Source organism: Erwinia aeris (assembly GCF_041224955.1).
In the GTDB taxonomy this organism is placed as follows: domain Bacteria; phylum Pseudomonadota; class Gammaproteobacteria; order Enterobacterales; family Enterobacteriaceae; genus Erwinia; species Erwinia aeris.
The window spans coordinates 57,672-113,637 of the sequence record NZ_JBGFFX010000010.1 but is presented as its reverse complement, the minus strand read 5'-3'; the positions used below and the strand labels follow the sequence as shown (position 1 = coordinate 113,637).

The 55,966-nt window shown below is 56.1% G+C and carries 52 protein-coding genes (2 of these 52 only partly in view); 16 read left to right on the top strand and 36 right to left on the bottom strand.

Features of this window, described 5'->3' with window-relative positions:
* The 3 genes in view from glgC to glgB are tightly spaced (at most 12 nt apart) and all read right to left on the bottom strand, a layout consistent with a single transcriptional unit that may run on beyond the window.
* Positions 1-832: the 5' portion of a glucose-1-phosphate adenylyltransferase gene (glgC, locus tag AB6T85_RS16400; RefSeq protein WP_253457562.1), read on the bottom strand. It extends 458 nt beyond the left edge of the window; 832 of the gene's 1,290 nt are visible here — the first part of the coding sequence; its start codon is at positions 830-832; its stop codon lies off the left edge, out of view.
* Positions 833-844: 12 nt separating this feature from the next.
* Positions 845-2,830 (bottom strand): glycogen debranching protein GlgX, encoded by a 1,986-nt coding sequence (gene glgX / locus AB6T85_RS16395; RefSeq protein ID WP_369896162.1) that lies wholly within the window; start codon positions 2,828-2,830, stop codon positions 845-847.
* Complete coding sequence (glgB, locus tag AB6T85_RS16390) at positions 2,827-5,013, bottom strand: 1,4-alpha-glucan branching enzyme (RefSeq protein WP_253457556.1); 2,187 nt, start codon at positions 5,011-5,013, stop codon at positions 2,827-2,829. The genes glgX and glgB overlap by 4 nt, the downstream gene beginning before the upstream one ends.
* 385 nt (positions 5,014-5,398) lie before the next feature.
* Between glgB and AB6T85_RS16385 the strand changes: the two genes are divergently transcribed.
* Entirely contained in the window at positions 5,399-5,575 is a 177-nt protein-coding gene (locus tag AB6T85_RS16385; protein ID WP_253457553.1) for a hypothetical protein, read from the top strand.
* On the opposite strand, the gene asd is transcribed toward AB6T85_RS16385, so the two are convergent.
* Positions 5,555-6,664 carry an aspartate-semialdehyde dehydrogenase gene (gene asd, locus AB6T85_RS16380; protein WP_369896160.1) on the bottom strand — a complete coding sequence of 370 codons (1,110 nt, stop codon included), beginning with the start codon at positions 6,662-6,664 and terminating at the stop codon, positions 5,555-5,557. The genes AB6T85_RS16385 and asd overlap by 21 nt on opposite strands.
* A 241-nt stretch (positions 6,665-6,905) precedes the next feature.
* Between asd and AB6T85_RS16375 the strand changes: the two genes are divergently transcribed.
* From AB6T85_RS16375 to AB6T85_RS16365, 3 genes are all read left to right on the top strand, one after another.
* On the top strand, positions 6,906-7,499 hold the full coding sequence (locus tag AB6T85_RS16375; protein WP_125289910.1) for a YhgN family NAAT transporter: 594 nt from the start codon (positions 6,906-6,908) through the stop codon (positions 7,497-7,499).
* 190 nt (positions 7,500-7,689) lie between these two features.
* Entirely contained in the window at positions 7,690-8,169 is a 480-nt protein-coding gene (locus AB6T85_RS16370) for a hypothetical protein (protein WP_369896159.1), read from the top strand.
* The gene (locus tag AB6T85_RS16365; RefSeq protein WP_369896158.1) at positions 8,153-8,347 is read left to right on the top strand and encodes a hypothetical protein; all 195 of its coding nucleotides are present in this window, start codon (positions 8,153-8,155) and stop codon (positions 8,345-8,347) included. Before AB6T85_RS16370 ends, AB6T85_RS16365 begins: the two co-directional genes overlap by 17 nt.
* Positions 8,348-8,589: 242 nt before the next feature.
* Here AB6T85_RS16365 and gntU read toward each other — a convergent pair whose 3' ends face one another.
* The 4 genes from gntU to AB6T85_RS16345 all read right to left on the bottom strand — a co-directional run bounded on the left by gntU (position 8,590) and on the right by AB6T85_RS16345 (position 12,494).
* Positions 8,590-9,930 (bottom strand): gluconate transporter, encoded by a 1,341-nt coding sequence (gntU, locus tag AB6T85_RS16360; RefSeq protein ID WP_125289912.1) that lies wholly within the window; start codon positions 9,928-9,930, stop codon positions 8,590-8,592.
* A gap of 6 nt (positions 9,931-9,936) precedes the next feature.
* The gene (gene gntK / locus AB6T85_RS16355) at positions 9,937-10,470 is read right to left on the bottom strand and encodes a gluconokinase (RefSeq protein ID WP_253457545.1); all 534 of its coding nucleotides are present in this window, start codon (positions 10,468-10,470) and stop codon (positions 9,937-9,939) included.
* A gap of 238 nt (positions 10,471-10,708) precedes the next feature.
* Entirely contained in the window at positions 10,709-11,704 is a 996-nt protein-coding gene (gene gntR / locus AB6T85_RS16350; RefSeq protein WP_253457542.1) for a gluconate operon transcriptional repressor GntR, read from the bottom strand.
* A gap of 94 nt (positions 11,705-11,798) precedes the next feature.
* Positions 11,799-12,494: a pirin family protein gene (locus tag AB6T85_RS16345; protein WP_253457539.1), complete on the bottom strand. Its 696-nt coding sequence runs from the start codon at positions 12,492-12,494 to the stop codon at positions 11,799-11,801.
* Positions 12,495-12,881: 387 nt separating this feature from the next.
* Here AB6T85_RS16345 and AB6T85_RS16340 point away from each other — a divergent pair, with 387 nt between their 5' ends.
* Entirely contained in the window at positions 12,882-13,379 is a 498-nt protein-coding gene (locus AB6T85_RS16340) for a GNAT family N-acetyltransferase (protein WP_301251861.1), read from the top strand.
* A gap of 33 nt (positions 13,380-13,412) precedes the next feature.
* On the opposite strand, the gene ggt is transcribed toward AB6T85_RS16340, so the two are convergent.
* Complete coding sequence (ggt, locus tag AB6T85_RS16335) at positions 13,413-15,155, bottom strand: gamma-glutamyltransferase (RefSeq protein ID WP_253457532.1); 1,743 nt, start codon at positions 15,153-15,155, stop codon at positions 13,413-13,415.
* 155 nt (positions 15,156-15,310) lie between these two features.
* On the opposite strand from ggt, the gene AB6T85_RS16330 reads away from it, so the two are divergent.
* Positions 15,311-15,601: a DUF2756 domain-containing protein gene (locus AB6T85_RS16330; RefSeq protein WP_253457530.1), complete on the top strand. Its 291-nt coding sequence runs from the start codon at positions 15,311-15,313 to the stop codon at positions 15,599-15,601.
* Between the two features lie 244 nt (positions 15,602-15,845).
* Here the strand turns inward: AB6T85_RS16330 and ugpQ are convergent, their stop codons facing one another.
* The 14 genes from ugpQ to AB6T85_RS16260 form a co-directional block, all read right to left on the bottom strand.
* Positions 15,846-16,589: a glycerophosphodiester phosphodiesterase gene (ugpQ, locus tag AB6T85_RS16325; protein ID WP_253457528.1), complete on the bottom strand. Its 744-nt coding sequence runs from the start codon at positions 16,587-16,589 to the stop codon at positions 15,846-15,848.
* Positions 16,586-17,653, bottom strand: a complete 1,068-nt coding sequence (locus tag AB6T85_RS16320; protein WP_253457525.1) for a sn-glycerol-3-phosphate import ATP-binding protein UgpC — start codon at positions 17,651-17,653, stop codon at positions 16,586-16,588. The genes ugpQ and AB6T85_RS16320 overlap by 4 nt, the downstream gene beginning before the upstream one ends.
* Position 17,654: 1 nt before the next feature.
* Positions 17,655-18,503 carry a sn-glycerol-3-phosphate ABC transporter permease UgpE gene (gene ugpE / locus AB6T85_RS16315; protein WP_253457522.1) on the bottom strand — a complete coding sequence of 283 codons (849 nt, stop codon included), beginning with the start codon at positions 18,501-18,503 and terminating at the stop codon, positions 17,655-17,657.
* Positions 18,500-19,387 (bottom strand): sn-glycerol-3-phosphate ABC transporter permease UgpA, encoded by an 888-nt coding sequence (gene ugpA, locus AB6T85_RS16310; RefSeq protein ID WP_301730919.1) that lies wholly within the window; start codon positions 19,385-19,387, stop codon positions 18,500-18,502. Before ugpA ends, ugpE begins: the two co-directional genes overlap by 4 nt.
* A gap of 78 nt (positions 19,388-19,465) precedes the next feature.
* The gene (gene ugpB, locus AB6T85_RS16305; RefSeq protein ID WP_369896156.1) at positions 19,466-20,782 is read right to left on the bottom strand and encodes a sn-glycerol-3-phosphate ABC transporter substrate-binding protein UgpB; all 1,317 of its coding nucleotides are present in this window, start codon (positions 20,780-20,782) and stop codon (positions 19,466-19,468) included.
* A 304-nt stretch (positions 20,783-21,086) separates the two neighbouring features.
* On the bottom strand, positions 21,087-21,503 hold the full coding sequence (locus AB6T85_RS16300; protein ID WP_369896154.1) for a hypothetical protein: 417 nt from the start codon (positions 21,501-21,503) through the stop codon (positions 21,087-21,089).
* Positions 21,500-22,105, bottom strand: a complete 606-nt coding sequence (locus AB6T85_RS16295; RefSeq protein WP_369896153.1) for a pesticin C-terminus-like muramidase — start codon at positions 22,103-22,105, stop codon at positions 21,500-21,502. The genes AB6T85_RS16300 and AB6T85_RS16295 overlap by 4 nt, the downstream gene beginning before the upstream one ends.
* A gap of 363 nt (positions 22,106-22,468) precedes the next feature.
* A complete protein-coding gene (locus AB6T85_RS16290; protein WP_369896152.1) occupies positions 22,469-22,897 on the bottom strand; it encodes a hypothetical protein in 429 nt (142 codons plus the stop codon).
* Positions 22,887-23,489 (bottom strand): DUF8812 domain-containing protein, encoded by a 603-nt coding sequence (locus AB6T85_RS16285; protein ID WP_369896151.1) that lies wholly within the window; start codon positions 23,487-23,489, stop codon positions 22,887-22,889. The genes AB6T85_RS16290 and AB6T85_RS16285 overlap by 11 nt, the downstream gene beginning before the upstream one ends.
* Before the next feature lie 244 nt (positions 23,490-23,733).
* Entirely contained in the window at positions 23,734-24,441 is a 708-nt protein-coding gene (gene livF / locus AB6T85_RS16280; protein ID WP_253457502.1) for a high-affinity branched-chain amino acid ABC transporter ATP-binding protein LivF, read from the bottom strand.
* A 1-nt stretch (position 24,442) separates the two neighbouring features.
* The gene (gene livG / locus AB6T85_RS16275; protein ID WP_253457500.1) at positions 24,443-25,207 is read right to left on the bottom strand and encodes a high-affinity branched-chain amino acid ABC transporter ATP-binding protein LivG; all 765 of its coding nucleotides are present in this window, start codon (positions 25,205-25,207) and stop codon (positions 24,443-24,445) included.
* Positions 25,204-26,472 (bottom strand): high-affinity branched-chain amino acid ABC transporter permease LivM, encoded by a 1,269-nt coding sequence (locus AB6T85_RS16270; RefSeq protein ID WP_253457497.1) that lies wholly within the window; start codon positions 26,470-26,472, stop codon positions 25,204-25,206. Before AB6T85_RS16270 ends, livG begins: the two co-directional genes overlap by 4 nt.
* Entirely contained in the window at positions 26,469-27,395 is a 927-nt protein-coding gene (livH, locus tag AB6T85_RS16265; protein ID WP_125289933.1) for a high-affinity branched-chain amino acid ABC transporter permease LivH, read from the bottom strand. Before livH ends, AB6T85_RS16270 begins: the two co-directional genes overlap by 4 nt.
* A 189-nt stretch (positions 27,396-27,584) precedes the next feature.
* Positions 27,585-28,697 (bottom strand): branched-chain amino acid ABC transporter substrate-binding protein, encoded by a 1,113-nt coding sequence (locus AB6T85_RS16260; protein ID WP_253457494.1) that lies wholly within the window; start codon positions 28,695-28,697, stop codon positions 27,585-27,587.
* 384 nt (positions 28,698-29,081) lie between these two features.
* On the opposite strand from AB6T85_RS16260, the gene panM reads away from it, so the two are divergent.
* Positions 29,082-29,468, top strand: a complete 387-nt coding sequence (gene panM, locus AB6T85_RS16255; protein ID WP_253457491.1) for an aspartate 1-decarboxylase autocleavage activator PanM — start codon at positions 29,082-29,084, stop codon at positions 29,466-29,468.
* A 258-nt stretch (positions 29,469-29,726) separates the two neighbouring features.
* Here panM and rpoH read toward each other — a convergent pair whose 3' ends face one another.
* From rpoH to ftsY, 4 genes are all read right to left on the bottom strand, one after another.
* The gene (gene rpoH / locus AB6T85_RS16250) at positions 29,727-30,581 is read right to left on the bottom strand and encodes an RNA polymerase sigma factor RpoH (RefSeq protein ID WP_125289936.1); all 855 of its coding nucleotides are present in this window, start codon (positions 30,579-30,581) and stop codon (positions 29,727-29,729) included.
* Positions 30,582-30,842: 261 nt separating this feature from the next.
* On the bottom strand, positions 30,843-31,829 hold the full coding sequence (gene ftsX / locus AB6T85_RS16245; RefSeq protein ID WP_253457488.1) for a permease-like cell division protein FtsX: 987 nt from the start codon (positions 31,827-31,829) through the stop codon (positions 30,843-30,845).
* Positions 31,819-32,487 carry a cell division ATP-binding protein FtsE gene (gene ftsE / locus AB6T85_RS16240; RefSeq protein ID WP_125289938.1) on the bottom strand — a complete coding sequence of 223 codons (669 nt, stop codon included), beginning with the start codon at positions 32,485-32,487 and terminating at the stop codon, positions 31,819-31,821. The genes ftsX and ftsE overlap by 11 nt, the downstream gene beginning before the upstream one ends.
* 5 nt (positions 32,488-32,492) lie before the next feature.
* Entirely contained in the window at positions 32,493-34,121 is a 1,629-nt protein-coding gene (ftsY, locus tag AB6T85_RS16235) for a signal recognition particle-docking protein FtsY (RefSeq protein ID WP_369896149.1), read from the bottom strand.
* Between the two features lie 166 nt (positions 34,122-34,287).
* Here ftsY and rsmD point away from each other — a divergent pair, with 166 nt between their 5' ends.
* On the top strand, positions 34,288-34,893 hold the full coding sequence (gene rsmD, locus AB6T85_RS16230; protein ID WP_253457481.1) for a 16S rRNA (guanine(966)-N(2))-methyltransferase: 606 nt from the start codon (positions 34,288-34,290) through the stop codon (positions 34,891-34,893).
* The gene (locus AB6T85_RS16225; RefSeq protein ID WP_253457478.1) at positions 34,883-35,152 is read left to right on the top strand and encodes a DUF1145 family protein; all 270 of its coding nucleotides are present in this window, start codon (positions 34,883-34,885) and stop codon (positions 35,150-35,152) included. Before rsmD ends, AB6T85_RS16225 begins: the two co-directional genes overlap by 11 nt.
* Positions 35,153-35,181: 29 nt before the next feature.
* Here the strand turns inward: AB6T85_RS16225 and AB6T85_RS16220 are convergent, their stop codons facing one another.
* Entirely contained in the window at positions 35,182-35,532 is a 351-nt protein-coding gene (locus AB6T85_RS16220; protein ID WP_253457475.1) for a DUF2500 domain-containing protein, read from the bottom strand.
* Between the two features lie 132 nt (positions 35,533-35,664).
* Here AB6T85_RS16220 and AB6T85_RS16215 point away from each other — a divergent pair, with 132 nt between their 5' ends.
* Positions 35,665-36,291, top strand: coding sequence for a lysoplasmalogenase (locus AB6T85_RS16215; protein WP_253457472.1), 627 nt, complete (start codon positions 35,665-35,667; stop codon positions 36,289-36,291).
* Positions 36,292-36,375: 84 nt separating this feature from the next.
* Positions 36,376-38,598 carry a zinc/cadmium/mercury/lead-transporting ATPase gene (locus AB6T85_RS16210; RefSeq protein WP_369896147.1) on the top strand — a complete coding sequence of 741 codons (2,223 nt, stop codon included), beginning with the start codon at positions 36,376-36,378 and terminating at the stop codon, positions 38,596-38,598.
* Between the two features lie 40 nt (positions 38,599-38,638).
* Here the strand turns inward: AB6T85_RS16210 and tusA are convergent, their stop codons facing one another.
* Positions 38,639-38,884: a sulfurtransferase TusA gene (gene tusA, locus AB6T85_RS16205; protein WP_253457466.1), complete on the bottom strand. Its 246-nt coding sequence runs from the start codon at positions 38,882-38,884 to the stop codon at positions 38,639-38,641.
* Between the two features lie 195 nt (positions 38,885-39,079).
* Between tusA and AB6T85_RS16200 the strand changes: the two genes are divergently transcribed.
* Positions 39,080-39,745 (top strand): 7-cyano-7-deazaguanine/7-aminomethyl-7-deazaguanine transporter, encoded by a 666-nt coding sequence (locus AB6T85_RS16200; RefSeq protein WP_369896145.1) that lies wholly within the window; start codon positions 39,080-39,082, stop codon positions 39,743-39,745.
* A gap of 133 nt (positions 39,746-39,878) precedes the next feature.
* On the top strand, positions 39,879-40,436 hold the full coding sequence (locus AB6T85_RS16195) for a DcrB family lipoprotein (RefSeq protein WP_125289947.1): 558 nt from the start codon (positions 39,879-39,881) through the stop codon (positions 40,434-40,436).
* A 203-nt stretch (positions 40,437-40,639) separates the two neighbouring features.
* On the opposite strand, the gene iolE is transcribed toward AB6T85_RS16195, so the two are convergent.
* The 4 genes from iolE to iolD form a co-directional block, all read right to left on the bottom strand.
* On the bottom strand, positions 40,640-41,536 hold the full coding sequence (iolE, locus tag AB6T85_RS16190; RefSeq protein ID WP_253457460.1) for a myo-inosose-2 dehydratase: 897 nt from the start codon (positions 41,534-41,536) through the stop codon (positions 40,640-40,642).
* An 88-nt stretch (positions 41,537-41,624) separates the two neighbouring features.
* The gene (locus AB6T85_RS16185; protein WP_253457457.1) at positions 41,625-42,506 is read right to left on the bottom strand and encodes a sugar phosphate isomerase/epimerase family protein; all 882 of its coding nucleotides are present in this window, start codon (positions 42,504-42,506) and stop codon (positions 41,625-41,627) included.
* A 60-nt stretch (positions 42,507-42,566) separates the two neighbouring features.
* Positions 42,567-43,580 carry a bifunctional inositol 2-dehydrogenase/D-chiro-inositol 1-dehydrogenase gene (gene iolG, locus AB6T85_RS16180; protein WP_253457454.1) on the bottom strand — a complete coding sequence of 338 codons (1,014 nt, stop codon included), beginning with the start codon at positions 43,578-43,580 and terminating at the stop codon, positions 42,567-42,569.
* A gap of 79 nt (positions 43,581-43,659) precedes the next feature.
* Positions 43,660-45,600, bottom strand: coding sequence for a 3D-(3,5/4)-trihydroxycyclohexane-1,2-dione acylhydrolase (decyclizing) (gene iolD, locus AB6T85_RS16175; RefSeq protein ID WP_301730929.1), 1,941 nt, complete (start codon positions 45,598-45,600; stop codon positions 43,660-43,662).
* 528 nt (positions 45,601-46,128) lie between these two features.
* Here iolD and AB6T85_RS16170 point away from each other — a divergent pair.
* Complete coding sequence (locus tag AB6T85_RS16170; protein WP_369896142.1) at positions 46,129-48,048, top strand: bifunctional 5-dehydro-2-deoxygluconokinase/5-dehydro-2-deoxyphosphogluconate aldolase; 1,920 nt, start codon at positions 46,129-46,131, stop codon at positions 48,046-48,048.
* 265 nt (positions 48,049-48,313) lie between these two features.
* The gene (locus AB6T85_RS16165) at positions 48,314-49,153 is read left to right on the top strand and encodes a MurR/RpiR family transcriptional regulator (protein WP_253457446.1); all 840 of its coding nucleotides are present in this window, start codon (positions 48,314-48,316) and stop codon (positions 49,151-49,153) included.
* Positions 49,154-49,470: 317 nt separating this feature from the next.
* Here AB6T85_RS16165 and fdhF read toward each other — a convergent pair whose 3' ends face one another.
* From fdhF to AB6T85_RS16150, 3 genes are read right to left on the bottom strand one after another with little or no spacing between them, the layout of a single operon-like run.
* Positions 49,471-51,621 carry a formate dehydrogenase subunit alpha gene (fdhF, locus tag AB6T85_RS16160; protein ID WP_369896140.1) on the bottom strand — a complete coding sequence of 717 codons (2,151 nt, stop codon included), beginning with the start codon at positions 51,619-51,621 and terminating at the stop codon, positions 49,471-49,473.
* The gene (locus tag AB6T85_RS16155) at positions 51,614-52,141 is read right to left on the bottom strand and encodes a 4Fe-4S dicluster domain-containing protein (protein WP_369896138.1); all 528 of its coding nucleotides are present in this window, start codon (positions 52,139-52,141) and stop codon (positions 51,614-51,616) included. Before AB6T85_RS16155 ends, fdhF begins: the two co-directional genes overlap by 8 nt.
* Positions 52,138-54,081, bottom strand: coding sequence for an FAD-dependent oxidoreductase (locus AB6T85_RS16150; RefSeq protein ID WP_369896136.1), 1,944 nt, complete (start codon positions 54,079-54,081; stop codon positions 52,138-52,140). Before AB6T85_RS16150 ends, AB6T85_RS16155 begins: the two co-directional genes overlap by 4 nt.
* 364 nt (positions 54,082-54,445) lie before the next feature.
* Here AB6T85_RS16150 and AB6T85_RS16145 point away from each other — a divergent pair, with 364 nt between their 5' ends.
* Positions 54,446-55,966, top strand: the beginning of a protein-coding gene (locus AB6T85_RS16145; RefSeq protein ID WP_369896135.1) for a molybdopterin cofactor-binding domain-containing protein. 1,698 nt of this gene lie beyond the right edge of the window; the window shows 1,521 of its 3,219 coding nt (coding positions 1-1,521); the start codon lies at positions 54,446-54,448; its stop codon lies off the right edge, out of view.

Here is a 55,966-nt window from a genome sequence, read left to right as displayed (position 1 = left end):
CGACATCGCGCCAGTAAGGCGGCGCGTCTTTATCGCTTTGCACGCAGGACAGGCTGAAGGAGTGCGCCAGCGCTTCGCCGGTCGCTACGATCTTCGGCAGAATATCTTTGCCGAAGTCATGGTTCGATTCGGGAATTTTCAGATCGTCTTCCAGCAGCTGATAAAGATAGTCGGCGTTAAAGGTATAGATGCCCATGCTCGCCAGCGCCAGGGTATCGTTACCCGGCATCGACGGCGGATCGGCCGGTTTCTCCAGGAAATCGACGACTTTGTTCTGATCGTTGACCGCCATCACGCCGAAGGCGCTGGCCTCTTCAATCGGTACCGGCAGGCAGGCAATGGTGCATTTCGCGCCGTTCTCCACGTGGTCCAGCAGCATGCGCGAGTAGTCCATTTTGTAGATATGGTCGCCGGCCAGGATCACGATATATTTCGCTTCATAGCGCCGAATAATATCCAGATTCTGCGTCACGGCATCCGCCGTACCCCGATACCAGTGCTCGGTGGTCTGGCGCTGCTGGGCAGGGAGCAGGTCGACGAACTCGTTCATCTCCTCGTTAAAAAGCGACCAGCCTCGCTGGATATGCTGCACCAGCGTATGCGACTGGTACTGGGTGATCACCGCGATCCGCCGGATCCCGGAGTTCAGGCAGTTTGACAGGGCAAAATCGATAATGCGGAACTTGCCGCCGAAGTGAACGGCAGGTTTGGCGCGATTGGCGGTAAGGTCTTTCAGGCGCGTGCCGCGTCCGCCCGCCAGGATCAGGGCTACAGTTTGCGACGGCAATTGTCTTGCCAACATCAGAGGGTCGTTCTTATCTAAAGTGGCCATGCCTGACTCCTGTTATGGTTGTTCCTGGAACACGCACACACCGTGCGCGGCTCCATGCCAGACAGTTAACAGAACGGGGTTGTTTTCCCCGGCGAAGGGCGGAATGGCGTGCCAGCGCCCTGGTGGCAGCGTGATGTCGCACACTTCTTCGGTGGCGTTCATCACCATCAGCCAATGCTGCGACAGCCGGATCTGCATCCTGCGTTCGCCGTGGTGCCAGGCGTCGGCAGACAGCGGCTGACCGTCCGGCCCAAGCCATTCCACGTTGCCGTCGTCAATCTGCCACCAGCGATCGGCCTGAAGCGCAGGAATGCGTTTGCGCAGGTGGATCAGGGCAGCAGTAAAAGTAAACAGTCCGCTGTTGTTGTTTTCCCAGTCGAGCCAGGTCAGCTCGTTATCCTGACAGTAGGCGTTGTTGTTGCCGTGCTGAGTGTGGCCGTGTTCGTCGCCGGCCAGCAGCATCGGCGTGCCCTGCGAGAGCAGCAGCGTGGTCAATAAGCCGTGTACGCTGCGCAAACGGTGCTCGGCTACCAGCAGCGGCGCGTTCAGCCCTTCGACGCCGTGGTTGTAGCTGTAGTTGCCGTTGTGACCGTCGCGGTTATCTTCGCCGTTGGCCTCGTTGTGTTTTTCGTTAAAGCAGACCAGGTCGGTCAGGGTAAAGCCGTCGTGCGCGGTAATCAGGTTGATGCTGGCCGAAGGCAGCCGCCCTTGCTGGTTAAAGATATCGCTGGAGCCGGCGAAACGTTTGGCGAACTCAGCATTGCTGCTGTCGCCGTTCAGCCAGAAGCGCCGCATCGTGTCGCGGTACTGGTCGTTCCATTCGGCAAACGGCGGCGGAAAGTTGCCGACCTGATAGCCGTCCGGGCCGATATCCCAGGGCTCCGCAATCAGCTTGCATTGGGAGAGCAGCGGATCTTCCTGCATCGCTTCAAAAATAGAGGCGTGCGGATGGTATTCCGGCGTGCGGCCCAGCACCGTCGCCAGGTCAAAGCGGAAGCCGTCGACGTGGCAAACCTCAACCCAGTACCGCAGGCACTCCAGCGTCCAGTCCAGCACGTTAGGATGGCTGATGTTGAGCGTGTTGCCGCAGCCGGTCCAGTTTTCATACTTGCCCTGCTCGTCCAGCCAGTAGAAGCTTTTATTATCCACGCCGCGCTTCGACAGCATCGGCCCGGTTTCATCCAGCTCGGCCGTATGGTTAAAAACCACGTCCAGCACCACTTCAATGCCTGCCGCATGCAGCGCTTTCACTGCCTGCTGGAACTCATCACGCGGATGCACGCCGTTCACGCCGGAAGCGTAGCGGGAATCTAGCGCATAAGGCGCCAGCGGGTTGTAGCCCCAATAGTTGGTCAACCCAAGCCGCAGCAGACGCGGCTCGTGCGCGAAGAAGGCGACCGGCAGCAGCTCCAGCGTGGTAATGCCCAGCCGCTTGAAGTAGTCGATCATCACCGGATGGCCCAGCGCGGCATAGGTGCCCTGGATCTCTTTCGGAATACCGGGATGGCGTTTGGTCAGGCCGCGTACGTGAGCCTCGTAAATAACGGTGGAGCCCCACGGCACGCGCGGCGATTTGTCGTCTTCCCAGTCGAAATCATCGGCCACGACCACGCTGCGCGGTGCAACTGCCGCGCTGTCTCTGGTATCCAAAACCTGTGGGCCGCACTGAAAACGAGGATCGTCAGTAACTTCACCGATCACTTCGCGCGCGCAGGGGTCAATCAGCAGCTTGTGTGGGTTGAAGCGGTGCCCGGCTTCAGGCTGCCACGGCCCGTGAACGCGGTAGCCGTAAAGCTGGCCCGGTTTGGCGGCGGGCAGATAGCCGTGCCAGATATCGCCGGTGCGGGCGGGCAGATCCATCCGCGTTTCAATGCCTCGCTCGTCAAACAGGCAAAGCTCTACCCGCTCGGCGTGTTGCGAAAACAGCGTAAAATTTACGCCCTTGCCGTCATAGGTCGCGCCTGTCGGCGTGGATTTACCGGGCTGCAATTGGCTCATGAGGCCTCCCTGACCAGCCACACCGTAGCAAGCGGCGGCAAGGTCATACTGATTGAGTGTTCACGGTTATGGCTTGGAATAGCCTCGCTGCTAATCGATCCCAGATTACCGACATTGCTGCCGTGATAATGCGCGGAATCGGTATTCAACACTTCCTGCCAGCTGCCCGCTTGCGTAACGCCGAAACGGTAGTCGTAGCGCGTAACAGGCGTAAAGTTGCTGACCACAATCAGTTCGTTGCCTTCACGATCGCGGCGCACAAAAACAAACACCGAGTTATCAAAATCATCCACGACCAGCCACTCAAAGCCCATCTGGTCAAAATCAAGCTGATACAGCGGCGGATGCTCGCGGTAGGTATGGTTCAGGTCGCGCACCAGGCGCTGTACGCCGTTGTGCCAGTTGTCCTCGCCCTCCAGCAGATGCCAGTCCAGGCTGATATCGTGATTCCACTCTTTGCCCTGCGCGAACTCATTGCCCATAAACAGCAGCTTTTTGCCGGGGAAGCCGTACATCCAGCCGTAGTAGGCGCGCAGATTGGCGAACTTCTGCCAGACGTCGCCGGGCATCCTATCCAGGATAGAACGCTTGCCGTGCACCACTTCATCGTGCGACAGCGGCAGCACGAAGTTTTCGGTGGAGTTGTAAAGCATTCCGAAGGTCAGATTGTTGTGGTGATGCTTGCGGTAGAGCGGATCCACCTGCATGTAGTCCAGGGTGTCGTGCATCCAGCCCAGGTTCCACTTGTACCAGAAGCCCAGGCCGCCCGTTTCGGACGGACGCGTGACGCCCGGAAAATCGGTGGACTCTTCCGCCACGGTCACGGTGCCGGGCGCGGCGTTGCCCAGCGTGCGGTTGGTGTAGCGCAGGAAAGCGATAGCTTCCAGGTTTTCCCGGCCGCCAAAATGGTTAGGGATCCATTCGCCTTCCGCCCGGCTGTAGTCGCGATAGATCATGGAGGCGACGGCATCCACGCGCAGACCGTCGATGCCAAAACGTTCGATCCAGTAGAGCGCGTTGCCGGTCAGATAGTTGCTGACTTCACGACGGCCAAAGTTATAAATCAGCGTGTTCCAGTCCTGATGAAAGCCTTCGCGCGGGTCGCCATGCTCATACAGCTCGGTGCCGTCAAATTTGGCGAGGCCGAAATCATCGGAGGGAAAATGTCCCGGCACCCAGTCCAGCAGCACGTTCAGGCCAGCCTGATGGGCAACGGCAATAAAGTTTCGGAACTCGTCGCGCGTGCCGAAACGGCGCGTTGGCGCATACATGCCGGTAGGCTGATAGCCCCAGCTGCCGTCAAACGGATGCTCGTTGATCGGCATCAGTTCAAGATGGGTAAAGCCCATCTCTTTGGCATAAGGCACCAGCTGCTCGGCCAGCTCTTTGTAGCTCAGCCAGTAGTTGTTATCCGTATGGCGACGCCACGATCCGAGATGCACCTCATAAATAGAGATGGGCGCGTCAAAATCGTTGGCCCGCTGGCGCGCTTCCGACATGGTGGTTTTAGGCGGAATGCCGCAAATCATCGAGGCGCTGTCCGGCCGCATCTGCGCTTCAAAAGCATACGGGTCGGATTTCAGCCGCAGCTGCCCGTTTTTATCGATGATTTCATATTTATAAAGCTGCCCCTGCACGGCGCCGGGCACAAACAGCTCCCAGACGCCACTCTCCTGACGCAGCCGCATAGGATGGCGACGGCCATCCCAGAAGTTAAAATCGCCGACCACGGAGACACGACGGGCATTAGGTGCCCATACGGAAAAGCGGGTGCCGATAACGCCGTCAATCACGTCCGAGTGCGCGCCCATGCTCTCATAGGGACGTAAGTGGGTGCCTTCCGCCAGTAGCCAGCTGTCCAGCTCTTTCAGCAGCGGCCCAAAGCGATAGGCATCATCCACCAGGTTTTGCTGACCGTGCCAGGTGACGGCCAGCTGGTAGCGGAACATATTTTTGCGGCGTGGGATCACGCCTTCGAAAAATCCCCGTGAATCAATACATTCCAGCTGAGCACATTTCCGGCCGGTATTGGTTTCGATTACCCAAACTTCGGTGGCGTCCGGCAACAGGGCGCGCACCGTCAATCCCTTTGGGGTTTGATGCATGCCGAGTAGCGAAAAGGGGTCAGCATAATGACCGGAAATTAACGCATTAATTAACCGGCGATCCGTAAGCTCTGACATGACTGTACCTGTAATGTATGGCAGGCGATCCTTTTTCAGAAAAAAACGAATGCGCTGCTCTTCATTGAGCCAAAAGCACGCTGGCGGGTACGGCCTGACATCCTGTGCAAAAAACCGCCGCAGCGTGCGACAACTTCTGTTGAATACTCAAAACGTGATCGGACGTGGCAGACAGCGCCAAACATCCCGTAATCGGGCGATACAGCTAAGCATAGCCAGGGCGCCAGTAAAGCCAGGGTCGAATGAAGAAAAAATATTGCTTTCAGATCAAACTTTCACAGATTAGTAAGCGGCATGGAAAAGCAGGGAAGCCGGAGCGATAAAATTCCCCTCAGGGAACAAATGCAGTTAAGGCGCACGGTTAACCGCTTTCACCGATCGCGACATGTTGACCGTTGATGAATGTTTAAACAGCGCAACTGTTATCGTTAATGTTGGGAAAGATATGGAAATTAAAAATGGAAAAGTAACCTTCGCGGCACGACAGGCACGACCGCGTGCAGGTGAAAGCGCCCTGCCGTTCTGGCAGGGCGAGGCGGTCTTAATCCACCAGCAGTCGTAGCATCCGGCGCAGCGGCTCGGCGGCCCCCCACAGCAGCTGGTCGCCAACGGTAAAGGCAGAAAGATACTCCGGCCCCATATTCAGCTTGCGCAGACGGCCCACAGGCGTTTTCAGCGTGCCGGTCACCGCCGCTGGCGTCAGCTCGCGCAGGGTAAGCTCACGGTCATTTGGCACCACGGTAGCCCATTCGTTATGGGCAGCCAGCAGCTGTTCGATTTCCGCCAGTGGCACATCCTTTTTCAGCTTCAGCGTAAACGCCTGGCTGTGGCAGCGCAGCGCGCCAACGCGCACGCACAGGCCGTCGACCGGAATAGTGCGCGCCGGCTGCAGGATCTTGTTGGTTTCCGCCTGGCCTTTCCACTCTTCGCGGCTTTGGCCGTTTTCCAGCTGTTTGTCGATCCACGGGATCAGGCTACCCGCCAGCGGTACGCCGAAGTTATCGGTTGGCAGCACGCCGCTGCGGCTCATCTCGGTGACTTTGCGTTCGATATCCAGGATAGCGGAGGCCGGATTTTGCAGCTCTTTCGCCACGCCGTCGTGCAGCATTCCCATCTGCGTCAGCAGCTCACGCATATGCCGCGCGCCGCCGCCGGAAGCCGCCTGATAGGTCGCTACGGACGCCCACTCCACCAGATCCTGGGCGAACAGGCCGCCCAGCGACATCAGCATCAGGCTGACGGTGCAGTTGCCGCCCGCAAAAGTTTTAATGCCTTTGTCCAGACCCTGACGAATAACGTGATGGTTGACCGGATCCAGGATAATCAGCGCGTCGTCCTGCATACGCAGCGTGGAGGCCGCGTCAATCCAGTACCCCTGCCAGCCTGCCGCACGCAGCTTTGGATAAATCTCGGTGGTGTAGTCGCCACCCTGGCAGGTGATAATGATATCCAGCGCCTTCAGCGCGTCCAGGTCATATGCATTTTGCAGCAGGCCCGGAGACTGACCGCCAAACTGCGGCGCGGCCTGGCCATGCTGAGAGGTGGAGAAAAATACCGGGCGAATGACGTCAAAGTCGCGCTCTTCCGTCATCCGCTGCATCAGCACGGAACCGACCATGCCGCGCCAACCAATTAAGCCTACTGATTTCATATTGCACCTGTTTCAGGCTGGTTTGCCCGTCTGCGAGTAGCCTTGAGCCGCCCGCTGGCGAAAGGCAAACTGTCTGCGACAAAAACGCCTGACCTGTTAGAGTAAGTGATAAGAAAGAAATATGGCTATCACCTTACAAAATGCAGCAAAAGTGGCAAGTGAATTAATTCGATTAGCGCGGCTTTTTTAGCAGAGCTGCTTATAACGGAAGACCAGCCCCGGTGGAAAGAAGGAGAAACCCATGACAGAGATGATTTCGGTGACCATATTATTGCTGCTTATTATGGATCCGCTGGGCAATTTGCCGATTTTTATGTCGGTTTTAAAGCATCTGGAGCCGAAACGTCGTCGGACGGTGCTGATTAGGGAAATGCTGATCGCGCTGGCGATTATGCTGCTGTTCCTGTTTGCCGGTGAAAAAATTCTCGCGTTTCTGAACCTGCGAACGGAGACCGTCTCGATTTCCGGCGGCATTATCCTGTTTCTGATCGCTATCAAGATGATTTTCCCCTCGCACGAAAGCAACAGCAGTGGCCTGCCCGCAGGCGAAGAACCTTTTCTGGTGCCGTTGGCCATTCCGCTGGTGGCTGGCCCTTCGCTGCTGGCGACGCTAATGCTGCTGTCGCATCAGTATCCCAACAACATCGGCTACCTGGCGGGCTCGCTGCTGATCGCCTGGGGCGCTACGGTGGCGATTCTGCTCTTTTCGGGGCTGTTTTTACGGCTGCTGGGCGAAAAAGGCGTTAACGCGCTGGAGCGTCTGATGGGCCTGATCCTGATTATGCTGGCCACACAGATGTTCCTGGACGGGATCCGCGCTTATCTGAAGCTCTGATCGGAACACAACCACTGTATGAAATGTTTTGCCGCTTCTGTCGTGCGGCATTGCGCCTTTTCCTCCTGAACAGGGCATCAGTTATTCGGTAGTACAGTAACAAACGCTGTCTGTACTCTCTGAAGGTCTGTATAATTTTCAGGCGAATTTATTAACTGACAGCGGATAAGATAAGTCCAAAGGATTGGCAATGATGAAAATTACGGTACAGCCTTTTAAGCTGCCGATGCGTACCCGAAACGTCTGCTATATCGCTACGGTTGAAAAAAGAGCGGATAAGACAGAGGAATACATTATTGATATAGAACGCCTGCCCAGTCAGTTTCATGAAATTTTCGCAGGTGACTATTCTCCTCACACCCTTCAAAACGATTTTTATCTCTTCAATTTTTACACGTTAGAAGCAGTCATGACCGATTCCCCTCTATTTTCGCCGGGTAAAGAAATGAATTTTTCCTGGCTCGATCTGAAAGAATTTATGTTAAAAGCAGTGGGCGGAGCAATCACGGATTTTGTTGCTAAATACGCGCCGCAGGCCGTGGTAGCTATTCCCGTCCGGCCCGGGCTTGGCAAGCTATATGACGAAGTACTGAGTGAAAATGAACAAAATTCAGGCTATCATTACGTCTCAAAATACAGGGAATGGGGGATCTATGTCATTGAAACCTGATTGTGAAACCGGGCGTTCAGCACACGGGTTAACTCGTGAAGAGGTAATGCGTATGGCTCGACAGCATAAAACCCAGCGAGCAATCGAACTTTCATCTGCCATTCGTGAAGCTGGCGGGATCGGAAATCTGGGTGCACCGTTGCCGGATGCGATGTTACGCCGCTCGGTTCAGAAGTAATTCAGAAGCCGTTGCCTGCATAACAATCAATCGCGACTGTCAAAGAGTGGCTGCTGACGGCAAGATTTTACTGTTTGGGATCGGTCTGGTCGTGGCGTCCGCAGAGCCAACGACGCCGGCTATTCTCGTGGGATGGTTGCCTTATTAGTTATTGCGCCCTACCTGCTGTTCCCCTTTCTGATTTTTCCTCCTTCAGCAAAAGAAAAAGGCGAGCGGCGCTAAGCCGCCCGCCGATCAATACATTAAGAAAGCAGCGCAAAGGCGATCATACCCACGATAGCGCCGGTAGTGCCGAGGATGGTTTCCATCATCGTCCAGGTCTTCAGCGTCTGCCCTTCGGTTGCGCCGGTAAAACGGCCGAACAGCCAGAAGCCCGCGTCGTTAACGTGGCTGAAAATGATCGAACCGCCCGCGATACAGATGGATAATGCCGCCATCTGCGCGCCGGAATAATGCAGCGGTTCAATTACCGGCATAATCAGTCCTACCGCCGTCAGACAGGCGACCGTTGCGGAGCCCTGAATGATGCGCACCGCGCCCGCCAGGATAAAGCAGGCCAGCGCCACCGGTAGGCCCGCGCCGGTCAGTGCATGCCCCAACGCCGGGCCAACGCCCGAATCCACCAGCACCTGCTTAAAGACGCCGCCCGCGCCAATTACCAGCAGAATGATACCCGCCGGCTGCAACGCGCTGCCGCAAATCTGCATCACCCGCTCTTTATCCATGCCCTGACGATACGCCAGGCCATAGATCGCCAGCAAACAGGCGAGCAGAATGGCGATAAACGGATGGCCAATAAACTCCAGCCACTCATAGAGCGAAGTGCCTTCGGTCGCAAAGCGCGCGCCGATGGTTTTCAGCCCAACCAGCACCAGCGGAAACAGGATCAGTGACAGGCTGAAGCCGAACGAGGGCAGCTTGCTCTCATCAAACTCAGGATGGTTGTCCTCTGTCGGCAGAGTAAATTCCACGTGTCGGCTGATAAAGTTGCCGAACAGCGGGCCGGCGATCAGCATGCTGGGGATCGCCGCGCAGACGCCGAGCAGGATCATCCAGCCGAAATCGACGTGCATCTGCGAAGCCAGCAGCATCGGCGCCGGGCCGGGCAGCAAAAACGCCGCCGCCGCCGCCACGCCAGCAAACAGCGGGATAACCAGCTTGACCAGGTTGTCGCCGGTGCGGCGCGCCACGGCGAAGGCGATGCTGATCAGCAGCACCACCGCCACCTCAAAGAACAGCGGCAGCGCGCAGATCAGCCCGGCGATGCCCATCGCGTAGTGCGCGCGGCTTTCACCAAACGTTTTCAGCATTTTGATCGCTATCTGATCGACCGCGCCGGTTTCGTGCAGAATTTTACCGAACATCGCACCCAGCGCGACGACCACGGCCAGGAAGCCCAGCGTGCCGCCCATGCCTTTTTGCATGGTGGCGGCAATGTCATCCAGCGGCATCCCGGAGAAGATCCCGGCGCCGACAGAGACCAGCATCAGCGCCAGAAAGGCGTGCATCCGCGCTTTCATCACGAGGAACAGCAGCAGCAGGACAGAGCCTGCCGCGGTTAATACCAGTGTTGCAGTTGCCATGACACCCTACTTATTTATCGCACCTTCGATGGTGGCGATAGTGGTAGCCACAACTTCATCCAGCGTCTGGTTGATATCCACGACCAGCACGTCGCGCTCGTCGCTGCCCGGCTCCTCCAGCGTTTCAAACTGCGTGACCAGCATCTGCGGCTTGAAGAAGTGCCCTTTACGCGCGCGCAGACGGCCCTCAATGGTATCGAAATCGCCCTTCATATAGATGAACGACAGGTTGTCATTGCCCTCGCGCAGAATGTCGCGGTAGCTCTTTTTCAGCGAGGAACAAACGATCAGCGAAACCTGATTGGTACGCTGCATAGCAAACGCGGCGTCGTTAATCGCCTTCAGCCAGGGACGGCGGTCGTCGTCGTTCAGGGGATGACCGTCCGCCATCTTTTGAATATTGCTGCGAGGATGCAGGAAATCGCCATCCAGGAAGGCCGCTTTCAGATGATAAGCGACGGCATTGGCAACGGCCGATTTGCCGCTGCCGGATACGCCCATCAGCACAAATACATGATTGGACGGAAAAGAGTTGTTCATTGTTTTACTCCGGCGAAGATGTCAGGGACCTGCCCATTATTGTTAGCGTTATGTTGTTATCGGTAACATTGTCTGGACGCCCGTGAAGTATGGCAACAGCCAGAGCGGAAAAAGCTGGTAAATGTGAGATGGTTCAAAAAAATGACAGATTAGGAGTGGCTGCGGCACAAAGGGACAAAGAACCGGGCAGATCGGCTCTATGGGATCAAACAGAGCCGACGGGATCGGCTCTATGGAATCAAATACTGCCGCCTTCAGAAATCGTAAAGCCGACGTCGATCTGCTGCGATCCGGTTTGCTCGCCGCGAATGCGCGCCAGCAGGAGCGAGGCGGAAACCTGCCCCATTTTTTCACGCGGCGTCAGCACGGTGGCCAGCTCTGGCGTGACCACCTGGGTGATGTCGTGGCCGTGGAAGCCCGCGATAGCAATATCCTGCGGCACGCGCAGCCCCTGCCGCTGGCATTCAAACATGGCGCCTATCGCTAAATCATCGTTGGTGCAAAACAGACTGTCTGTATCAGGATAGCGCTGCTGCGCCGCCAGCATCAGCGTGCCGCCCATCGAAAAAGAAGAGGCTTCTTCCATCATGATGCTGCGCGGCTCCAGGTTCGCTTCGCGCATCGCCTGTTCATAACCCTGATGCTTCAGCAAAGTACGTTCGTCCAGCCTCGCCCCCAGATAAACCGTGCGGCGATGTCCCTTGCGCAGGATAGCGTGGGTCATCTGCCGCGCCGCCTCGACGTTATCAAACCCTACCGCCAGATCCAGGCAAGGCGAAACGCAGTCCATCATCTCCAGCACCGGGATCCCTGCGGTTTCGATCATCCGCAGGCTGGCTGGCGTGTGGGTGCGTTCGGTCAGGATCAGCCCGTCGATATTCCAGCCCAGCAGCGAGCGCATCTGTAGCTCTTCTTTTTCCGCGCTGTAGCCAAAATGGCCCAGCATGGTCTGATAACCTGCCGCATCGGTTACGGCTTCGATGCCGCGCAGCACGTCGGCGAAAACCTGGTTGGTAAGAGAAGGCAGCAGCACGCCGATCGCCCGGCTGGTGGCGTTAGATAAAATATCGGGCGCGCGGTTAGGGATATAGCCCAGCTCATCGAGCGCGGCGGCAATACGGCTTTGCAAGGCAACGGAAACCTGATCGGGATTGCGCAGATAGCGGCTGACGGTCATCTTGGTGATGCCCACACGATCGGCAACGTCCTGTAGCACCGGTCTTTTCTTCTTCATTATTTTCAGGGAGTCAGAGGGTGGATCGCTTGAGTGTAACAAAATTGGCGGGAAAACGGTGAAGGGCGCGGCAGGCCGCGCCCAAAGTGTGATCTTAAACCGGCGGCAGATCGAACAGCAGGATTTCGGCGTCGCTGGCGGCTTCCAGGCTCAGCGAAGCTTCATCCCAGATTGCGAAAGCGTCGCTGGTGCCCGCTTTTTCGCCGTTGACCGTGACATCGCCTTTCACCACCTGGATCCAGATACGACGGTTCGGCTCAACCTGTACGGTATCCTGCTCGCCCTGCTTCAGCACCCAGCGGGAAAGCGTCATATCCTGATAAACTTTCAGCGAGCCTTCACGCGCATCCGGCGACAGCACCAGCTGGCGGCCCTGAACATCCGCGAAACGACGCTGATCGTAACGTGGCGTGATGCCCGTTCTTTCCGGAATAATCCAGATCTGATACAGGTGCAGCGGCACGTCTTTGCTGGCGTTGTACTCAGAGTGACGCACGCCGGTGCCGGCGCTCATAATCTGGAACTCGCCCGCCGGGATCTGCTCCTTATTGCCCATGCTGTCTTCATGCTCAACGGTACCGGAAAGCACATACGTCAGGATTTCCATATCTTTATGGGGATGAGTGCCGAAGCCCTGGCCGCCATCAATAACATCTTCGTTAATCACTCGCAGCGCCGAGAAGCCCATAAAGTTGGCGTCGTAGTAGTTAGCGAAAGAAAACGTGTGCCAGCTGTCCAGCCAGCCGTGGTTAGCGTGACCGCGTTCTTGTGCTTTGCGTAAGTAAATCATGTTCAATCCTCCTCAACGTTTTCACATAGTCTGGACCTGTGCTGACCGGGAAGATAGCGGAGAAAATTGTCTCCTCTGTTCAAATTATTCGATGAAATTAACAGGCGTCTTTCAGACCGTTTGCGCAAGCAGATAAGAAGGGAGAAAACGGAGGTTGCCGCCGGGCAGGCAAAAAAAAAGCCAGCACCCGAGCTGGCTAAATAATATTGGAAGCAATGTGAGCAATGTCGTGCCTTCCCGACCGGTCCGTGAAGCCCAAATCGAAAACGCATGACAATAATAATCATTATCATTCGCACTTGTAAAGCCTCTGCGGCATTTTTTTCGCTTGCTTTTGCGCCAGAATCCCCTGAATTTAAGCAGGAAATAACCAAAAGGAGCGAGAGAATGAGTGAGATAGTGATAAGACACGCCGTCGTTGAAGACGCTGCCGCGCTGCATCGTATTGTCAGCCAGCCGGAAACCTACACCGACACGCTACAGCTTCCTCATCCCTCGCTTCAGCTTGTTCAGGAACGTCTACAGAAACTTCAGCCCGGCATGCAGCGGCTGGTCGCCTGCGTTGATGAACAGGTGGTCGGCGACTTATATCTGGAGGTTAATGGCCGCGCGCGTCGGCGGCATACCGCGACTTTTGGACTCTGCGTCGATTATCACTACCGTGGTCGCGGCGTGGCCTCCGCATTGATGCAGGAGATGGTCAGCCTGTGCGATAGCTGGCTGAGCGTCGAGCGCATTGAGCTAACGGTATTTGCCGACAACGACACGGCGGTAAGATTGTATCAGCGGTTTGGTTTTGAAACGGAAGGCGTGGCGCGGCGCTATGCCGTACGCAACGGCAAACAGGTGGATGCGCTCTATATGGCGCGTTTGCGCGCCGCTTAAAACACAGGGGCGATAAAATATCGCCCCCTCTCGTTAATAACCTGCCGTCAGATCGTCAACAGAGCGAGGATCGGAAGCGCCATACAGGGTGCCGTCCGGGCCGATCATAATGCTCTGCGTGCTGCCCATCGCAGGCAGTACCTTAACGTGCTGCCCTTTTGCCTCCAGCAGCTTCAGCGTATCCGGGCTGAAGCCTTTCTCCACGCGCAGCTGATCCGGCAACCACTGATGGTGAAAGCGCGGCGCGTTGGTCGCTTCCGCCACGTTCATACCGAAATCGATGCTGTTAACGACCATTTGCAGCACGGTTGTAATAATACGGCTGCCGCCCGGACTGCCCGTTACCAGCCAGGTTTTGCCGTCTTTGGCGACGATGGTCGGCGACATGGAAGAGAGCGGCCTTTTGTAAGGCTGCACCGCATTTGCCTCGCCGCCGACCAGACCATAAATATTCGGCGTGCCCGGCTTGGCGGAAAAATCGTCCATTTCGTTGTTGAGCAAAATGCCGCTCTTGCCCGCCACGATCCCGCTGCCAAAATAGGTGTTCAGCGTATAGGTCACCGCGACCGCATTACCCTGCTTATCGACCACGGAAAAATGCGTGGTCTGATTGCTCTCATAAGGCGCCAGCTTGCCGGGTTTAATCTCTGTCGAAGGCAGCGCTTTGTTCACGTCAATCTGCTGGGCCAGCGATTTCGCATAGGCTTTACTGGTCAGCGCCTGCCACGGCACTTTCACAAAATCAGGATCGCCCAGATACTCAGAACGATCGGCGTAGGCATGTTTTTCCGCTTCCGCCATCACCTGCATAGCGTCGGCGCTGCCAAAGCCCATTTTCGCCAGATCGAAGTTTTCCAGGATATTGAGGATTTCCACTATATGGATCCCGCCGGAAGAAGGCGGCGGCATAGAAAAGACTTCATAACCGCGATAGGTGCCGCTGATGGGCTTACGCTCGACCGCTTTATAATTGGCCAGATCCGCTTTGCCGATCAGGCCGCCGTTCGCCGCCATTTCCGCGGCGATTTCCGAGGCGATCTCCCCTTTATAGAAAGCGTCCGGGCCTTGCGTCGCAATCAGCCGCAGGCTACGGGCAAGATTATGCTGCACCAGCTTTTCGCCGCGCGCGTAGGGCTGGCCGTCTGCTTTATAAAAAACGGCTTTACTGTTGGGGTGCGTAATCAGCACTTCTTTGCCGTACACTTTCAAATCATCAGCCAGCGCTTCGTTAACCACGATGCCTTTTTCCGCCAGCCTGATGGCCGGTGCGATCAGCTGCGCCAGCGGCAACGTGCCGTACTCTTTATTCGCCAGCGCGAAACCGGCCACGGTGCCCGGCACGCCGGAAGCCAGATGGGAGGTCAGCGACTTTTTACCGTCGGCGTTGCCCTGGGCGTCTAAAAACATATCGCGACTGGCTTTAATCGGTGCCATTTCACGAAAATCGATGGCGGTAGCATGGCCGGAAGCGGTGCGGATTAGCATAAAACCGCCGCCGCCAAGGTTACCGGCCTGCGGATGCGTGACGGCCAGCGCATAGCCGACGGCGATGGCGGCATCTACCGCATTGCCGCCGCGTTTCAGCACGTCCACGCCTGCCTGGGTGGCGAGCGCATCTACCGAGGCGACCATGCCGTGCTGCTCTTTTACCGGATGGAAAGTATCGGCGTCCACGCCGTACGAGATTGGCGGCGCGGTGGGCGCTGCCGTCGCGCCCTGCCAGAAAATCAGTCCTGCTATCAGCGATGCTGCCAGCGTCACTCTGCCCTGCCCCATATTCACCTCTTATTAGAATTATTTACGTTTGTTTACCGTCTCTAACTATGCACAAAACAAGCGAAAAGGCGAGAAAACCTACAAATTCAGACTGGCCCTCAGGCCAGAACAGCGCGGCTGACATACACTGGATAGACAGCTTAGGGAGGTATTTGATGAAATGGTTACTCGTGTGTGCCGCGCTGCTGCCGTTAAGCGGCATGGCCAATATGCTAAATAATAATCAGCCTAACCAGCCGGGCTATAACCCCAGCTCGCAGCGGATGCAGCAGCAGATGCAGACGCAGCAGGTTCAGCAACAGCGGAAACTGCAGCAGGATCAGCAGCAGCAAAGCCAGCAGCTACAGCGAAAGGTGCAGGATCAGCGTAACAGCGCTTCCCAGCGCGTGTTGCAGACGCAGCCCGGCAGCACTACTCAGCCGTCGGTGCAGCAGAATACAAATTAAGGTCAGGCCAACAGCCGGATTGCCCCAGTTGGACGATCCGGCGATATCAATCACCGCCCGGTAGCATTACTCAGCCGTTGGTGCAGCAGAATAGGGATTAAGATGGGACTGTAGCCGAATCGCGTCGGTTCGACGATTCGGTGCTATCAATCGCAGCCCGGCAGCACCACTCAGCCAGAATACACATTAAGGTCAGGCCAGCAGCCGGCGCGCGTTCAGTAAGGCGCTAGCTGTATCAGCGTCTTCAAGTGAAATCTGCGCCTATCAGGTCAATGCGGTCGGTACAGATGGCGTCAACGCCCCAGTCCAGCAGCTCTTTTGCCCTTTCGGGTTGATTAACCGTATAAACCAGAATCCGCAGCTCCGCCGCTTTGAGTGCCGCCACTCTCTCCCGATCCAGCACCTTATGATTGAAATGTACCGAGACGCAATCCAGCCGCTGCGTCAGCTGCTGCCAGTCGTCATGCCATTCGTGCAGCAGCAACCCGCGCGGCAGCTCCGGCGCGGCCTGCATGGCGGCTTCCAGCGCTTCAAAAGAGAACGAGGAGAGCAGCGGCGCGGTCTGCCGATGCCACAGCTCGCGCGCGGCCAGCGCCACCACGCGTCCGGTTTCCGCTTCCAGACCTGTTGTGGGCTTGATTTCAATATTTGCCATCATGCCGTAAGAGGCGCAGCGCTGCGCCACCTGAGACAGCAGCGGCAGACGCTCGCCGGTGAAATCTTTGCCAAACCAGCCGCCCGCATCCAGCTGGATCAGCTTTTCCCATGGCAGCTGTCCGGCGATGCCCCAGCCGTTGCTGGTTCTGTCGAGCGTGTCGTCATGCAGCAAAAAAATTTCGCCGTCCAGCGAGAGCTTGACGTCGAACTCAATCATCTTGTGCCCCAGCCGCGCGCCGGTATCAATACCGGCGAGGGTGTTTTCCGGGGCCAGCTTGCCGCCGCCGCGATGCGCGACGATGGTCGGGTAAGGCCAGGCTTTAGCAGTCATTCGAGCCGTTGTCCGTTGTCAGTATCAAAGAAGTGTAGCGAATCAGCCGGCAGCTGTAGCCACAGCAGGCTGCCGATGGCCGGGCGCTCGATGTGCGGCAGCCGCACCACCATATTGTGGCCGCCCCAGCGCCCGTGCGCCAGGTTGTCCGCGCCCAGCATTTCCAGCGTATCCACCGTCAGCGCCAGCCCGCTTTGCCGATCGGCCAGTTTAATATGCTCTGGGCGGATCCCCAACGTCAATCGGCGTCCGGCCCACTGCGGCCTGGCCTGAGGCAGCGTCACGGCGCTGTCGCCCAGCAGCAGCCGCGTGCCGGTCGGATCGATCTCGCCTTCCAGCAGGTTCATCGCAGGCGCGCCAATAAAGCTGGCAACGAAGCGCGTGGCCGGACGCTCATAAATCTCTACCGGCGTGCCCAGCTGCTCCAGCACGCCTTTGTTCATCACCATCACCCGCTGCGCCAGCGTCATCGCCTCCACCTGATCGTGCGTCACGTACAGGCTGGTAGTCTGCAGGCGACGATGCAGCTGCTGTAGCTCCAGCCGCATCTGCACCCGCAGCCGCGCGTCCAGATTCGATAACGGCTCATCAAACAGGAAAACCGCCGGTTCGCGAACGATAGCGCGACCCATCGCCACCCGCTGCCGCTGACCGCCGGAAAGCTCGCGCGGACGACGGTGCAGCAGCGCTTCCAGCTCCAGGCTTTTCGCCGTTTCCAGCACGCGCTGGCGGATATGCGCTTTGCCCATGCCGCGAATTTTCAGCCCCCATGCCATGTTTTCTTCCACGCTCATATGGGGATAAAGCGCATAGTTCTGGAAAACCATCGCGATGCCGCGATCTTTCGGCTCTCGCTCGGTGACGCGTTCGCTGTCGATATAGATATCGCCGCTGCTGACCCTTTCCAGCCCGGCGACCATGCGCAACAGCGTCGATTTACCGCAGCCGGAAGGGCCAACCATCACCATAAACTCACCGTCGCGAATATCGACGTCAAGCGGCTGAATAATCTGGTTTTTACCGTCGTACGTTTTGGTAACGGCCTGAAATTTTACCCCTGCCATGCTATTTCTCGCTCTCTACCAGCCCGCGAACGAAAGCGCGCTGCATCACTAAAACAATCACTACCGGCGGGATCATGGTCAGCAGCATTGCCGCCATCACCAGATTCCACTGCGTGGGCGTGCCGTCGCCGGTGCCGATCATGCTGCGAATGCCCGCCACGGCGGTGCCCAAATCAACATCATTAATAATCAGCAGCGGCCAGAGATACTGGTTCCAGCCATAGATAAAGGTGATAACAAACAGCGCGGCCAGATTGGTTTTCGACAGCGGCAGCACAATGTCCCAAAAGAAGCGCATTGGCCCGGCGCCGTCGATGCGCGCCGCTTCGACCAGCTCGTCAGGCAGCGTCATAAAAAACTGGCGGAACAGGAAGGTGGCGGTGGCGGAGGCCATCAGCGGCAGCGTCAGCCCGCTATAGCTATCCAGCATCTTCAGGTCTGCAATCACTTCTACCGTCGGGAAAATGCGCACCTCGACCGGCAGCATCAGTGTGATAAAAATCATCCAGAAAAACAGGCCGCGCAGCGGAAAGCGAAACCAGACCAGCGCAAAAGCGGAGAGAATGGAAACCGAAATCTTCCCTGTGGTTATCGCCAGCGCCATCAGCGTGCTGTTAAACAGCATCCTGCCGAAAGGCGCGCTGTTCTGTCCCACGCCGTGCTGCCAGATAAAGCTCACGTTGTGCCACAGCGAACGGCCGGGGATCAGCGACATCGGTACCCGGAACACCTCGCTGTCGTTCAGCGTAGCGGCCACAAAAGCGACATAGAGCGGAAACAGCACGGTAAGCGCGCCCAGACCCAGCATGATCTGACTGAAAAGGGCCAGCCCGCGTCGGTTTTCAATCATTGGTAGCGCACCTTTTTCTCAACAAAACGGAACTGGATCACCGTCAGCCCGATGACCAACACCATCAGCACCACCGACTGTGCGGAAGAAGAAGAGAGATCCAGACCGGCAAAGCCTTCGCGATAGATTTTGTAGATAAGCGTGGTGGTGGACTGCACCGGCCCGCCGCCCGTGGCGGCATCGATCACCGGGAAAGTGTCAAAGAAGGCGTATACCAGATTGACCACCACCAGAAAGAAGCCCACCGGCGTAATCAGCGGCAGCGAGAGGTAAAAAAAACGGCGTACCGGGCCTGCGCCGTCGATAGCCGCCGCTTCGATCAGCGATTTGGGAATGGACTGAAGCGCCGCAAAAAAGAACAGGAAGTTATAGCTCATTTGCTGCCAGACGGAAGCCAGCACGACCAGCGTCATCGCCTGGCCGCTGTTTTGCGCATGGTTCCAGCTATAGCCCAGCTGCGCCAGAAAATGCGTAATCAGGCCCTGCCCCGGACTGAACAGGAACATCCACAGCACCGCCGCTACCGCAGGCGCTACTGCATAAGGCAGCAGAAACAGCGTCTGGTAAAAGCGCTTCAGGCGCAGGACATGATCGGTCAGCGCGGCAAAAAACAGCGAAACGATCAGGCCGATGACCGTAACCAGGCCGCTAAAAATCAGCGTGGTTTTAAAGGAATCGAGATAGTACTCATCGTCCAGCAGCCTGGTGAAATTTTCCATGCCGACAAACGTGCTGGAAAGACCAAAAGGATCGACGCGCTGCACCGAATACCATAAGGCTTCACCAGCGGGCCACAGGAAAAAAATCAGCGTAATCAACAGCTGCGGCAACATTAATAAATAAGGCAGCCAGCGTGAACGAAAAACAGGGCGTGAAGAGGACATATAAAGCTCGATAACGGTGCGGCGCGAGGGTTTTAGCGAGGCGCTGCCGTACGCTGTATAGCACGGCAGCGCTACAGATTATGGCTTAACGGTTTGCTCAAAGCGCCTGAGCAGGAGATTGCCACGCTTCACTGCGTTATCCAGCGCGGCCTGCGGCGTTTTTTTGCCGGTCCAGACGCCTTCCAGCTCCTCATCCACGATAGTGCGGATCTGCGGCATATTGCCCAGCCGCATCCCTTTAGTGAACGGCAGCGGCGGCTTGTTCAGCATCTGACGCGTAGCGATATCGGCGCCCGGATTTTTCTCGTAGAAGCCCTGCTGACGGGTCAGCTCGTAGGCCGCCGTGGTGATCGGCAGATAGCCTGTTTTCTGGTGCCATTCGGCGGCGATTTCCGGCTGTGTCAGGAACTGCATAAACGATGCCACGCCTTTATAGGTCGCTTCATCTTTCCCTTTCATTACCCACAGGCTGGCACCACCGATAATGGCGTTTTGCGGGGCGTTCGGCACCGTCTCATCGTACGGCATCATGCCAACACCATAGTTAAATTTGGCATAGTGACGGATATCGGCCAGCGAGCCGGAGGACGCCGTGGTGATACCGCAGTCGCCGTTATAGAACTTGGCGGTGGATTCGTCTTTACGGCCAAAATAGGTAAAGTCGCCTTTTTTATTCATCTCTGCGAGCTGCTGAATATGGCGTACCTGGGTCGACTTATTAAATTCCAGCTCTGCATCGGTGCCGTCAAAGCCATTATTTTTTGTAGCGACCGGCAGGCCGTGCCAGGCGCTGAAGTTCTCGATCTGGATCCAGCCCTGCCAGCCGCTGGCATAGCCGCAGCTCATGCCTGCTTTACGCAGCGCTTCGGCATCTTTAGCCAGCGCCTGCCAGGTTTTCGGCGGCTGCTCCGGATCCAGACCCGCTTTTTTGAAAGCGTCCTTGTTGTAATAAAGCACCGGCGTAGAACTGTTGAAAGGCTGGGAGATCAGATGGCCGGTTTTGGCGTCGCTGTAATAGCCCGCTACCGTCGGCACAAACTGTTTTTCATCGAAGGCAATACCCGCGTTTTTAAAAACCTCGTACACCGGCACAATTGCCTGTGAAGCCATCATCGTGGCGGTGCCGACTTCATAAACCTGAAGAATGGCAGGTGCGCGGTCAGAACGCACGGCGGCGATCCCCGCAGCCAGGCTTTGCTCGTAGTTACCTTTATAGGTAGGCACGATTTTGTAATCAGGGTGCGATTGGTTAAAGCGCTGCGCCAGCGAATTGACCTCTACGCCCAGCTCGCCCTCCATCGAGTGCCAGAAAGGGATCTCGGTGACAGCCAGCGCCTGTGCGCTAAAGGCCAGCCCCAGTGCAATACATATGGTATGTCGGAAGAACAATGGCATGTCGGTTTCCTGTACCCGGTGTTGTTACGCGCAAAGCCGCGCCCTGTAACGCTTCGGCAGGTAAAATGACATGCAAAAATGACGGAAAGATAACAATGGCATGACAGCCGGATGACGGGCTGGTGACGGAGAGAAGACGGAGGTAGCGACGATAACGGCGATAACGGCGATAACGGCGATAACGGCGATAACGGCGATAACGGCGATAACGGCGATAACGGCGATAACGGCGATAACAGGTTATCGTTACAAATACAGCTAAGCACAGCATGAAATTCTTCTGCGCGGTTTGATTGAGGAAGTATCAAATATTCATCTCGCCTTCCTCGCTAAAAATTTTGTTAAAACCCTCACGACCATTTTTTTTATAAATGGTTAAAACCCATTTACTCAGGTCTGACTGATTGTTTAATCTTGTCTCTGGGCGATATATTTCATACTTATATTTTCCTCGATAAAAATTATATCCTCTTAGATTATGCCCGAATCCTGTTGTAATAGTCTCCCCAAAGACGCTATACTTTTTCTTTTTCCCCTTATCAACTATTTCAGCTTTAACTTTTTTGCAATCAGTCAAAACCTGGCAGTCACTATCGTTGATATATATATTATAAGCACCTCCGATAAAGTTCACCTGTTCAAACTCAACCTGCGCGTTTACAGTGCAAGGAAAGGTATAAAACAGTGCCAACATAATTATAAAAATCAACTTTATTTTCATTTTCTATTTTCCAATAAATATTTTATCCTTTGCCGATTTTCATCATCTTTTTTTAGTCGGGAGTGCGTTTTTATCAGCCTGACAACATCATTCTTGTCATTATTTGAAAAAAATCTGACCATGTCAGTACGAAGCACGCCCTGGTACTTCATATCAATAAAAACATCTTTAATTCTTTGGTCTAAATCCAACCATGAGATCGAGGCAGGCTTGCAGTACTTATTGTAAAATCTTTTTGCATCAATGATATATTCATCATAGACTGCTTCAAACAGCTTCAGTTGCTGCACTTCTGTTATCTCACCAATTTCATTTTTATGCTGTCTGACGAATTTTTCAGCCTCACAAAATTTAAGCCGGCTACCTGTAGAAATTTTTTCTGTTTTTTTCGCCTCTACCCCGGCCTTTATCAAATAACCATAGGATTCGGCTTTGGTTCTGCTGCCCATATCGAATCCGCGTCCAATCGTCACGCCCGACGCATCCCCCTGACAAGCTGAGGCATTGCCAGGCCAGTGAATAAATCTGGAATAATAACGACTTCCTCTGAAATTATCGCCTTCCGCGCGAAAAGTCAGTAGCCCTTCCTTTGGTTCCGACATAGCCTCTTCTTGTGCTTATTCGTCATTCAAATATGAACAAAAATCATACGCCTGCTTCGTGCATATCCGCAATAAATTTTCGATCAGTTCAGTATTAAGAGTCGTTAGTTATATTCGTCACCATTCCAGAAAAATGATTGATATCACTTGGGTTTTAAGGATTTTGACCAGGTTTAATATAAGAAATTTGCGTTGATTGCTATCCATAACTTGCCTGCCTTTGTAGTTAATAAGAGAATAGAAAAAGCAGGGTATTACACAAATCTAATTACACCCTATAATAATTATCGACCGATCGTATTCGGCAATTTTTTCGTAATGAACTTGACCGTTCACAAACATCCCTGAAATAAAACCTGTGATTTATTGAAAGTCATATTTGTTATAAAAATTTATGCGTTGCTCATAAAATCTTATCATGCACTGACTATAAAGCGTATGCCATGCTGGCGAATCTATTATAACCTGATCGGCCCAGGCCTGACATTCACTTTGCATATATTTATCAAAATAGCCTTTAGCTTTTTTGGTTTTCTGAAGAAATCCATTGTAATTCAAAAAATTATTTTTATTTTTTATTATTTCATTAATAAACGTTTGGTAAGTGCGATTGTAATCCACATTACGTTTTAACTCCAGCGCCGTAAAACAGCCCGCTATAGCGCTAACAGGGCCTTCATTAAGGCAGAATGCTATGGTACTCTCTTCTACTGTAGACGCCTGAGAAAATAGGGGCAGTGGCACAATACTCATCATAATAACAATCATCAATTTTATTTTTTTATAAAGCATTTTTTAACGCCTCCCTTCTTCTTATATATCTGTCCTTGCCATATAAATCCCCAATCGATTCAATTAATTTTAAAGCACTGCCAATATCGTTACGCTTAAAAGAGGATACATAACCAATTGTCATTGCCCCCTGATAGCGCATATCAATAAATACCTCTTTTAAAACCGGATGTAGCTCCCGCCAGGCTACCGCATTAGCGCCCTTATATTTATTATAAAAACGCTTAGCTTTATTGGTATATTCAGGGTAAACAGCTTCAAACAGCATCAGCTGCTGCACTTCTGTTATCTCACCAATTTCATTTTTATGCTGTCTGACAAATTTTTCAGCCTGACAAAATTTAAGCCGGCTACCTGTAGAAATTTTTTCTGCTTTTTTCGCCTCTACCCCGGCCTTTATCAAATAACCACAGGATTCGGCTTTGGTTCTGCTGCCCATATCGAATCCGCGTCCAATCGTCACGCCCGACGCATCCCCCTGACAAGCTGAGGCATTGCCAGGCCAGTGAATAACTCTGGAATAATAACGACTTCCTCTGAAATTATTGCCTTCCGCGCGAAAAGTCAGTAGCCCTTCCTTTGGTTCCGACATAGCCTCTCCTTGTGCTTGTTTTCCATTCACTGCTGAACAAAAATCATACTCCTACTACGTAGCTATCTGCAATGTTTTAAGGCGGCATTTTCTAAGGTTACGCAGCGTTGGCTTGAAAAATAAATACAGAAAACTTCAGAAAGAGAATAAGCGGGAGAACATTTTAATAACGTGGAAAATAAGCAGACTATTAATTAAAAAGTACCGGAAATAATAAAGGGGCCGGTAAACCAGCCCCGTAATCTCAGCCGCCCAGATAGGCGCTGCGTACCGCTTCGTTAGCCAATAGCGCCTCGCCGCTGTCGCTCAGCACCACGTGGCCGTTCTCCAGCACGTAACCGCGATCGGCCAGTTTCAGCGCCTGATTGGCGTTTTGTTCCACCAGGAAGATGGTCATTCCCTCCTGACGTAGCTGCTCGATGGTGTCGAAGATCTGCTGAATAATGATCGGCGCCAGCCCCAGCGACGGCTCGTCCAGCAGCAGCAGGCGCGGCTGGCTCATCAGCGCGCGGCCAATCGCCAGCATCTGCTGTTCGCCACCGGACATGGTGCCCGCACGCTGCACGCGGCGTTCATAAAGTCGCGGAAAAAGCTCGTAGACGCGCCTGATACGTGACTGATACTGCTGACGATCGGCAAAAAAACCACCCATCGCCAGGTTCTCATCTACCGTCATGCGGGAAAAGACCCGGCGGCCTTCCGGCACGATGGCTATCGCCTCGCGCATAATGCGCGCCGTTTGCCAGTCGGTAATATCCTTGCCGTCAAAAACCACCCGTCCCTGAGTCGCACGCGGTTCTCCGCAGAGCGTACCCAGAATGGTGGTTTTCCCCGCGCCGTTAGCCCCAATCAACGTAACGATTTCGCCCTGATTGATATGCAGACTGACGCTGTGCAACGCCTGGATTTTTCCATAGTGCGCGCTGACGTTTTCCAGAGAAAGCATAGCCATTTTATGCTTCTCCCAGATAAGCGCGGATCACGTCCGGGTTGTTGCGGATCTCTTCCGGCGTGCCGTTTGCCAGCGGCGTGCCCTGATTGACCACATAGATGCGATCGGAAATGCCCATGACCAGTTTCATATCGTGTTCAATCAACAGTACCGACACCTTGTGTTCGTTGCGCAGCTCGGCGATCAGCTCGTCCAGCTCCAGCGTCTCTTTGGGGTTCAGGCCCGCCGCCGGTTCATCCAGCATCAGGATTTGCGGGCGCGTAACCATACAGCGGGCGATTTCCAGGCGACGCTGCTGACCGTAGGCCAGATTGCCCGCCTGACGGTTAGCGAGCGTCAGTAATCCTACGCGATCCAGCCAGCTGGCCGCCCGGTCCAGCGCTTCGCTTTCCGCTTTACGGAAGCCCGGCGTTTTCAGCAGTCCGGCAAACACGCCGCTTTTCAGATGTTGATGCTGCGCTACCAGCAGGTTTTCAATCACCGTCATTTCACGGAACAGGCGAACGTGCTGGAAAGTGCGCACGATACCCATCCGCGCGATCTCCTGCCCCGCCAGGCCCGCCAGCTGGCGCTCGCCCAGCCTGATACTGCCGCCCGTCGGCCGGTAAAAACCGGTCAGGCAGTTAAATACCGTAGTCTTACCCGCGCCGTTGGGGCCAATCAGCGAGACGATCTCCTGCTCTCGCAGCTCCAGCTCGACGTTGTTGACCGCGAGCAGGCCGCCAAAGCGCATCATCAGGCCGTTTACGGCCAATAAAGGCTTCATGGCTGCTCTCCTTTTTTCACGCTTTTTAACTTCAGGTGCGGACGCTGCATCGGCAGCAGGCCTTGCGGTCGCCAGATCATCATCAGCACCATCAGGCCGCCCAGCACCAGCATGCTGTATTCATTCAGATCGCGCATCAGCTCGCGTGAAACCACCAGCAGCACGGCAGCGAGGATCACGGCGAACTGCGACCCCATGCCGCCTAACACCACGATAGCCAGCACAAAGGCCGATTCGGCGAAGGTAAAAGACTCCGGGCTGACAAAGCCCTGCCGCGCAGCGAACAGACTCCCCGCGAAACCAGCAAAAGCGGCGCTGATGGTAAAGGCGGTGAGCTTGATGCGCGTCGGGCTGAGGCCCAGCGAACGACAGGCGATTTCATCCTCGCGCAGCGCTTCCCAGGCGCGACCCAGCGGCATTCTCAGCAGCCGGTTGATCACAAACAGCGTCAGCACAACCAGCAGCAGCGCCACCATATAGAGAAAGATAATGCGGTCGCTGGGATCGTATTTCAGGTTAAAGAAATGGTGGAAGGTGTCCCAGCCGCCGTCGCGCACGCTGCGGTTAAACTCCAGACCGAAAAACGACGGTTTCGGGATCTGGCTGATGCCGTTTGGCCCACCGGTGATCTCGGTGTTGTTCAGCAGCAGAATACGGACGATTTCGCCAAAGCCCAGCGTGACTATCGCCAGGTAATCACCGCGCAGGCGCAGTACCGGAAAACCCAGCAGCAGGCCGAACAGCGCGGCCACGATGCCCGCCAGCGGCAAACATTCCCAGAAGCCCAGGCCGAAGTAGTGATTAAGCAGCGCAAAGGTGTAGGCGCCGATGGCGTAAAAGCCGCCGTAGCCCAGCACCAGCAGGCCGGAAAGCCCGACCACCACGTTCAGTCCCAGGCCCAGCATTACATAAATCAGGGTCAGCGTGGCGATATCGACCGTGCCGCGAGACACCATAAAAGGCCAGGCCGCAGCGGCGACGATCAGCAGCAGCAAAAAGAGTTTCTGCTTTGGGGTGGAGCCGTCAATGCCCGGCAGCACCAGCGAAGGCGCGGAAATTTTCTTTAGCCCGCGCTGAAAAACCGGCCGCAGCAGCTGAAAGAAAAAGACCACGGCGCAGCCGAGGGCGATCCAGTTCCAGCGCACGCTGCCGGCGTTGTTAACCACCAGATGCGTGCCGTCCAGGCTAAGGCGCATCCCCATAAAGAAGGCGGCCAGCACCACCAGCATCAGCGCGGAAACAGAGGCGTTAAGCAGGTTTTTCATACCTTTTCTACCTCCGGACGGCCCAGAATGCCGGTTGGCATTACCAGCAGCACAACGATCAGCAGCGCAAAAGAAACCACGTCTTTATATTCAGTGCTGAGGTAGGCGGAGGTCAGCGCTTCGGCAATGCCCAGGATCAGGCCGCCCAGCATCGCGCCGGGAATGCTGCCTATGCCGCCCAGCACGGCCGCGGTGAACGCTTTCATCCCGGCCATAAAGCCGATGTAAGGATTGATGACGCCGTAGAACTGGCCCAGCAGAACGCCCGCTACCGCCGCCATTGCCGCGCCGATCACAAAGGTCAGCGAGATCACGCGATCCGTGTTAATGCCCAGCAGGCTGGCCATTTTCAGATCTTCGGCGCAGGCGCGGCAGGCGCGACCCATGCGCGAGTAGCGGATAAACAGCGTCAGGGCCAGCATAGCGACAAAGGTCACCACCCAAATCACTACCTGCATAGTGGAGATGGTGGCGGCAAAACCGTTACTGACGCCCAGCGTCCACTGCCCGCTGACCAGGCCCGGCAGGGCCAGATCGCGCGAGCCCTGAGTCAGGCTGACGTAGTTTTGCAGAAAAATAGACATACCGATGGCGGATATCAACGCGATCAGCCGCTTGGAGGAACGCACGGGCTTATAGGCCACGCGTTCGATGCTCCAGCCATAGGCGCTGGCGATAACGATAGCCACCAGAAAACCGGCGCCGATCAACAGCCAGCTGGCATCAATGCCCATCATCATCAGCGCGGCAATGACGATAAAAGAGACGTAGCTGCCGATCATATACACTTCGCCGTGAGCGAAGTTGATCATGCCGATGATGCCGTACACCATGGTGTAGCCGATGGCGATCAGCGCATAGGTGCTGCCCAACGTGACGCCGTTGAACATCTGCTGCAGGAAATAGAGAAACTGCTCGGACATAAAGAATACCTTACTGCTATCCGCCCAGGCGGAAAGAGAGATGCTTTAACAACACGGGCGGAAAGCAGTCCGTTATCGGGGCCGATCCGGCACCCCGATATTTCCACCCCTTCAAACCCTGGTAAGCAATGATGCGGGCAGCCCGTGAAGCATCGCGCTACGGACGTCAGCGTATGACGTCCGCTATTATTATTTTACCGCGGTAGAAGAGCCGTCGGCATGCCAGGTGAAGATGCCGAACTCAAAGCCTTTCAGATCGCCTTTGGCGTCCCAGCTTAAGTCACCCATTACCGTTGGCACCGGCGCGCCCTCTTTCAGGTTTTTAGCAATCTCTTCCGGCTCGGCGCTTTTGCTGCGCTCCATGCCGGTGGTTAAAGCCTGTAGCGCGGCATAGGTCGTCCAGACAAACGGGCCGGTTGGATCAAGCTTTTTCGCTTTCAGCGCATCGACAACGGGTTGGTTAGTCGGCACCTGATCGTAACGTTTCGGCAGCGTAACCAGCATGCCTTCGGAAGCCGCGCCGGCGATATTAGAGAGCGAAGCGTTGCCTACGCCTTCTGGCCCCATAAAACGGGTTTGCAGCCCGGCCGCGCGTGACTGGCGCAGGATCTGCCCCATTTCCGGGTAGTAGCCGCCAAAATAGACAAAATCGACGTTCTCTTTTTTCAGGCGCGCCACCAGCGTGGAGAAGTCTTTATCGCCTGCGGTCACGCCTTCAAACATCACCACGTTGCCACCCGATTTTTTCAGGCTCGCCTGCACGGAGCGCGCCAGCCCTTCGCCGTACTGCTGTTTATCGTGGATCACGGCGATACGCTGCGGTTTGATTTGTTCAAGAATATATTTCGCCGCGGTCGGGCCCTGATCGGAGTCCAGGCCCGTGGTGCGCATAATCATTTTATAGCCACGGGTCGTCAGGTCGGCGTTGGTGGCCGCCGGAGTAATCATCAGTACGCCTTCGTCTTCATAGATATCGGAAGCGGGCTGGGTGGAAGAAGAGCAAAGGTGGCCGATAACGTAGCGAATACCGTCGTTGATAACTTTGTTAGCGACCGCAACCGCCTGTTTGGGATCGCAGGCGTCGTCATACTGCACGCCGACCAGTTTATTGCCGTTGACGCCGCCTTTGGCATTGATATCGGCAATAGCCTGTTTCGCGCCGGTGAACTCCATATCGCCATATTGCGCGACCGGGCCAGACATAGCGCCAACGATGGCTACTTTAATGTCTTCTGCGGCGGCGGCATGACTGAGCGCCAACGCCATGCAGCCTGCTAAAAACGCGCTACCTTTCATTTTCATCCTGACTACCCCATCTTGTGTTTGCTGTTTTTTATACTGCTCCCGTCGATAAACGCCATAAGAAGAACAGGTTAACGCGGGATACAGCCATTTTTATTAATAAGACTATAAATTTCAGGTTATTAAACAGGAATTTTCTTCTGTAAATCAACTGACTTCATGTGATATTACCGCCAGCTTTAGCATAAATGACTGGTACAAATGCGGGCTGTTTGGGCATTCAGCCAGCGGGTTATTCTGCATTCATCGCATTAACTCAGCGTTTATCTTTAACTTTAAACGCCACCCTGACAGATTGCTTTGTTTTTATACAAAAAAAGTTACGCGCCTCTTCACGTCCGTTTTCGCTACAATCTGCCTCTCACGTCGGCACGGTAACTTTTTATGAAACTGACTATTCTCAGGCTGCAACGCTTAAGCGCTCAGGATCTTGTGGATCTGAGCAAAATCTGGCCGCAAGACGATCCGGCAGATCTGGAAAACAGGCTGGACGATCGTCATCGGCTCTATGCGGCAAAGTTCAACGATCGGCTACTGGCGGCGGTGAAAGTGACGCTGAATGAAGCGCAGGGCGAGCTGAAGGATTTTATGGTGCGGGAAGTCACCAGAAGGCGCGGCGTCGGCAGCTATCTGCTGGAAGAAGTGCTGGCGCAAAACGCGGCCGTAACACGCTGGAGGATGGCGAAGACGGGTGACGAAGGGCTTTCGACTTTTATGCGCAAGCAAGGATTTATCGCCGACGCAGACGGCTGGGTTTGGCAGCGGGCTTAGGCAGCAAGAGCCGCTTCAGGTATAAGGCCTCGGGCTGTAAAGTCCGGGTCAGGATTCAGGCCTCGGGCTGTAAAGTCCGGGCCTGGGGTCAGGATTCAGGCCCGGGATTAGGATTCAGGCTTTGGGCTTTGGGCTTTGGGGTTCGAACCTGAGGTCTGGCACGTCGGGCCTGGGGTTTCAGCATAAGAAAGCTTAGCAGCGTGCGGAGCCTGAAAACAAAAAAGGCGACCCGAAGGCCGCCTTTTTTACCGCTGCGAATTACGCTTCAATCGCGACGCGCAGTTTTTTCATCGCGTTCTTTTCAAGCTGACGGACGCGCTCGGCGGAAACGCCGTATTTGTCGGCCAGTTCCTGCAGCGTGGTTTTGTTGTCATCGTCCAGCCAGCGGGCACGGATAATGTCCTGGCTGCGCTCGTCCAGGCCCTGCATGGCGTCGCTCAGCTTGTCTGCGGCGTGGTTATCCCAGTTGTCTTCTTCAATGCCGTCGGCAAAGTCAGAAGATTTGTCCTGCAGATAAAGCATTGGCGCCATTGAGCGACCTTCGCCTTCGTCTTCCGGCGTCGGATCAAAGGTCATATCCTGGGCCGCCATGCGCGACTCCATTTCGAGCACGTCTTTGCTGGTTACGCCCAGCTCGCGCGCCACCATTTCAACTTCATCCTGATTAAACCAGCCCAGGCGCTGCTTGGCTTTACGCAGGTTGAAGAACAGCTTGCGCTGCGCTTTGGTGGTAGCGACCTTAACGATGCGCCAGTTACGCAAAACGTATTCGTGGATTTCGGCTTTGATCCAGTGCACGGCAAAGGAGACCAGGCGCACGCCCACTTCCGGATTAAAGCGGCGTACCGCTTTCATCAGGCCGATGTTACCTTCCTGGATCAGATCCGCCTGCGGCAGACCGTAGCCGGAATAGTTACGAGCGACATGAACAACAAAGCGCAGGTGGGACAGGATCAGCTTCTTGGCTGCTTCCAGATCGCCCTGGTAATGCAGCCGTTCAGCCAGCGCTTTTTCCTCTTCTGCCGTCAGCACAGGCCAGGCATTAGCCGCCCGGATATAGGAATCCAGGTTGCCTAAAGGAGCAATAGCTAAAGTTTGCATTTCTTTGGTCATTCAAACCCTCTCTGTATTAAGCAATATTGCCGCACTTTCCCTGAGCGGTTCACAAAACTACGTGAACGATAACGAGAAAGGAGAGCAATCTGTGCTACTTCGACTACAAAGTTATCCACAAGTTCACTATCAGCTGTGCGTAATATACACACATTTCTCGGGAAGGGGAGCAGGCCGGAAAGATTTTTACGAGGAGGACTTCCTCTGCGGCACGATGCTCATGCAACAGAGGAATAGTATACCAAAAAAAATGAGAAGAGGTTACTGCGGCGTAAATCGACGTAAATGTTGCACCGTCGCCAGCCAGGCGGCAACCCAGCCGATCATGGCCGAAATCAGCAGCAGCAGCAGGCTTTCATCCCAGGCCAGCCCGTGCAGGCTAAAGGTGGTGCCGAACACGGCGGCAACCTGGGTGACCACCGATTCCAGGCGGAAAACCAGGATTTCGGACAGCGCCAGCGACAGCAGCGCGCCGCAGAAGCCCAGCAGCGCGCCGCCATACAGAAACGGTCGCAGAATAAAGCCGTCGGTCGCGCCGATCAGCTTCTGCACGTTAATCGTGTCGCGACGAGCAAAAATACTGAGCCGCACGCTGTTGCCGATCACCAGGAAGACCGCCACGATCATCAGGATGCCGATCATGGTCGCTACCTGGCCGACCAAACCTGCCAGCGCCGCCAGCCGGGCAAACCAGCTGTCGTCCATTTTTACTTCATCCACGCCCTGCACTTTCGCCACGCGGGAGCTGAGGTTCTTCATGGTGTCTGAGTTTTGAAAATTGATTTGCGGCGTGATGATGGCTACGGCCGGCAGCGGATTCTGCTCCAGCATATCCATCGCGCCGCCAAAGCCGGACCAGTTGCGGAACTCGCCCATCGCTTCTTCGCGCGACAGGTAGTTAACCTTATCCACACCCTCTTCTTTTTTCAGCTGGGCCACAACGTTCTCCGCCGCGTCGTCATCCAGCGTTTTGCTCAGATACACCGTCAGCTGCGGCGCGGGATACCACTGCTGCGCCGCGCTGCTGACGTTTTTCCACACCATAAAGCACACGCTTGGCAAGGTCAGAGAGATGGCGATCACCATCACCGTCAATAGCGTCGCCAGCGGCTGACGCCACATGTCGGACAGGGTGCCGCGCAGCGCATAGCGCCACTGCTCCTGCCAGCCGCCCTTCAGCGCTTTGCTTTTGGAAGGCTGCTTCGCCGCTTTTGGCGCGGCCGGACGCGGGTTACGCTTATTCGCCATAGTTGCCTCCGTGCAGACGCCCCTGATTCAGCGTCATCAGACGATAGTTGCGGCGGGCGATCAGCGCCCGGTCGTGAGTAGCCATCAGCACGGTCACGCCCACGCGGTTGAACTCTTCAAACAGGCGCAGGATATCTTCGGACAGGGCTTCATCCAGGTTGCCGGTTGGTTCATCCGCCAGCAGCACCGCAGGCTTGTTAACCACCGCGCGAGCGATGCCAACACGCTGCTGTTCGCCGCCCGACAGCTGAATAGGATAACTTTTCGCTTTGTCCAGCAGACCGACTTTATCCAGCGCGGCAGACACGCGACGGCGGATATCTTCCCCGCTTGCGCCCGCGATAATCAGCGGAATAGCCACGTTGTCATAGACGGACCTGTCCATCAGCAGATGGTGATCCTGGAAAATCATGCCGATCTGGCGGCGTAAAAAAGGCACTTCCCGGCTCTTCAGGCGGCTGATGTCGTGCCCGCTGAACCAGATATGGCCGGCGCTGGGGCGCTCGATGCCGCAGATCAGTTTCAGCAGGGTGCTTTTCCCCGCCCCGGAATGCCCGGTCAGAAACGCCATTTCTCCCGGTTGCAGATGAAAATCCACTCCCTGTAGCGCTTGCCGACCGCCGAGATAAGCCTTACTGACTTCTTCAAAGCGAATCATCCTAACTAGTCCTCTCGGGCAAATAGTGCCTCTATAAAATCGTCTGCCTTGAACGAGCGTAAATCTTCAATGCCTTCGCCGACGCCGATGTAGCGAATAGGAATACCGAACTGATCGGCCACCGAGAAGATCACGCCGCCTTTGGCGGTGCCGTCCAGCTTGGTCAGCGTGATGCCCGTCAGGCCCACCGCCTCATGGAACAGCTTAGTCTGGCTGATGGCGTTCTGGCCGGTGCTGGCGTCAATGGTCAGCATGACCTCGTGCGGCGCCTGCTCGTCCAGTTTTTTCATCACGCGCGTGATTTTCTTCAGCTCTTCCATCAGGTGCGATTTATTCTGCAAACGGCCTGCCGTATCGGCAATCAGGACGTCGACGTTGCGCGCTTTCGCCGCCTGAATCGCATCGAAAATGACCGAGGCGGAATCCGCGCCGGTATGCTGGGCGACAACAGGAATGTTGTTACGCTGCCCCCAGACCTGGAGCTGTTCGACCGCTGCCGCGCGGAAGGTGTCGCCCGCCGCCAGCATGACCGATTTGCCTTCCGCCTGATACTGGCGCGCCAGCTTGCCGATGGTGGTGGTTTTACCCACGCCGTTGACGCCGACCATCAGGATAACGAACGGCGTTTTGCCGGTGACGTCCAGCGGCGCCTCGACTTTCGCCAGAATGTCGGCCATTTCCTGCTTCAGCAGCCCGTATAGCGCTTCGGCGTCGCGCAGCTGTTTGCGGCTTGCCTGAGCGGTCAGGTTGGTAATGATGCGGCGCGTGGTCTCGACGCCTACGTCGGCGATCAGCAGCTGCTCTTCCAACTCTTCAAACAGCTCATCATCGATTTTTTTACCGCGGAACAGGCTGACGAAGCCGGAACCTAAATTCTGTCGCGTTTTAACCAGGCTGCGCTTCAGGCGGGCGAAGAAGCCTTCTTTGGTCGGGCGCGCCTGCTCTTCCGCAGCCTGCTCCTGCTCTTCAGCGGCGTTAGCCTGCTCAACTTTAACCAGCGCGGCAGCGACGGATTCTTCTTCCTCAATGACCTTCAGCTCAGCTTGTGAGGCACCGGCAGAGAGCGCGGCGGCTTCCAGTTCTTCCGGCGTGATGTCATCGGCCTGTTCGGCGGCGATCGCAGCTTCTTCCGGTTCCGGCGCGTTAGCAACAATCTCTTCAGGCAGAGGTTCCGGCTCCGCCTGTACGGCCGCCGTCTCTTCCGGCAGCCATTCTTCTTCTGGTTCCGCCTTAGCGACCGCAAGCTCTTCCGGCAACGGCTCTTCTTCCGGTTCCGGCCTGGCGGCTACGCTCGCTTCCGGCAGCCACTCTTCTTCTGGCTCCGCCTTAGCGACCGCAAGCTCTTCCGGCAACGGCTCCTCTTTCGGCTCCGTCCTGGCGGCAGGTTTAGCGGCTGCGCGCGCTTCCGGCTCTGTTCTGGCCTGTTCGTTCGGGTCTCGTACTGCCTGCTCGCGAGCGACGGTTTCCGTCACTTCTACAACGGCTTCGGCGCGCTGCTCCACGTCAGGGGGCGTGGCGGCGTCTGCGGTTTCGCTCTGCTGCTGTTCTGACGTTTGGACCTCTTCCTCAGGCGCTTTTTCTTCGCGTCCTAATCCCAGCCAGGAAAAAAAGCCACGTTTTTTATTTTTTGCCATGGTGCAACCACACTCCTCGCGGGGAAAAAAACCGTCAGGTCTCTGAAAATAATCTTAATCCCCTAGTCTAACACTTTCCTGCTGACGCAACACAGCACCCTTTTTACGTTTCCTCTGCCCGGTAAGCCCGTTAAACTGTGCAACAAATTATGAAGAGTTAAGTCAGATGAATAAAAAACCTCGCGGCGGCAGCGCCGGACAGATCCGCATCATTGGCGGCCAGTGGCGCGGCAGAAAGCTGCCGGTGCCCGACAGTGCCGGACTGCGCCCTACCACCGATCGCGTGCGTGAGACGCTGTTTAACTGGCTGGCGCCCGATATTCAGGGCGCGCGTTGTCTGGACTGCTTTGCCGGCAGCGGCGCGCTGGGGCTGGAAGCGCTGTCGCGCCATGCGGCCTCGGCTACGCTGCTGGAGCTGGAGCGCCCGGTCGCGCAGCAGCTGGAGAAAAACCTGGCCACGCTGGGCGCGGCAAACGGCCGCGTGATTAATACCAATACGCTACAGTTTCTGGCGAAGCCTGGCGAACCTCACCAGATGGCCTTTATCGATCCGCCGTTCCGCAAAGGGCTGCTGGAAGAAACGCTGACGCTGCTGGAAAGCCAGGGCTGGCTGGCGGAAGAAGCCTTAATCTATGTAGAAAGCGAAGTGGAAAGCGGCGTGCCGCCCGTGCCGGTAAACTGGCAGCTGTACCGCGAGAAGGTCGCCGGACAGGTTGCCTGTCGTCTTTATGTTCGTCGTTCCCCTGAGAAGAGAGAAAGCCATGCTGATTAATCTGGGCAGAGCGCTGATGGTATGCGTATGGGCCTTTTTGCTGCTCAACCTGATCCATCCTTACCCCGCGCCGCTAAAATATTTTATTAACGTCGCGCTGTTCTTTATGGTGATTATGCACGGCTTACAGCTGGTGCTGATGCGCGCCACGCAGGCTAAAGAGGCGCCAAAACTGAGCGGCGCGCTTCAGGCTAAGATCTTCTTTTTTGGCGTGTTTGAACTGCTGGCCTGGCAGAAAAAGCAGTTTCCCAAACAGTAGGCGGCCGGGTCGTCTTTCCGGCCATGCCGTCAGCGCGGCCGGAAGGCGATAAATCGCGTGCCCTGTACCTGTAGTTCGCCCTTTTCTCCCCGTGCCAGCTGGTGATAGTCGCTGGCTTTCAGTACCAGCTTAAAATCTCCCGCGCCGTTCAGCGGATGGAACCACGCTTCGTATCGCATTGTTTCGACCGGAATATTTTCACGCTGGCGCGAGCGTAGGGCAGAGGTGGAGACTTCCCGTTTGTCTTTGATTTCGACCGGCAGGCTGCGTACGGGCGAAGCATCGTTGACCGCCACTTCCTGTCGCTGTTTGATAAATTGCCGGGTTGCCAGCACGGCGATAATGGCCAGCGTAATAAAAAAAATCAGGGGTGGCTTCACGACTTTTCCTCTTTTTTGCAGCGTAAACAGAAAGAATACAACCAGAGACCTCTCATTGTCACATCGTTGGCCCCTGTCCTAAACTAAAACCAGAACTGTGGAATTTAGCATCTAAAAACAAAGGGACACATTATGATCTGGTCGTTTCTGGCAGTGCTTTTTTCCGGCTGGCTGTACGTTGACGCTACTTACCGTGGCCCGCAATGGCAGCGCTGGGTCTTTAAACCGGTCACGCTTTTACTGCTGCTCGCCTGGGCCTGGCAAGCGCCAGCGTTAAGCGCCACGGATTATCTCATTCTATTTGGTCTGCTGGCGACGCTGGTCGGCGATGCGCTGATGCTGCTGCCCGAACGGCGGATGCTCTACGCTATCGGCGCATTTTTCCTCTCGCATCTGCTTTATACCATCTGCTTCGCCAGCCATATGACGCTGACGTTCTTCTGGCCGATCCCATTGACCGTATTGGTTATCGGCGCGCTGCTGATTGCGGCTATCTGGACAAAGCTGGAGGATCTGCGCTGGCCGGTTTGCACCTTTATCGGCATGACGCTGCTGATGGTCTGGCTGACCACCGAGCAATACGTTTTCCGGCCGACGGACTACGGTTTCTCATTAATGGTCGGAACGTCGCTGCTGCTGCTCGCCAATATCGTTTGGCTGGTTAGCCACTATCGTCGCCGCTTTGCCGCCGACAGTGCCATCACGGCCGCCTGTTATTTCGCGGGTCACTTTATGATCGTCCGCTCGCTCTATCTCTGATTTATGCCTTGACTCTGGAGTCAGCTCCAGAGTGTAAGATAAGCCTGGCGGGGAAGCAGCCCGTCAGGCTTATCTGGAGGCGTCATGCAACAACACCCATCTTCTCCCTGCCTTTGCGGGCAGCGCCACGCGGCCGGACAGCAAGGTTGCAGCAGGCCGCGTCCCGAACTGGGGAAAATCACCTCTTTTCACATCCAGTGCGCCACCGCCAGCGATCCGCTGCCTGAGAAAGAAGAAAGCATCGGCGCGGACTACAGCTGGCAAATCGGCGGCATGGACTGTCCGGGCTGCGCCAGGAAAATCGAAAACGCTGTAGGCCAGCTGCAAGGCGTCACTCAGGCTCGCGTCCTGTTCGCTACGGAAAAGCTGGTGGTAAGCGCCGATAAAGATGTGCAGCAGCAGGTTGAGCAGGCGGTTGCCAGAGCCGGGTTTACCCTGCGCTCTGCCACGCAGCCAGCGGCAAAGTCAGCCGGGTTCTGGCGGGAAAACGGCATGCTGCTGCTGCTCGGCGGGCTTCTGCTCGCCAGCTGGCTGCTACAGACGATCGATCCGCAGGCCGGGAAAGTCGCGTTTATCGTCACCACGCTGGCGGGCTGCTGGCCCGTTGCCCGTACCGCCCTGCGCCTGATGCGCAGCGGGACGCCTTTTGCCATTGAAACGTTAATGACCGTAGCCGCGCTTGGCGCGCTTTTTATCGGTGCGACCGCAGAGGCGGCCATGGTGCTGCTGCTGTTTATGCTTGGGGAACGTCTGGAGGCTTTTGCAGCAGGGCGCGCGCGCCGTGGCGTAACGGCGCTGATGGCGTTAAAACCCGAGCAGGCGTTGCGCATCCGGAACGAGGTGCGTGAAACCGTGGCCGTGAGCGCGCTACGGCCTGGCGATCTTATTGAGGTTGCCGCAGGCGGGCGCCTGCCTGCCGACGCCAGCCTGGTCACATCCTTCGCCAGCTTTGATGAAAGCGCGCTGACTGGCGAATCCATGCCGGTAGAGCGGCAGGCAGGCGAAGCCGTGGCGGCAGGCAGCCTGAGCGTCGATAGCCTGGTGAGGCTGAAAGTCACGTCAAAACCTGGCCAGAGCGCTATCGACCGTATCCTGCATTTGATTGAAGAAGCAGACGCTAACCGCGCGCCGGTCGAACGTTTTCTCGATCGGTTCAGCCGCATTTACACGCCGCTGGTGATGGCTGTCGCGCTGCTGGTGGCAACCGTGCCGCCGCTGTTCTTTGCCGGCGACTGGCCGTCATGGATTTATAAAGGGCTGACTTTGCTGCTGATCGGCTGCCCCTGCGCGCTGGTGATCTCTACGCCAGCGGCGATCACCTCCGGCCTGGCCGCTGCGGCCCGCCATGGCGTACTGATTAAGGGCGGCGCGGCGCTGGAAAGCCTCAACGGCGTGCGCACGCTGGCGTTCGACAAAACCGGCACGCTGACCGAAGGCAAACCCCGTATTGAGAGCATTCAGGCCTTTGCTGCCCTCAGCGAAGCGGAACTGCTGACTAAAGCCGCTGCCGTTGAGCAGGGTTCTTCTCATCCGCTGGCCAGGGCGATTGTGCGGCTGGCAGAGCAGCGCCAGCTTGTTATACCTGCCGCTACGGCGCAGCGGGCGGTGGCAGGAAGCGGTATAGAAGCAACAGTGAGCGGTCACAAACTTTTAATCTGCGCGCCCGCTGGACTAAGGCTGACAGCAGAACAGCTGAAGATTGTGGCGGAGCTGGAGTCGGCGGGAAATACGGCGGTCATTATCGTGCAGGATGCTATGCCGATCGGACTTATCGCGATGCGCGATACGCTACGTGCGGACGCTGTTGCCGCGCTGAGCGAACTTCATGCTTTAAACATAGAAACGATCATGCTGACCGGCGACAACCCGCGCGCGGCGGCCGCTATCGCCAACGAGCTTGCCATCAGCTATCGCGCGGGCCTGCTGCCTGCGGACAAAGTAGCGGCCATTCATGAGCTAAACCAACGGCGCGCCGTAGCGATGGTCGGCGACGGCATCAACGATGCGCCTGCGATGAAAGCGGCAACGGTGGGCATTGCGATGGGCGGCGGCAGCGACGTCGCGCTGGAGACCGCCGACGCGGCGCTGACGCATAACCGGCTGGCGGGCCTGGCGACGATGATCCGCCTGGCACGCGCCACCCATGCCAATATCCGGCAGAATATTGCGCTGGCGCTCGGGCTGAAGGGGGTATTTCTGGTCACCACGCTGCTGGGCATTACCGGGCTGTGGCTGGCCGTGCTGGCGGACTCCGGCGCCACCGCGTTGGTCACGGCGAACGCGCTACGATTGCTGAGTAAGCGCTAACTTTACAACCTGCCCGTGGTGATACGGGCAGGACGCGGCGCTACAACCCCTTTTTTAACAGATAGCGATAGGGTAATTCCTCGGTTGCCTGTGCCAGCAGCGTATGTTCCATAAAGCGGCAGAAACCGGGGATATCGCGCGTGGTGGCCGGATCGTCGGCGATAACCAGCAGCGTTTCGCCCTCCTGCATATGGCGTACGGCTTTACGCACCATCATCACCGGCTCAGGACAGCGCAGGCCCAAAGCATCCAGGGTTTGGTCGGGATTTGCGAACGGTTCGCTCATAACATTCTCAATCAGACAGGAAATGCCCCTATTTTACCCCCGACGTCGGTATGTGCAAGCCAGGCTCTGAACGACAACGTTTGCGCTAAAATTAACCATTGCATTAGCAGGCTGATTCGGTAAGATGCCGCGCAATCGCTCAGGCGAGACAATTTTTTGGGTTCCCTCACCCCATAGTTAAAAAAGGCTACATCGATGATCTCTTTCTCTTCTCGTCAGCGTACACATTCGCTGATCTGGCTATCGCTGTTCCATCTGCTGGTTATTACCTCCAGTAATTATCTGGTGCAGCTGCCCATTTCGATTTTTGGTTTCCATACCACCTGGGGCGCGTTCAGCTTTCCCTTTATCTTTCTGGCTACCGATTTAACGGTACGAATTTTCGGCGCGCCGCTGGCCCGACGAATTATTCTTGCGGTGATGATCCCGGCGCTGTTTATCTCCTATAGCATTTCTGCGCTGTTCTATCAGGGCGAATGGCAGGGACTGGGCGCGTTGGCAAGCGTTAACCTGTTTGTCGCTCGTATCGCCTGCGCCAGCTTTATGGCCTATGCGCTGGGACAAATCCTCGACGTGCACGTTTTTAACCGCTTGCGCAAGCTGCCGCAATGGTGGGTAGCCCCCGCCTCCGCTATGTTCCTGGGCAATATCAGCGACACGCTGGCGTTCTTTTTTATCGCTTTCTACAAAAGCCCCGATCCGTTTATGGCACAGAACTGGGTGGAAATTGCGCTGGTGGACTACAGCTTTAAGGTGCTTATCTGCATGATTTTCTTCCTGCCGGCCTATGGCGTGCTGTTAAACGCCACGCTGAAGCGGATAACGGAAAAATCCTCTGGCGCTCAGGTCAACTTCGGCTAGTCTGTCACTCTGTGGCGTCGCGCCCGGCCATGCATTTTGGCGGGCAGCGCGCCACGGCAGGTTGCTTTTAGCCGCTGATTACTATTGTATAAGTTGCTGAACAGCGCGAACGACTAACGTAAAAGGGATCACGATGCGTAACTTACTGAAATATGCCGGTATCGGTTTACTGGTGGTCGGACTGGCCGCCTGCGACGGCAAAGATGATAAAGCCGCCGCCGATGATAACGGCGTCAGCAGCAGCCAAAGCAGCCAGACCGTTACCCTGATGGACGGCAAGCTCAGCTTCTCGCTGCCGGCAGGCATGTCCGATCAAAGTGGAAAAATGGGCACGCAGGCCAATAATATGCACGTGTACGCCGATGCCAGCGGCCAGAAAGCGATTATCGTGATTGCGGGCGACGCCACGAATGAAAGCCTGGACGTGCTGGCGAAGCGCCTGGAAGATCAGCAGCGTAACCGCGATGCGCAGCTGCAGGTAGTGACCAATAAATCTGTCGAGCTGAAAGGCCAGCCAGCACAGCAGCTGGATTCGGTGATTTCGGCCAAGGGCCAGTCTTCCTGGTCGTCAGTGCTGCTGGCGAAAGTTGACGGCAAACTGCTGACCCTGCAGATTACGCTGCCTGCGGACAATCAGCAGCAGTCGCAGACCGAAGCAGAGAATATTATCAACACGGTAGTGCTGAAATAATTTCCCTTTAAAAAAATAGCGCCCGGCGGAAATATCGGGCGCTATTTTTATTTACGCGGCGGTTTTGCAACAGCCTTTTCCCGACCGCGCCGTTTACTAAGTCCTGTTGCCGTTGTGATGGGAAACGCATGCCTGACCATCACTTTCCCGGCTTACTCCTTACTGGCTAACATTTCCCTGTGGGCAATGCCTGACAGATCGGCTTACAGACCTGCGTGTTCGCGAATATATTTTCGGGCCTTAACGGCATATTCGAACGGATTCGCCAGCGCCGGATCCTGCTCCGCCTCCACCACCATCCAGCCTTTGTAACCCGACTCGTCCAGGATTTTAAACACCGGATCAAAATCAATCACGCCATCGCCGGGAACGGTAAAGGTACCTTTTTTTACGCCGTCCAGGAAAGAGAGCCGCTGGCTTCTGACCTGTGCCACCACCTCATCACGCACGTCCTTCAGATGTACGTGATTGATTCGCGGCAGATATTTTTCCAGAATGGCCAGCATTTGCGCCTGGCTGCCTTCCGAGTAGTAGGCATGGCCGGTATCGAACAACAGATAAACGTTGTCCTGGGTCAACGACATAAATTTGTCGATCTCTGCCGCAGTCTGAATGGCCGTCCCCATATGATGGTGCAAACAAACCTGCATGCCTTTTTCCGCCGCCAGCGCGGCCAGCTCGTTATAGCCCTCCGCCGTCAGCCGCCACTCCTCTTCGGTAAAATGCGGCTTCTCTTCCAGCACCGCCAGCGTGGTGCCCTGAATGCTTTTGCTCTGCTCGGAGCAGCCGATCACTTTAGCGCCCATCGCGTGAAGAAAGTCGCGATGGTTGATAAATTCATCAATGGTTTTTGCCCTGTCGCCATTGGCGAAAAAGGTGCTGAACCAGGCGTTGCAGATTTGAATACCGCGAATGTTCAGCATCGGTTTCAGCACCGCCGGATCGCGCGGATATTTACTGCCGACCTCACTGCCGGTGAAGCCAGCCAGCGCCATTTCGCTGACGATTTGCTGGAAAGTGTTTTCTGCACCCAGCTCAGGCATATCGTCATTGGTCCAGCCAATCGGGGCTATCGCCAGCTTTACGTTCTCTTTGTTCATGGTGGTGCCTCAGCGGTCTGTCATTAAGATGGCGCGGCGCGCCTGCCTGGGCTTTCCGCGCGTAGGATCGGCCTGTTGCGCCTGAAGGTTAGCGAAGCAGTTCGCGCTCGATCAGCTCACGGGTTTCCACGGCCTGATATTTCATTTTTTCCGGATAGCCAAACAGCGAGGCGGCAACTATCGACTCGCCGCCGACTTTATGAGTGCGGTTGGCAAAATCCATCTCGCGCAGGGTTTTAAACAGCGTATCGAAATCCACTTCGCCCTCACCCACGCCCACGTGCTGATGGATGGTGGCATCCACGCCTGGCGGATTGACGATATAGCGGCAGTGTTTGGTGTGGTTCATGGTATCGGCGATGAGCACGTGTGAAAGGTCGCCGCCCGCATATTCCAGCATGCTTTTTACGTCGCCTTTGCCTTTGTCGTAGAAGAAGGTATGCGGCACGCTATAAAGATATTTGACGTTTTCGCTGCGGAACGACTTCACCAGATCGGCAGTTTCGTTGTTTTCTTCGCAGAAATCCCAGGGGTGTGACTGAATTTCAATGCGAATACCTTCCCGCTCGACGATGGGCAGCAGCTCCTCCATAGAGCGGTAAAACATCTCTTCGCAGATCTCCGGTTCGTTCGGCGTGCCGGAAAGCTCGGTATTGATAACCTGCACGCCAGTTTCCACCGCGATTTCAATCATACGCTTCCAGTTGCGCACGGCCGCCTGGCGACGTGCCTCATCCGGGCCTGACCAACGGTAGACCACGATATAGGAAGAGATTTCCAGCCCGGTTTCACGCAGCGCGTTTTTGTATTCGGTGATGATTTCCCGGCTGGCCCTGGGATGTTTGTAGAACGGATTAATCTGCGGATGCGGCGACTGCTCAATATATTTGTAGCCCCACTCCGCCACCTGGTGAACCATTTTGGTGATGCCCAAATCTTTAATGACGTCTACATCAAAGGCGATTTTCATCGGTTTCTCCCTGCTAATCATTTGACAACCCCTCTGCCTGCGCAGAGGAGTCGGTCGGCATTATTTGTTGTAAAACGCCGGACGCGGCGGCAGCTCAACGCTTTCAATCGCCCCGCTTTCCTGCGCCTTCAGGCAGGCATCTGCCGCTACGGAAGCCGCATAGCCATCCCATGCGGAAGGGCCGTGCAGTTGGCCAGCCGTGACGTCATTGATAAACGCCTGTAGCTCAACGTCATAGGCATCGATAAAGCGATCCTTCCAGTCGGTCAGAATGGAAGTGGAGAGCTTCGCCTCTTTACGCAGCTGGACAGAGGCTGGCTCCGGCAGTCTGGCGATCCCGGTTTCGCCCACGACCTCACACTGGATGTCGTAGCCATAGGCGCAGTTAACGAAGATTTCGACGTCGATGCGCACGCCTTTTTGCGTTTCAAACAGCACGATTTGCGGATCGCGCAGCTTCGCATGCGTATTTTTGGTATCGCGCGGGAAAACCACCTGAACCGTTTTATAGTCGTCCTCGGTCAGCCAGCGCAGCACGTCCAGCTCGTGGATCAGCGTGCTGGTAATCGCCATATCGGTGGTATAGCTTTCTGGTACGCTTGGGTTGCGATGGGCGCAGTGCAGCATCAGCGGCTCGCCGATATCGCCGTTGGTGATAACCTGCTTTAACGCGCGATAGCCGGTATCGTAAGGACGCATAAAGCCCACCTGCACCAGACGCTTGCCGTGGGCAATTTCAGCCTCCACCACGCGGCGGCAGCCTTCAGCCGTCAGCGCCAGCGGCTTTTCGCAAAATACCGGTTTGCCCGCCGCGATGGCCGCGAGCGTAAATTCTTCATGCGTGGGATCCCAGGAGGTGACGATTAGCGCGTCAACGTCAGAGGAGCGAATAACATCGTGGCCGTTGGCATAGACTTCCGCCTCCAGACCCAGACGGCTAACCACGCCTTTAGCGCCTTCGATATTAATATCGGAGACGGCCACCACTTTCGCGCCCTGCAACACTTTGCTGCAGCGACGAATATGTTCCTGACCGATTGCGCCGGTGCCGATTACGCCAAGTTTCAGTGTCATAACTACTCCGTTCGAATGTAGGGTATAGGGGAGTCTTCCGGACGGGAAAACCCGTCCGGTTCAGGCCACAGAGAATGAATTAGTATTTACGTGCCTGGTCGAGATGCTCGTTCAGCATGTGGGCCACGGCGTTAATGCGTTCGGACTGCGATACCTGCGCGCCGCCCACGTGCCACCAGCTGAAATATTTGTGCACCATGGTTTTTGGCAGCACTTTAATGTCAATCAGCGTGGATACCGGCGACTGACGCGCTTCTTCCAACGCCTGCTTCAGCTGCGCCAGCGTGGTGACGCGCCATGTTTTACAGCCGTAGCCAGCGGCGATGGCGGCGAAATCTACCGGGATCAGGCCGCCGTCCAGCTTGCCGCCTTCGGCATTGCGGAAGCGGAACTCGGTGGTAAAGCTGTCCATGCCGTGTTCCATTTGCAGGTTGTTGATGCAGCCGTTAGTCATGTTGTCGAACAGCACCACGTTGATTTTGGCGTTCTCCTGGAGAGAGGTCACCAGCTCGGAGTGCAGCATCATAAAGGAGCCGTCGCCGACCAGCGTGTAGACCTCGCGGTGCGGCTCGGCCAGCTTGACCCCGAGCGAGGCGTTGACCTCGTAGCCCATACAGGAATAGCCGTACTCAACGTGATAGCCGTTGTAATCCTTATTGCGCCACACGCGTTGCAGATCGCCCGGCAGGCTACCGGCCGCGGCGACGATCACCGCATCCTTTGGGAGATTTTCATTTAGCGTACCCAGCACGCTGCTTTGCGTCAGGAACGAATCGGTCAGCCGGTTGAATTCGGCAAAAACGGCCTCGCGATCCAGACGATCGTCAATCTCCGGCACAAAACCCTCGTTGCTGTAAACCGCCTGATAAACGCGCTGCGTTTCCTTCAATAATTTGCTCTGTGCCTGAGCAATTTTTTCTCCCCAGCCGCTGGTGAAGCCCTGAGCGGCCAGCCGGTTATCCAGTGCGGTAAGCGCCTCGCGCGCATCGGCCACCACCTGTACGCCGTCCAGCTTCCAGGCATCAAAGCTGCTGACGTTAACGTTGAGATAGCTGACGTCCGGGTTCTGGAAGATCCATTTTGAGGCGGTGGTGAAATCGGTGTAACGCGTGCCGACGCCAATCACCAGATCGGTCTCCTTCGCCAGCAGGTTGGCCGCCAGGCAGCCGGTTTCACCCACGCCGCCGACGTTCAGCGGATGATCGGAAAGGATCGTGCCCTTACCGGCCTGCGTTTCCGCAAACGGGATTTGATGACGCTCGGCAAACTGGCGGAGCGCCTCGCCCGCTTCGGAATATTTCACGCCGCCGCCGCAGACAATCAGCGGCTTGCGTTTGCCGGCGATCAGCTTCAGCGCGGCCGCCAGCTGGGCTTCGGTCGGCAGACGGCGATCGAGCAGGTGCACGCGCTTCTGGAAGAAATAGTCGGGATAATCCCAGGCTTCGCCCTGCACGTCCTGCGGCAGCGAAAGGGTAACGGCGCCGGTTTCTGCCGGATCGGTCAGCACGCGCATGGCGTTGATGCAGGCGGTCATCAGCTGTTCCGGGCGGTTTATCCGATCCCAGTATTTGCTGACCGCGCGAAACGCATCGTTGGTGCTGATGCTAAGATCGTGACTCTGTTCAATCTGTTGCAGCACCGGATCGGGCTGGCGGGTAGCAAACACATCGCCAGGCAGCAGCAGTAAAGGAATACGGTTAGCGGAAGCGGTGCCCGCAGCGGTGATCATATTGGCCGCGCCAGGCCCCACGGAAGAGGTGCAGGCGATGATCTCCCGCCGCAGCTTCTGCTTGGCGTAGCCGATAGCGGCGTGCGCCATGCCCTGTTCGTTACGCCCCTGACGCACGATCAGATCGCCGCTGTCCTGCTCCAGCGCCTGCCCCAGTCCCAGCACGTTGCCGTGGCCGAAAATAGCAAAAATGCCCTTCACAAACTTGGTTTCGACGCCATCTACCGACAGATACTGATTGTCGAGAAATCTGACTAAAGCCTGTGCCGTGGTTAATCTGATCTTGCCCATTTGCTCTTCCTTACGGTACGGCGACAGACCGTCGGTCTGCCGCGTTTCGCCCGAGTAATCGCCACTGCGGTAATGGCCGAAAATGAAACGTGAGGCGATTATAAACAAATATTTTTTTCACTAAACCACATTACAGAAGAAACATTTCATTTTGCGAGTGAGATCAAATTATGCCCTGCAACGCACATCGCCGGAATGCCTGGCCGGGCAGCGGCAGCATGGCCGGATGCCAGCAACAAAAATGCGGATTATTTCTTTATATATCAAATAAATAATTAATATAAATACACATTTTTTAACCTGTCTGTTGCCTGGCTGAAACCATGAAAAGAGTGCCGTGACAGCGCCATATCGCCGCAAAATGCGAGAGTTTTAGCCACTTCACATTTTTGGGGTATAAATTTCATTCTTGGTTGAAGTTGAAATATTTATTCCCCATACTGATTTTCACTTCATATCCGGACGCCGCTATGCGTTCAGGAGGATGCGCTGACACAGCGCGGCTGGCCTATCACAGAAGGAAACAGAATGAGTACACAACAGAAGCGGCTTGATGTGATCTGTATCGGGCGCATTGCCGTTGACCTCTATGGTCAGCAGATTGGTGCCCGGCTGGAAGATATGAGCACATTTTCCAAATATCTGGGCGGGTCGTCCGGCAATGTCGCTTACGGTACGGCCATTCAGGGGCTGAAATCCGGTATGTTGGCCCGCGTGGGCGATGAGCATATGGGCCGCTTTCTGCGGGAAGAGCTGCAGCGCGTAGGTGCGGATACCGAATGCCTGATCACGGATAAAACCCGCCTGACAGGCCTGGTGATCCTCGGGATCAAAGATCAGGATACTTTCCCGCTGGTGTTCTATCGGGATAACTGCGCTGATATGGGCCTGACGCCTGAAGATATTCAGGAAGATTACATCGCCTCTTCCCGCGCCGTGGCGGTGACCGGCACGCATCTGTCTCATCCTGATACCCGCGCTGCCGTGCTGAAGGCGTTGGACATCGCTCGTCGCCACGGTCTGCGCACCGCGCTGGACATTGATTATCGTCCGGTTCTGTGGGGGCTGACCTCGCTCGGTGACGGTGAAACCCGCTTTATCGAATCCAGCCACGTGACGCAGCAGCTGCAGGAAGTGCTGCATTATTTCGATCTGGTGGTCGGCACCGAAGAGGAGTTTCATATCGCCGGCGGCAGTACCGATACGCTGACCGCGTTGAAAAACGTCCGTCAGGCAACTAAAGCGACGCTGGTTTGCAAACGCGGAGCGCTGGGCTGCGTGGTGCTGGAGGGCGAAATCCCGACAAGCTGGGAGCAGACGAAACTGCAAAGCGGCGTGCGCGTGGAAGTGTTGAACGTGCTGGGCGCGGGCGATGCTTTTATGTCCGGCCTGCTGCGCGGCTGGCTGAACGATGAGAGCTGGGAACAGGCGTGCCGCTACGCCAACGCCTGCGGCGCGCTGGTGGTTTCGCGTCACGGCTGCGCGCCGGCGATGCCGACCAAAGCCGAGCTGGATGACTTCCTGAGCCGCGATAAAGAAGTTAAGCGGCCCGACCTGGACAGCCGCCTGAATCACCTGCATCGCGTTACCACGCGTAAACAGCAGTGGCCGGAGCTGTGCGTGTTCGCTTTTGACCATCGTAAACAGCTGGTAGATATGGCGAACGAGGCGGGCGTGGACACGACCCGCCTGCCGGAGCTGAAAACGCTATTGCTGCGCGCGGCGCAGGAAGCCGCCACGGAAGCCGAGCTGGATCGCCGTAGCGGCATTCTGGCCGATACCACCTTCGGGCAATCCACGCTGAATGCGATTACCGGCAAAGGCTGGTGGATCGGTCGTCCGATTGAGATGCCAGGCTCAAGGCCGCTGCGTCTGGAGCATGGCAATATCGGTTCGCAGCTGGTGGACTGGCCGCAGGAGCATGTGGTGAAGTGCCTGGTTTTCTATCATCCGCACGACAGCGCCGAGCTGCGTAAAGAGCAGGACGAGCTCATCCTTGACGTCTGGCAAGGCTGTAATAAGACCGGCCATGAACTGCTGCTGGAAGTGATCCTGCCGGAAAATAATCCGGATAAACAAGAGTCTTACTATCTGGAGATGCTGAGCCACTTCTATTCGCTGGGCATCCAGCCGGACTGGTGGAAACTGCCGCCGCTGAGCCTGGAAAGCTGGCAGGCCATCAGCGGGCTGATTGAGCAGCAGGATCCCTGGTGTCGCGGCATTTTGATCCTGGGACTGGATGCGCCGGAAGAGAAGCTGAAGGCGGGATTCGCCGCGGCGGCGCAGGCTCCCTGGGTAAAAGGTTTTGCGGTAGGCCGCACTATTTTTGGCCAGCCTTCACGCCAGTGGCTGCAAGGTGAACTTAATGACGAAGCCCTGATCGCTGAGGTAAAAGGGAATTATCTGCGCCTGATCGACTACTGGCGGGAAGTCCGTCCTGCAACCTGACCTTCCGTGCCTGTACCGCCCGCCAGCTGCATTTTCCGTCCGCTGGCGGTGCGGTTAATTTCACCTGTTTTTTGACTTCCTCCCGGTTTACGTTTTTAAAAAAGGCGAACGTCGGCAAAGCCGCAGCGATCGTGTTTTTTTCTGTGATGGAATTCATATAGCGATGAAATAGAACCGCTAAATTTCGTTAGCAAGTGAAATTTTTTGTTCATCTGATAGAATAACCGCCAGAAGAATATGACTAAAATTTAGCGAGCCTGAGTCAATGACTATTACCCCAACACAGCTTTCCCTGTTACAGGACGATATTCGTCGTCGCTACGATACCCTGAGTAAGCGCCTTAAACAGGTGGCTCGCTATATCCTCGACAACAGCAACAGTATCGCTTTTGACACCGTAGCCTCGATCGCCCAGCAGGCCGACGTGCCGCCTTCTACGCTAATTCGCTTCTCCAACGCATTTGGCTTCAGCGGCTTTAACGAAATGAAGCAGGTGTTTCGTCAGCATCTGATGGAAGAAACCGTTAACTATACCGAGCGCGCGCGTTTGTTCCGCCAGACCTCGACGGATGAAACGGCCACGCCGCCGGAAAACCCGGCTGAAATTCTCAACGTCTTTACCATGGTTAATTCCCAGGCTTTGCAGCAGCTGGCGATGCAGACCAACCCGGAACAGCTGAATAAAGCCGTAGAGCTGCTGGCGCAGGCGGAAAATATCTATGTGATTGGCCTGCGTCGTTCGTTCAGCGTCGCTTCCTATCTGACCTATGCGCTGCGCCATCTGGAACGTCGCGCTTTTTTAATCGACGGCCTGGGCGGGATGTTTACCGAGCAGCTCAGCATGGTGAACCCTAAAGACGTGGTGATCGCTATCAGCTATTCGCCCTATGCGCGTGAAGCCGTCGAGCTGGTTGAGCTGGGTGCTAAACGCGGCGCGCAGCAGATTGCCATTACCGACAGCCAGGTCAGCCCGCTGGCCGCCTTCAGCGACGTCTGCTTTGTGGTGCGTGAAGCCCAGGTTGACGGCTTCCGTTCACAGGTTGCTTCGCTGTGCCTTGCGCAGACGCTGGCCGTTTCTCTGGCGCTGCACAACGTCAAGGACTGATCGGCCGCCTGATGGCGTTAGTGTAAAACCAGGCAGCGGCTGCCCGGGAGTTTAAAGCCGCTGACCCGAGGGTCATAAACCGCCAGGCCTGAAGGTTAGACACAGCCAGACCCGAAGGTCGCAAACCGCCAGGCCTGAAGGTTAGACACAGCCAGACCCGAAGGTCGCAAACCGCCAGACCTGAAGGTTAGACACAGCCAGACCCGAAGGTCGCAAACCGCCAGACCTGAAGGTTAGAAATAGCCAGTTTTGCGAGTTAAAAGCCGCGGATCCGAGGTTGTAAACCGCCAGACCCGAAGGTCGCAAACCGCCAGGCCTTACGTCAGCGGCGCCGCCGCTTTCGCCAGGCGATCCTTCATTTGTCGATAGCGCTCCGTAACCTGCTGTTCCGCCCACTGCGCATCGGCGATTTTCTCTACCCTGACAGCGCAGTGTTTAAACTCCGGCGTTTTCGCTACCGGATCGACATGATCGAGGGTCAGCTCATTACAGGCACCTATCCACCACTGATAGGTCATATAGACCGCGCCCTGATTTGTTCTGTCGCTGACTTCAGCTCTGCTAAGCACCCTGCCGCGCCGCGAAGCTACCCATACCAGTTCGCCGTTATGAATATTCAGCGCACGCGCGTCTGCCGTATTCATCTGGATCCTGCCGGGTTCATCGGCCTGAGCCGCCAGGGCGTGGCAGTTGCCGGTCATCGAGCGGCAGCTGTAGTGGCCCACTTCACGCACCGTACAGAGCACCAGCGGCCAGGCTTCATCGGTTGCTTCGGCGGGCGGCTGCCAGTCGCAGGCAAACAGCAGCCCTTTACCGGAAGGACGCGAAAAGCGGTTTCCTTCATAGAGGTAAGGCGTGCCGGGATGCGCTTCATCAGGACAGGGCCACTGCACGTAGCCGAACCCGGCCATTTTCTCCCAGGTGACGCCGGTGTACAGCGGGCAAAGCGCGCGCAATTCATCCCAGATCGCTTTATTGTTTTCGTAGCGCATGGGATACCCCATCGCCTGCGCCACGCGGCAGATAATTTCCCAGTCCGGCAGGACGTCGCCCTGCGGCTCTACAGCTTTTTCAAAGCGCTGGAACCCTCGATCGGCACTGGTATAAACGCCCTCATGCTCGCCCCAGCTGGTGGCGGGCAACAGAACATCCGCCAGCTCTGCCGTTTTGGTCATAAAAATATCCTGCACCACGATCAGATCCAGCTTTGCCATCGCCTGACGCATCAGGGCAAGATCCGGTTCGGTTTGCAGCGGATCTTCGCCCATAATCCAGTAGGCACGCAGCTTGCCCTCCAGCGCTAAATGGGGAACATCGGTAATGGCGTATCCGGGTTTATCACTGAGCGAGTCAACGCCCCAGGCGGCGGCAAATTTTTCGCGTACCGCCTTATCCGTTACGGGCTGATAGCCGGGGAAAACATCTGGCAGAGCGCCCATATCGCAGGCACCCTGCACGTTATTTTGCCCTCTGACCGGCCCCACGCCGACGCCCGGCCGCCCGAAATTGCCGGTAGCCAGCGCCAGGCTGGCCAATCCTTTCACCACATCCACGCCCTGCCCCCACTGGGTCACGCCCATTCCCCATAAAATAGTGGCGTTGCGGGCGCTGGCATAAAGGCGAGCAGCCTGGCGAATAAGCTCCGGCTTGAGTCCTGTGATGGCTTCCACCGCTTCCGGCGAATAGCGCTGGACGCCTTCCCGCCACGCTTCCAGCCCTTCCGTATGCTTATCGATATAGCTTTTGTCCCACAGTTTTTCAGCGATCAGCACGTGAGCAAGCGCGTTCACCAGCGCCATATTGCTGCCGTTTTTTAGCGGTAGCCACAGATCGGCCAGCCGGGCGCTTTCGATATAGCGCGGATCGCAGACGATAATTTTGGCCCCTTTCTCTTTGGCATGCAGAATGCGTCTGGCCACGATCGGATGAGAATCCGCAGCGTTATAACCAAAGATAAGCAGGCAGTCGCTTTCTTCAATATCCTTCATGCCGTTGCTCATCGCCCCATTGCCCAGGGTCGCCCGCAGGCCAGCGACGGAAGGGCCGTGGCACACCCTGGCGCAGCAGTCGATGTTATTGCTTCCCAATACGGCGCGCGCAAACTTCTGCATAACATAGTTGGTTTCGTTTCCCGGCCCGCGTGAAGATCCGGTAACCATAATGCTTTCAGGCCCTGAACGAGCGCGAATTTTTTGCAGCCGCCTGCTGACAAAATCGATAGCTTCCTGCCAGCTGACTTTTTCAAAAGGCCCGCCTCGTTTACGACGAATGGCAGGATGCTGCAAGCGCGGCGTCAGCAGGCGGGTATTATTCAAAAACTCCCAGCCGAAGTAGCCCTTCAGGCAAAGCTTTCCCTCATTGGTTACGCCGGGCGCGCCTTCCGCGCCAACGACTTTCCCGTCTGCAATCTGCAACGCAATTTTGCAGCCGCAGCCGCAGTAGGGACAAACAACAATCGCTTTATCCATGTGTCTCCACCTCCTGTAAATAAGGGCCGTTCAGCTGGCTTTCTGCTGCGGCTCGCTGCTGCTTTTGCTGCTGTCGTTGTGTCAGTCCGGCGGCGGTCATCAAAGTCAACGCGCCGGTTGGGCACACGTGGATGCAGGCAGGCCCATCGGATTGATCCGCGCAAAGATCGCATTTCACTATCAGCGGCTTTTCTTCAGGCTTGCTGACGATTTCAATGGCGCCAAACGGGCAGGCGATAACGCAGCTTTTGCAGTCAATACAGCTGTGACGGCGGGTTGTTATCATACCCAGCTCGCCCTTATACAGCGCCGCAACAGGGCACGCAGAGACGCAGGGCGCGTTATTACACTGATGGCACATAACGGGTACGCTAACCTGCGACGATTTAATAACCTTCAGGCGAGGGAAATAGCGCTGCGCAGCCAGTAACGGCGTGCCCGTATGCGCCACGGCGCAGGCAACCTCACAGGTATGGCAGCCGATACATTTTTCAGGCTGGGCGACGATAAACTGGCTCATAAGGCCCGCTCCTTTCTTTCTGCGCGGGTCATTTCCGCGCTCTGTTCAAACATCGCCAGCATCTCTCGCGCGCTGCGACGCCCTTCCGCCATAGCCGTTACCACCAAATCGGCACCGTGCACGGCGTCCCCGGCGGCAAACACTTTTGGATGATGCGTTTGCGTTGTGCGGCCCGCCTGGCCTGTTTTAATCAGCCCCCAACGATCGAAACGAATCGCCTGTCCCGCCAGCCAGGGCATCTCGTGCGCCTGAAAGCCAAAGGCCAGGATCAGCGCGTCGGCAGCCAGCACGAATTCAGATCCTTTGACCGGCTGCGGTCGTCGACGCCCGTCGCTGCCTGGCTCACCGGCAACGGTGCGGATCATCCCTATGCCGCTCAGGCGACCGCCCTTATCCAGCTCGATATATTGCGGCAGCAGGTTAAACATAAATTCCACGCCTTCTTCGCGCGCGTTGGCGACCTCTTTTTTAGAGCCAGGCATACTCTCTTCATCGCGTCGATAGGCGCAAATTACCTGTTTCGCCTGCTGCCGGATGGCGGTACGCACGCAGTCCATCGCCGTATCGCCGCCGCCCAGTACTACGACTTTTTTTCCCTTCAGCGAGACATAAGGCTGCTGTTCATCCTCTGCCAGCCCCATGACCCGTCGCGTATTAGCGGTCAGATAGGGCAGCGCCTGAATAACGCCGGGCGCATCCTCATGCTCAAGGCCCGCCTGCATCAATTTATAGGTGCCCACGCCCAAAAAGACGGCGTCGTAATCCGCCAGCAGACGAGAGAAAGGAAGGTCGCGGCCAATTTCGCAGCTAAGGTGAAACTTAATTCCCATTTCGCTGAAAATAGCGCGGCGGGTTGCCATCAGCTGTTTATCCAGCTTGAAAGAGGGGATCCCAAAGGTCAGCATCCCGCCGATTTCGGGATGGCGATCGTAGACATCCACCTGAACGCCGCTGCGCGCAAGGATATCGGCACAGCCCAGCCCGGCAGGCCCGGCGCCCACCACCGCTACCTTTTCACGCCGGGCCTCAATCGCTGGCGGCGTCGGGCGCCAGCCCTGCCTGAACGCTTCATCAGTGATGTAACGCTCGAGGTTACCTATCGAAACCGCGCCCGACCGACCGCTGAGCGTACATGCGCCTTCGCAGAGCCGATCCTGTGGACAGACGCGCCCGCAAATTTCCGGCAGGCTGCTGGTCTGGTGCGACAGCTCTGCCGCATCGATAATTCGCCCCTCCTGCACCAGGCGGATAAAATCGGGGATGGCGTTGTGCAGCGGGCAGGCCCAGCCGCACCACGCTTTTTGCGCGCAATAAAGGCAGCGCTCGGCCTCATAGCCCGCCTGCGACGGCGAGAGGCCCTGATAAATCTCGCAGAAATGCCTGGCGCGCTCCGTGGGTTTAAGCTTGCGGGCGCCAATGCGCGGCAGCTTATCCAGCGCCTTTGCGGCGCGTCCGGCTACTGGCCGCAGCGCTTTATCGTCAGCGGTGGCGTACTGACGGTATTGCCGAAGCCGCGTCAATGTATTTTCATCCATCACCTGCAGCGCCTGGGTCGGGCAGGAAGCCACGCAAGCGGGCTTGCCCTGCTCGGTTTGCTCACAGAGATCGCACTTACTCATTACGTCTTCAGAAGCAGCCGGTTCAATCGCACCAAACGGGCAGGCCAGCAGACAATTTTTGCAGCCTATGCACTTTTCCTCATGCAGCCGCACGCTGTTGTATTGAAAAACAAGCGCCTGAGTTGGGCAACTGGCGACGCAGGGCGCTTTGTTGCACTGACGACAGGTAACGGGGCCACGGCCTTTGACAAGATGAATGCGCGGCCGAAACTGCCCACGATGGGCTGGCCATTCGCCATCGCCGTGCGCTAGTGCGCAGGCCACTTCACAAACATGACAATCGATACACTCGCTGGGATTAACAGTGACAAACCGGTTCATTTTTACTCCTTTTTATGCCGCACAGATCCCTTTCGTCGGGTTATGCAAAAAAAGGGCACATTTGCGGAAAAAAGCTATTCAGAACTGATTTTTGTGAGGCATTACGCAGTTGCTGACGAGAACGTCGGTTTGACAGAGGGATGTCGCCGCTATGGCAGATGTAGACAGGAGAATTACCGTCTCATTTTGAGAAAAAAACCTCAAAGTGAAACGACTCCAGCGACACACGCGCGAGCAGCGGACTTGTTTTAAATCAGTTTCTTCGAGATGCCTCACAGCCCTGTCGCTTGTCGCGGACATCTTCACACTCTGGCATATCACTTGCTTAGGGCTGTCCCGGGAAGCATCTGGAGGGCCAAAATCCGTGAAAACTCTTTTAGTGGGCAATGAAGTACCGCGCGTCGACGGCAAGGCGAAAGTCAGAGGCGCAGCCGTATATGGTGACGATATTGTGCTGAAAAACATGCTTTATGGCGTGTGTCGCTACGCTGATATCGCCGCAGGCCAAATCGCCTCGCTGGATATCTCGGAAGCGGAAAAACTACCTGGCGTGGTGAAAATCGCCACCTGGAAGGACATCCCAGGCCAGCGCTGTATCGGCGTGGTTATCCCGGACTATCCGCCTATCGTTGAGAGCGAAATTGCTTTTCGGGGGGACGTCATTGCCGTGATCGCGGCGGAAAGTTATGAAATAGCCTGCCAGGCCGCCGATAAAATCCGCGTAGCCTATACGCCCTGGACACCGATAACATCGGTGAGAGAAGCCATCAGGCCGGGGGCACGGCCCATCCACAGTGACAAAGAAAATAATATTATTAATCATCACCATACGATTAAGGGCGATATTGAGGCGGGCTTTGCGGCCTCCAGCTATATCTTTGAGCGCGATTTTGAGGTCGGCTTTCAGGAGCACGCCTATATTGAGCCGGAGTCGATCACCGTTGGCTACGACGATAATGAACAGATCGTCACGATTTATGGGTCAATACAAAACGCGCATCGCGTGCGCGGCATGGTGGCGAAATATCTGGATCTGCCGCAGTCGAAGGTTAACGTGAAGCGCTCCGTACTGGGCGGCTCTTTCGGCGGCAAAGACGATATTATCGATCATCTTGCCTGCCGCGCGGCGCTGCTGGCCGTGCTGACTTCGCGCCCGGTAAAAATGACCTATAACCGCGAACAGTCAATGCGGGAAAGCTATAAACGCCATCCTTATCAGATGCATTACAAAATCGGTCTGGACGATCGGGCGCGTATCCAGGCAATAAAAATAGATATCCTTGCGGATGGCGGCAGCTATGCCGGGCAAACGCCTTTTGTCACCTGGCGTAGCTCCGTACAGGCTGCCGGGCCTTATAATATTCCCAACGTGCGCGTCGATATTACCGGCGTCTACACCAACAATAATTATACCTCCGCCTATCGCGGCTTTGGCGCACCGCAGGTTATTTTTGCCAACGAATCGCTGATGGACGAGGTAGCGGAAAAAATGGGGCTGTCGCCCGTCGAGCTGCGCCTGAGAAACGTACTGCGCCAGAACGACACCAGCATGGCTGGACAGGTTTTCAGCGAGCATCAGGTCTCCGCGCAGGAAGTCCTGCAAAAGGCTATCGACAAAACCGAGTTTTTGGCGAAGCGGGAGCACTATCGGCAGCTCAATCAGCTGGGCGGGCCGATTAAGTATGGTATTGGGCTGGCGCTCAGTCATCGGGGCTGTTCGCTGGGCGCCGAGGGGCTGGATGCCTCTTCCGCGCTGATACAGATCAATGCCGACGGCAGCCTGAATCTTTCCACCTCCGTGTCTGAAAACGGCCAGGGATTGCAGACCACCATGTCGCTTATTGCAGCGGAAGCGTTTGGTCTGGATCTGACACAGATTCATTTC

What these genes read in the sequence shown, in the direction of transcription:
- glgX (WP_369896162.1), bottom strand. Translation starts at nt 2,830, where the DNA reads ATGAGCCAATTGCAGCCCGGTAAATCCACGCCGACAGGCGCGACCTAT.
- glgB (WP_253457556.1), bottom strand. Translation starts at nt 5,013, where the DNA reads ATGTCAGAGCTTACGGATCGCCGGTTAATTAATGCGTTAATTTCCGGT.
- AB6T85_RS16385 (WP_253457553.1), top strand. Translation starts at nt 5,399, where the DNA reads ATGTTGACCGTTGATGAATGTTTAAACAGCGCAACTGTTATCGTTAAT.
- asd (WP_369896160.1), bottom strand. Translation starts at nt 6,664, where the DNA reads ATGAAATCAGTAGGCTTAATTGGTTGGCGCGGCATGGTCGGTTCCGTG.
- AB6T85_RS16375 (WP_125289910.1), top strand. Translation starts at nt 6,906, where the DNA reads ATGACAGAGATGATTTCGGTGACCATATTATTGCTGCTTATTATGGAT.
- AB6T85_RS16370 (WP_369896159.1), top strand. Translation starts at nt 7,690, where the DNA reads ATGATGAAAATTACGGTACAGCCTTTTAAGCTGCCGATGCGTACCCGA.
- AB6T85_RS16365 (WP_369896158.1), top strand. Translation starts at nt 8,153, where the DNA reads ATGTCATTGAAACCTGATTGTGAAACCGGGCGTTCAGCACACGGGTTA.
- gntU (WP_125289912.1), bottom strand. Translation starts at nt 9,930, where the DNA reads ATGGCAACTGCAACACTGGTATTAACCGCGGCAGGCTCTGTCCTGCTG.
- gntK (WP_253457545.1), bottom strand. Translation starts at nt 10,470, where the DNA reads ATGAACAACTCTTTTCCGTCCAATCATGTATTTGTGCTGATGGGCGTA.
- gntR (WP_253457542.1), bottom strand. Translation starts at nt 11,704, where the DNA reads ATGAAGAAGAAAAGACCGGTGCTACAGGACGTTGCCGATCGTGTGGGC.
- AB6T85_RS16345 (WP_253457539.1), bottom strand. Translation starts at nt 12,494, where the DNA reads ATGATTTACTTACGCAAAGCACAAGAACGCGGTCACGCTAACCACGGC.
- AB6T85_RS16340 (WP_301251861.1), top strand. Translation starts at nt 12,882, where the DNA reads ATGAGTGAGATAGTGATAAGACACGCCGTCGTTGAAGACGCTGCCGCG.
- ggt (WP_253457532.1), bottom strand. Translation starts at nt 15,155, where the DNA reads ATGGGGCAGGGCAGAGTGACGCTGGCAGCATCGCTGATAGCAGGACTG.
- AB6T85_RS16330 (WP_253457530.1), top strand. Translation starts at nt 15,311, where the DNA reads ATGAAATGGTTACTCGTGTGTGCCGCGCTGCTGCCGTTAAGCGGCATG.
- ugpQ (WP_253457528.1), bottom strand. Translation starts at nt 16,589, where the DNA reads ATGACTGCTAAAGCCTGGCCTTACCCGACCATCGTCGCGCATCGCGGC.
- AB6T85_RS16320 (WP_253457525.1), bottom strand. Translation starts at nt 17,653, where the DNA reads ATGGCAGGGGTAAAATTTCAGGCCGTTACCAAAACGTACGACGGTAAA.
- ugpE (WP_253457522.1), bottom strand. Translation starts at nt 18,503, where the DNA reads ATGATTGAAAACCGACGCGGGCTGGCCCTTTTCAGTCAGATCATGCTG.
- ugpA (WP_301730919.1), bottom strand. Translation starts at nt 19,387, where the DNA reads ATGTCCTCTTCACGCCCTGTTTTTCGTTCACGCTGGCTGCCTTATTTA.
- ugpB (WP_369896156.1), bottom strand. Translation starts at nt 20,782, where the DNA reads ATGCCATTGTTCTTCCGACATACCATATGTATTGCACTGGGGCTGGCC.
- AB6T85_RS16300 (WP_369896154.1), bottom strand. Translation starts at nt 21,503, where the DNA reads ATGAAAATAAAGTTGATTTTTATAATTATGTTGGCACTGTTTTATACC.
- AB6T85_RS16295 (WP_369896153.1), bottom strand. Translation starts at nt 22,105, where the DNA reads ATGTCGGAACCAAAGGAAGGGCTACTGACTTTTCGCGCGGAAGGCGAT.
- AB6T85_RS16290 (WP_369896152.1), bottom strand. Translation starts at nt 22,897, where the DNA reads ATGCTTTATAAAAAAATAAAATTGATGATTGTTATTATGATGAGTATT.
- AB6T85_RS16285 (WP_369896151.1), bottom strand. Translation starts at nt 23,489, where the DNA reads ATGTCGGAACCAAAGGAAGGGCTACTGACTTTTCGCGCGGAAGGCAAT.
- livF (WP_253457502.1), bottom strand. Translation starts at nt 24,441, where the DNA reads ATGGCTATGCTTTCTCTGGAAAACGTCAGCGCGCACTATGGAAAAATC.
- livG (WP_253457500.1), bottom strand. Translation starts at nt 25,207, where the DNA reads ATGAAGCCTTTATTGGCCGTAAACGGCCTGATGATGCGCTTTGGCGGC.
- AB6T85_RS16270 (WP_253457497.1), bottom strand. Translation starts at nt 26,472, where the DNA reads ATGAAAAACCTGCTTAACGCCTCTGTTTCCGCGCTGATGCTGGTGGTG.
- livH (WP_125289933.1), bottom strand. Translation starts at nt 27,395, where the DNA reads ATGTCCGAGCAGTTTCTCTATTTCCTGCAGCAGATGTTCAACGGCGTC.
- AB6T85_RS16260 (WP_253457494.1), bottom strand. Translation starts at nt 28,697, where the DNA reads ATGAAAATGAAAGGTAGCGCGTTTTTAGCAGGCTGCATGGCGTTGGCG.
- panM (WP_253457491.1), top strand. Translation starts at nt 29,082, where the DNA reads ATGAAACTGACTATTCTCAGGCTGCAACGCTTAAGCGCTCAGGATCTT.
- rpoH (WP_125289936.1), bottom strand. Translation starts at nt 30,581, where the DNA reads ATGACCAAAGAAATGCAAACTTTAGCTATTGCTCCTTTAGGCAACCTG.
- ftsX (WP_253457488.1), bottom strand. Translation starts at nt 31,829, where the DNA reads ATGGCGAATAAGCGTAACCCGCGTCCGGCCGCGCCAAAAGCGGCGAAG.
- ftsE (WP_125289938.1), bottom strand. Translation starts at nt 32,487, where the DNA reads ATGATTCGCTTTGAAGAAGTCAGTAAGGCTTATCTCGGCGGTCGGCAA.
- ftsY (WP_369896149.1), bottom strand. Translation starts at nt 34,121, where the DNA reads ATGGCAAAAAATAAAAAACGTGGCTTTTTTTCCTGGCTGGGATTAGGA.
- rsmD (WP_253457481.1), top strand. Translation starts at nt 34,288, where the DNA reads ATGAATAAAAAACCTCGCGGCGGCAGCGCCGGACAGATCCGCATCATT.
- AB6T85_RS16225 (WP_253457478.1), top strand. Translation starts at nt 34,883, where the DNA reads ATGCTGATTAATCTGGGCAGAGCGCTGATGGTATGCGTATGGGCCTTT.
- AB6T85_RS16215 (WP_253457472.1), top strand. Translation starts at nt 35,665, where the DNA reads ATGATCTGGTCGTTTCTGGCAGTGCTTTTTTCCGGCTGGCTGTACGTT.
- AB6T85_RS16210 (WP_369896147.1), top strand. Translation starts at nt 36,376, where the DNA reads ATGCAACAACACCCATCTTCTCCCTGCCTTTGCGGGCAGCGCCACGCG.
- tusA (WP_253457466.1), bottom strand. Translation starts at nt 38,884, where the DNA reads ATGAGCGAACCGTTCGCAAATCCCGACCAAACCCTGGATGCTTTGGGC.
- AB6T85_RS16200 (WP_369896145.1), top strand. Translation starts at nt 39,080, where the DNA reads ATGATCTCTTTCTCTTCTCGTCAGCGTACACATTCGCTGATCTGGCTA.
- AB6T85_RS16195 (WP_125289947.1), top strand. Translation starts at nt 39,879, where the DNA reads ATGCGTAACTTACTGAAATATGCCGGTATCGGTTTACTGGTGGTCGGA.
- iolE (WP_253457460.1), bottom strand. Translation starts at nt 41,536, where the DNA reads ATGAACAAAGAGAACGTAAAGCTGGCGATAGCCCCGATTGGCTGGACC.
- AB6T85_RS16185 (WP_253457457.1), bottom strand. Translation starts at nt 42,506, where the DNA reads ATGAAAATCGCCTTTGATGTAGACGTCATTAAAGATTTGGGCATCACC.
- iolG (WP_253457454.1), bottom strand. Translation starts at nt 43,580, where the DNA reads ATGACACTGAAACTTGGCGTAATCGGCACCGGCGCAATCGGTCAGGAA.
- iolD (WP_301730929.1), bottom strand. Translation starts at nt 45,600, where the DNA reads ATGGGCAAGATCAGATTAACCACGGCACAGGCTTTAGTCAGATTTCTC.
- AB6T85_RS16170 (WP_369896142.1), top strand. Translation starts at nt 46,129, where the DNA reads ATGAGTACACAACAGAAGCGGCTTGATGTGATCTGTATCGGGCGCATT.
- AB6T85_RS16165 (WP_253457446.1), top strand. Translation starts at nt 48,314, where the DNA reads ATGACTATTACCCCAACACAGCTTTCCCTGTTACAGGACGATATTCGT.
- fdhF (WP_369896140.1), bottom strand. Translation starts at nt 51,621, where the DNA reads ATGGATAAAGCGATTGTTGTTTGTCCCTACTGCGGCTGCGGCTGCAAA.
- AB6T85_RS16155 (WP_369896138.1), bottom strand. Translation starts at nt 52,141, where the DNA reads ATGAGCCAGTTTATCGTCGCCCAGCCTGAAAAATGTATCGGCTGCCAT.
- AB6T85_RS16150 (WP_369896136.1), bottom strand. Translation starts at nt 54,081, where the DNA reads ATGAACCGGTTTGTCACTGTTAATCCCAGCGAGTGTATCGATTGTCAT.